This is a genomic window from Plesiomonas sp. ZOR0011 (assembly GCF_000800945.1).
GTDB classification, from domain to species: Bacteria; Pseudomonadota; Gammaproteobacteria; order Enterobacterales; family CAMTGL01; genus Plesiomonas; species Plesiomonas shigelloides.
Genome location: NZ_JRKB01000049.1, coordinates 1 through 47,345 on the forward strand (window position 1 = coordinate 1; position 47,345 = coordinate 47,345).

36 protein-coding genes and 1 tRNA gene are annotated in these 47,345 nt (G+C 53.5%); 16 read left to right on the plus strand and 21 right to left on the minus strand.

Features of this window, described 5'->3' with window-relative positions; genetic code table 11:
- Together L975_RS08900 and L975_RS08905 are read left to right on the plus strand one after the other, a co-directional pair.
- Window positions 1-76, plus strand: a tRNA-His gene (locus tag L975_RS08900).
- A 275-nt stretch (window positions 77-351) separates the two neighbouring features.
- Window positions 352-1,368 carry a tetratricopeptide repeat protein gene (locus L975_RS08905; RefSeq protein ID WP_047708203.1) on the plus strand — a complete coding sequence of 339 codons (1,017 nt, stop codon included), beginning with the start codon at window positions 352-354 and terminating at the stop codon, window positions 1,366-1,368.
- Between the two features lie 56 nt (window positions 1,369-1,424).
- On the opposite strand, the gene L975_RS17250 is transcribed toward L975_RS08905, so the two are convergent.
- The gene (locus L975_RS17250; protein ID WP_156121150.1) at window positions 1,425-2,522 is read right to left on the minus strand and encodes a GGDEF domain-containing protein; all 1,098 of its coding nucleotides are present in this window, start codon (window positions 2,520-2,522) and stop codon (window positions 1,425-1,427) included.
- Between the two features lie 265 nt (window positions 2,523-2,787).
- Here L975_RS17250 and L975_RS08915 point away from each other — a divergent pair, with 265 nt between their 5' ends.
- The 8 genes from L975_RS08915 (at window position 2,788) to L975_RS08945 (ending at window position 12,224) form a co-directional block, all read left to right on the plus strand.
- A complete protein-coding gene (locus L975_RS08915; protein WP_010862098.1) occupies window positions 2,788-3,108 on the plus strand; it encodes a heavy metal-binding domain-containing protein in 321 nt (106 codons plus the stop codon).
- Between the two features lie 668 nt (window positions 3,109-3,776).
- Entirely contained in the window at window positions 3,777-4,037 is a 261-nt protein-coding gene (locus L975_RS08920) for a hypothetical protein (RefSeq protein WP_047708205.1), read from the plus strand.
- A gap of 12 nt (window positions 4,038-4,049) precedes the next feature.
- Window positions 4,050-4,193, plus strand: a complete 144-nt coding sequence (locus L975_RS18125) for a hypothetical protein (RefSeq protein WP_156121152.1) — start codon at window positions 4,050-4,052, stop codon at window positions 4,191-4,193.
- A 299-nt stretch (window positions 4,194-4,492) separates the two neighbouring features.
- A complete protein-coding gene (locus tag L975_RS17255; protein WP_052181364.1) occupies window positions 4,493-6,082 on the plus strand; it encodes a DUF3404 domain-containing protein in 1,590 nt (529 codons plus the stop codon).
- Complete coding sequence (locus L975_RS08930; RefSeq protein WP_047708209.1) at window positions 6,079-6,750, plus strand: response regulator transcription factor; 672 nt, start codon at window positions 6,079-6,081, stop codon at window positions 6,748-6,750. Before L975_RS17255 ends, L975_RS08930 begins: the two co-directional genes overlap by 4 nt.
- Window positions 6,750-7,700, plus strand: coding sequence for a DUF2861 family protein (locus L975_RS08935; protein ID WP_047708211.1), 951 nt, complete (start codon window positions 6,750-6,752; stop codon window positions 7,698-7,700). The genes L975_RS08930 and L975_RS08935 overlap by 1 nt, the downstream gene beginning before the upstream one ends.
- A gap of 120 nt (window positions 7,701-7,820) precedes the next feature.
- Entirely contained in the window at window positions 7,821-10,379 is a 2,559-nt protein-coding gene (locus L975_RS08940) for a glycoside hydrolase (protein WP_052181365.1), read from the plus strand.
- A 477-nt stretch (window positions 10,380-10,856) separates the two neighbouring features.
- Window positions 10,857-12,224, plus strand: coding sequence for a cation:dicarboxylate symporter family transporter (locus tag L975_RS08945; protein WP_047708212.1), 1,368 nt, complete (start codon window positions 10,857-10,859; stop codon window positions 12,222-12,224).
- A 248-nt stretch (window positions 12,225-12,472) separates the two neighbouring features.
- Here L975_RS08945 and L975_RS08950 read toward each other — a convergent pair whose 3' ends face one another.
- Both L975_RS08950 and L975_RS18440 read right to left on the minus strand, forming a co-directional pair.
- Window positions 12,473-12,976, minus strand: coding sequence for a hypothetical protein (locus L975_RS08950; RefSeq protein WP_156121156.1), 504 nt, complete (start codon window positions 12,974-12,976; stop codon window positions 12,473-12,475).
- 143 nt (window positions 12,977-13,119) lie between these two features.
- A complete protein-coding gene (locus L975_RS18440; RefSeq protein WP_156121159.1) occupies window positions 13,120-13,269 on the minus strand; it encodes a hypothetical protein in 150 nt (49 codons plus the stop codon).
- 156 nt (window positions 13,270-13,425) lie between these two features.
- On the opposite strand from L975_RS18440, the gene L975_RS08955 reads away from it, so the two are divergent.
- A complete protein-coding gene (locus L975_RS08955; RefSeq protein WP_052181366.1) occupies window positions 13,426-15,090 on the plus strand; it encodes a C45 family autoproteolytic acyltransferase/hydolase in 1,665 nt (554 codons plus the stop codon).
- 249 nt (window positions 15,091-15,339) lie between these two features.
- Complete coding sequence (locus tag L975_RS08960) at window positions 15,340-15,930, plus strand: molecular chaperone TorD family protein (RefSeq protein WP_010862089.1); 591 nt, start codon at window positions 15,340-15,342, stop codon at window positions 15,928-15,930.
- Between the two features lie 159 nt (window positions 15,931-16,089).
- On the opposite strand, the gene L975_RS08965 is transcribed toward L975_RS08960, so the two are convergent.
- Together L975_RS08965 and L975_RS08970 are read right to left on the minus strand one after the other, a co-directional pair.
- The gene (locus L975_RS08965) at window positions 16,090-18,681 is read right to left on the minus strand and encodes a toxin-antitoxin system YwqK family antitoxin (protein ID WP_047708216.1); all 2,592 of its coding nucleotides are present in this window, start codon (window positions 18,679-18,681) and stop codon (window positions 16,090-16,092) included.
- A gap of 58 nt (window positions 18,682-18,739) precedes the next feature.
- Complete coding sequence (locus L975_RS08970; RefSeq protein WP_047708219.1) at window positions 18,740-19,855, minus strand: hypothetical protein; 1,116 nt, start codon at window positions 19,853-19,855, stop codon at window positions 18,740-18,742.
- Between the two features lie 334 nt (window positions 19,856-20,189).
- On the opposite strand from L975_RS08970, the gene L975_RS08975 reads away from it, so the two are divergent.
- Window positions 20,190-21,614: an NAD-dependent succinate-semialdehyde dehydrogenase gene (locus L975_RS08975; protein ID WP_047708221.1), complete on the plus strand. Its 1,425-nt coding sequence runs from the start codon at window positions 20,190-20,192 to the stop codon at window positions 21,612-21,614.
- Window positions 21,615-21,689: 75 nt separating this feature from the next.
- Here L975_RS08975 and L975_RS08980 read toward each other — a convergent pair whose 3' ends face one another.
- The 7 genes from L975_RS08980 to mgtA all read right to left on the minus strand — a co-directional run bounded on the left by L975_RS08980 (window position 21,690) and on the right by mgtA (window position 32,689).
- Window positions 21,690-25,994 (minus strand): hemagglutinin repeat-containing protein, encoded by a 4,305-nt coding sequence (locus L975_RS08980; protein ID WP_047708223.1) that lies wholly within the window; start codon window positions 25,992-25,994, stop codon window positions 21,690-21,692.
- Window positions 25,995-26,018: 24 nt separating this feature from the next.
- A complete protein-coding gene (locus tag L975_RS08985; protein ID WP_047708225.1) occupies window positions 26,019-27,701 on the minus strand; it encodes a ShlB/FhaC/HecB family hemolysin secretion/activation protein in 1,683 nt (560 codons plus the stop codon).
- Window positions 27,702-28,174: 473 nt separating this feature from the next.
- Window positions 28,175-28,528 carry a DUF2750 domain-containing protein gene (locus L975_RS08990; RefSeq protein WP_039046309.1) on the minus strand — a complete coding sequence of 118 codons (354 nt, stop codon included), beginning with the start codon at window positions 28,526-28,528 and terminating at the stop codon, window positions 28,175-28,177.
- Between the two features lie 116 nt (window positions 28,529-28,644).
- Window positions 28,645-28,881: a (Na+)-NQR maturation NqrM gene (nqrM, locus tag L975_RS08995; RefSeq protein WP_010862082.1), complete on the minus strand. Its 237-nt coding sequence runs from the start codon at window positions 28,879-28,881 to the stop codon at window positions 28,645-28,647.
- Between the two features lie 12 nt (window positions 28,882-28,893).
- Entirely contained in the window at window positions 28,894-29,346 is a 453-nt protein-coding gene (locus tag L975_RS09000; RefSeq protein WP_052181367.1) for a NifB/NifX family molybdenum-iron cluster-binding protein, read from the minus strand.
- Window positions 29,315-29,626: a DUF134 domain-containing protein gene (locus L975_RS09005; protein ID WP_010862080.1), complete on the minus strand. Its 312-nt coding sequence runs from the start codon at window positions 29,624-29,626 to the stop codon at window positions 29,315-29,317. Before L975_RS09005 ends, L975_RS09000 begins: the two co-directional genes overlap by 32 nt.
- Window positions 29,627-29,974: 348 nt before the next feature.
- Window positions 29,975-32,689 (minus strand): magnesium-translocating P-type ATPase, encoded by a 2,715-nt coding sequence (gene mgtA / locus L975_RS09010; protein WP_047708227.1) that lies wholly within the window; start codon window positions 32,687-32,689, stop codon window positions 29,975-29,977.
- Window positions 32,690-33,385: 696 nt separating this feature from the next.
- Here mgtA and L975_RS18330 point away from each other — a divergent pair.
- The 3 genes from L975_RS18330 to L975_RS09025 all read left to right on the plus strand — a co-directional run bounded on the left by L975_RS18330 (window position 33,386) and on the right by L975_RS09025 (window position 36,513).
- A complete protein-coding gene (locus tag L975_RS18330; protein ID WP_052181368.1) occupies window positions 33,386-34,285 on the plus strand; it encodes a copper resistance protein NlpE N-terminal domain-containing protein in 900 nt (299 codons plus the stop codon).
- Window positions 34,286-34,324: 39 nt separating this feature from the next.
- Window positions 34,325-34,801: an FKBP-type peptidyl-prolyl cis-trans isomerase gene (locus L975_RS09020; RefSeq protein WP_039046305.1), complete on the plus strand. Its 477-nt coding sequence runs from the start codon at window positions 34,325-34,327 to the stop codon at window positions 34,799-34,801.
- A 416-nt stretch (window positions 34,802-35,217) separates the two neighbouring features.
- On the plus strand, window positions 35,218-36,513 hold the full coding sequence (locus tag L975_RS09025) for a rhodanese-like domain-containing protein (protein ID WP_156121163.1): 1,296 nt from the start codon (window positions 35,218-35,220) through the stop codon (window positions 36,511-36,513).
- Window positions 36,514-36,646: 133 nt separating this feature from the next.
- Here the strand turns inward: L975_RS09025 and L975_RS09030 are convergent, their stop codons facing one another.
- From L975_RS09030 to L975_RS18445, 9 genes are all read right to left on the minus strand, one after another.
- On the minus strand, window positions 36,647-37,306 hold the full coding sequence (locus L975_RS09030; RefSeq protein ID WP_052181369.1) for a CDP-alcohol phosphatidyltransferase family protein: 660 nt from the start codon (window positions 37,304-37,306) through the stop codon (window positions 36,647-36,649).
- Entirely contained in the window at window positions 37,299-38,057 is a 759-nt protein-coding gene (locus L975_RS09035) for an ATP-binding cassette domain-containing protein (RefSeq protein ID WP_072033044.1), read from the minus strand. Before L975_RS09035 ends, L975_RS09030 begins: the two co-directional genes overlap by 8 nt.
- Entirely contained in the window at window positions 38,054-39,925 is a 1,872-nt protein-coding gene (locus L975_RS09040) for an ABC transporter permease (protein WP_052181370.1), read from the minus strand. The genes L975_RS09035 and L975_RS09040 overlap by 4 nt, the downstream gene beginning before the upstream one ends.
- A 5-nt stretch (window positions 39,926-39,930) precedes the next feature.
- Complete coding sequence (locus L975_RS09045; protein ID WP_047708231.1) at window positions 39,931-41,127, minus strand: ABC transporter substrate-binding protein; 1,197 nt, start codon at window positions 41,125-41,127, stop codon at window positions 39,931-39,933.
- Window positions 41,128-41,167: 40 nt separating this feature from the next.
- On the minus strand, window positions 41,168-43,372 hold the full coding sequence (locus L975_RS09050) for an FAD-dependent oxidoreductase (RefSeq protein WP_230400799.1): 2,205 nt from the start codon (window positions 43,370-43,372) through the stop codon (window positions 41,168-41,170).
- A gap of 130 nt (window positions 43,373-43,502) precedes the next feature.
- Window positions 43,503-45,146 carry a phosphoethanolamine transferase gene (locus L975_RS09055; protein ID WP_047708233.1) on the minus strand — a complete coding sequence of 548 codons (1,644 nt, stop codon included), beginning with the start codon at window positions 45,144-45,146 and terminating at the stop codon, window positions 43,503-43,505.
- A gap of 384 nt (window positions 45,147-45,530) precedes the next feature.
- Window positions 45,531-45,755: an LPP leucine zipper domain-containing protein gene (locus L975_RS09060; protein ID WP_010862069.1), complete on the minus strand. Its 225-nt coding sequence runs from the start codon at window positions 45,753-45,755 to the stop codon at window positions 45,531-45,533.
- Window positions 45,756-46,667: 912 nt separating this feature from the next.
- On the minus strand, window positions 46,668-47,003 hold the full coding sequence (yqfB, locus tag L975_RS09065) for a N(4)-acetylcytidine aminohydrolase (RefSeq protein ID WP_081995653.1): 336 nt from the start codon (window positions 47,001-47,003) through the stop codon (window positions 46,668-46,670).
- 78 nt (window positions 47,004-47,081) lie between these two features.
- Window positions 47,082-47,345: hypothetical protein (locus L975_RS18445; protein ID WP_218185585.1), on the minus strand; the 264-nt coding region annotated here is incomplete at its 5' end.

Here is a 47,345-nt window from a genome sequence, read left to right on the forward strand (position 1 = left end):
GTGGCTGTAGCTCAGTTGGTAGAGTCCTGGATTGTGATTCCAGTTGTCGTGGGTTCGAGCCCCATCAGCCACCCCATTCTTCTCGCTTCCTTGCGAATCTCTTCTTTGTTTTTCCCTCTATAGCTTTACGATTCTTTGTGTTTCTTCGCGTTGTTTTTCTATCGCTGTTATATCCCTGCTATTTCTGTCTTCTGCCTTCTGCCTTCTGTCTTCTATCTTTAGCTGTGATCTGGCTAACGTTTTGCTGTTTTCACCGGCAGATAACGGGTTTTGCCACGGAAAAGCATCAGCAATCAGGCAGTTGCCGCGATAAAATATTGTCTGACAAAAAAATAAAAGCAGTGGGATCTCATGAAAAAACGAGTGCTTTCGGTGTTACTCAGTGCGCTAACGCTGGGGCAGGCTAATGTGGCGCATGCCGAACAAGAGGCGCAGATTAACCCGTGGTGGCCAAAGCCCGTTGCGGTGGCGCTGGCGGCGGCTAAGCAAGGGAATGTGGAAGCGCAGTTTGCGATAGCGGTGCGTTATGACGATGGTGTCGGCGTGGAGCAAGATGATGCGCAGGCGTTGTACTGGTATCAGCAAGCGGCGAACCAAGGTGAGCCGGTAGCGCAGTACAATGTGGGGATTTTCTACAGTGTGGGGCGCGCGGTGGCGCAAGATCCGGCGCAAGCTGTATTGTGGTATCAGAAGGCGGCGCAGCAGAATTTTGCGCTGGCGCAGTACAATCTGGGCAGTGCCTACGAAAACGGTTTGGGCGTTGCGCAAGATGATGACCTAGCGCGCAATTGGTACCAAAAAGCCGCCGAGCAAGGCAACGCGAAGGCTCAGAATAATTTAGCGCGCCTGTTTCAACAGGGGCGCGGGGTGCCGGTGAGTGCCAAAAAAGCCCTGTATTGGTATGAGAAAGCGGCGCAGCAGGGTGATGTGGTGGCGCAATGTAATGCGGGCGCGATGTATGCCAATGGGCAAGGGATCCGGCGCGACGATAAAAAGGCATTTGATTGGTATCGCCAAGCGGCTGAGCAAGGCGATGTGCAGGCGCAATATAACGTGGCGCTGTGGTATGCCGCCGGTCAAGGCGTTGCACAGGATAATGCGCAAGCTGTGTACTGGTATCAGCAAGCGGCACTGCAAAATGATGCCGATGCGCAGTATAGTTTGGCGTTGATGTATGCCAACGGTGAAGGCACGTCGACCGATTTTGTGCAGGCGTATGCGTGGTTATCGGTGGCGGGTGCTAATGGTTTGCAAGGGGCGCTGGCGACCCGCGAAGATGTGGAGTTAGAGATGACGCCAAGCCAGTTGGTGGATGCGCGCCGTCTGACGCAGCAATATTTGCTGCGCTTTGAAGCTAAAGCTTCGTAAGAGGCTAGGGCGGATCAGTATTGATTCGGCCTTTGCTGCGCTGGCTCATGGCGTTTTTAGCGGCAGACGCGATTTCTGCCGCTGTGTTTAGCCTGATACAGCAGACGGTCCGCCGCTGAGTACACTTTTTCAAAGCTATCATGTTTGCTGGTGGCGCGGGCAATCCCAAAGGATAACGTTAGCTGAATTGGGGTGCCGTTATAGTCAAATTGGCGCTGTTCGGCGCTCTCACGAATCTGTTCGGCTAATGCAAAGGCTTGATCGACAGTATGTTTTTTGAATAAAAAAGCAAACTCTTCTCCACCGACACGGGCTATCACACCTTGCTCGCCAATAATTTGCTGAAATAGCAAGGCAACCTCACGCAAAATAAAGTCTCCGCCATCATGGCCATAGGTGTCATTGATCTTTTTGAAAAAATCGATATCGGTCAGTACCACAATTGCGCTGTTGTGGATGTTAATTTTATCCCAGATACGCGCAATTTTGCGGCGGTTATACATACCGGTTAGTGGGTCAACTTCAGCGGATAAGATGGCGTCATTTTTACTGATATACAGCCGATACAGCAGGGTGACGGCAATCGCTTGGAAGATGAGATTAAAAATAAATCCATAGCCAAACAGTTGTGCGGCTTTTAAATGCGATTGGTTTTCGTGGGAGCGGATCTCGCCAATATAGTCATTATTTTTCTGCACTAGAGCGTAACTGAGATTATCGATTTTGCGCAGGTAATCGATACTGCGGAGAAAGTCTGTTTCGCTTTGCACCTGCTCGTTCAGGCCATCGAGATACAGGAGCCAGTTATCTTGCAGGCGGCGATAAATTTGGTGCTCTTCGGTGGATTCAATCAGCGGATAATAGTCAGTAATGGCGGTGCTGACGGCTTGTTGCTCTTTGCTGTTGCGGATCTGGGCAGACGGTTTTCCTTGCAGACGAAGATCTAACAAGGCGTAGCGTAATTCGTCGGTCGACATCATTAACGAGCCGGATAAATTTAAGGCGGGGATGGTTTTTTGCAACAGAGAGTCAATTTTAATTTTTAGGCTGTCGTTATCATTGAGTAGAGTGTGGCCAATAAGAAAATAAATCGTATTGGCCAGCAACACGATGGCCAATGCGCTGAGAAGAAATGATCTCTTTTTTCTTTTCACGGTAACCTCTCTGATATACCGCTGAGATCAGCGTTTATTTATATAATTATGCAACATAGTGTTTTTATAATGCGCAGCGTTAGACATTAACCAGTATCTGCTAATAACTATTAACCATAGTTAAACTAGCATAAGAATAATGCGGTATGTTGTTTATAAAACGGGCTTTACAATGGAATAAGCCAAGGTGTTTTAACCGCAGTGGTGTAATGCCAAATTATGGCGCATGATAAATGCCGCAATAGGGTATTTTAGGAGTATGCAGATGATTAATTCGACCACCCCTTCATTGGAAGGGCGCACTATTCGCTCTTATCACGGCGTTGTCACCGGAGAGGCGATTTTGGGGGCCAATTTCTTCAAGGATTTTTTAGCGGGGATCCGTGACATTGTCGGTGGCCGTTCTGGTGCGTATGAAGATGAACTGCGTAAAGCGCGCGAAATGGCGTTCGCCGATATGAATGCGCAGGCGGCAGAGTTAGGCGCCAATGCGGTGGTGGGCATCGATGTGGATTATGAAACCGTCGGTAAAGATGGTGGGATGTTGATGGTCAGTGTTACGGGAACGGCGGTACGGGTCGAGTGATCTCTTTTGTCAGGCACGCTTAGGTGTGCTTGTGCGGCGGGTTTGCCCCTAGGCGCGCGAAGCTGACTGGGGCGTTATTGTGATTTTGCGCGGTGTGTGGGTTTGGTGGTTAGCTATTGTGCGCTAATTTTTCCCTTTCCCTTTCCCTTTCCCTTTTTTCTGGCTTTTACGTCTTTTAGGTTTGTGCTGTTGCTGGCGGTATTACACGGTAAATCGCGGTTGCCAGTCATAAATGGAAATATCAGTAACGAATATGTATGCAATTTGTGTGGGGGCGGTTAGTATGCTGCTTGTGAGTATGCGCGGCTAAAAATAGCATTTAAATTCACTTTTGTTGCGTGACTACATGTCTATTACTGTGATTTCTTTTATCGGCCAGAAAATAGCACAGATCGCTCATTCGGCTTTAATTGATTGATTTTCAATTACATTTCATTTTCACCACCCTTTGTTTTGTGAACCTCATCACGCCACAAAATCCAAGGAAACATTTTGTTACATTAAGTTACTTGATGTCTTATACCTCATAAATAAATATGTATTCATAAATTGAGCGTAATTATTCAATTTATAATATGTTTCTCGACACCATTTGCGTTATTGGCCATAGCGGTCTGACGGTGGTGTAGAACCTGTAATGAAGACATTAATTGATGAGGATATGTGACATGACGATGAATATGAGTGTATTGGCTGCGGCAACGACCATGCTGCTGGCTGCGGCGGCTCCGGCCAGTGCGCAAAACGTTGAAGTGGTTCAACAGCAAGTTCAGTACAGCTGTGGGGTGTTTAATCCAAACCCAGTGAATGCGACTTATCACTATGCCGGTGATCAAGTGACTCAGGTGACTCTGCAGTATGCGGATCAAGAGCTGGTACTGCCGGTAAATCAAGCACAAGGCAAGACGCTGGTATTTAGCAGTGGTTAGCATCAGTGGACTGTGTCCAAGCCACACCCAGATCATCAGCAAACCCATCCGCTGAATGATGGTGAACTGGCACAGTTAAAGCCGCATGCCGCGAAAGGTCAGGTGTTTGCTGTGGCTAAGAAAATGGAATCTAACTGCTTTGCCGAGGTAATGTGATTGGTGACCGACGACCATCCCGACGAGCACTCTCCGCAACGGTGAGACGGATGGTGGTAACAGTGTCTGACACTGTGCTCAACAAAGCCGATTTCTCCCAATAAAAGCCGTCCTGTTTAGGGCGGCTTTCGTTTTTCTCTCTTCTGCTGCTTTTTCTATTCATCCCTTTCCTTTTCGTTGTGCTTTGCGTGTCTGTTGCCTAGGGTCTGGATCTGCGCCTTGCTGTGGCGAGAGAGCTGCCTGCCGTTGCCATGAATTTATGCGTATAATTTTCTTTTCTTTTTATGAGTACGTGAGCGATGGCTGAGGATTGCCGCGATCAAACCCGCTGGACGCGATGGACGTATGCCCGCGCACGCTATACGTTGCCCAATATGTTTTGGGAGTCGGCTCTGTTGGGAATGTTAGGTCTGCTTTGGGCGCTCAGCTTGCCGATTAGCGCGTTAGCCGCACCAGCCGTGCATCTCGGTGAGGGGGATAATCTGGCGCAACGCTTGTTGCCTCAATGGCAGCAGTTTAGTCAGCGCGCCGAGAGCCGTGCGACCACGGTGGTGACGCAGCAGACGTTGAATCAGTTTCCGCAGGGGCTGCTGCTAAGTGGTAGCCGGTATCCGATGACGTCAGAGTATGGTTGGTCGGCCTTGCGCGCGCTCTACCGTTTTAGTCGAGATTGTCCGCTTACCATTGATAATGCCTCGCCGGTGACGTTGCCTGCTGGGCTGGATAAGGCGTACCGCTTTGAGGCGGCGCTGTGTCAGGGCCAGCCTTTATCGACAGCGCAATTACGCCCCTTTTTGACTCAAGCGCCGCTACGTTATCCTGCCGGTGGCAGCTATGCGGATCGTTATCTGCGCTGGTTACAGGCGCGGGGGCTTGCGGCTCCCATGGCAACACTGCGGTCAGAGTATGCCAATTGGCTGAGTGTGGACGACAGCGCGCATCCGTTGCATCAGGCGTTGGCGGCATTAGCGCCAGCGCAGCGCGATACGCTACTCAGTGGCGATAGCTGGGCGCTGGATAGTGCCGAGCGTTTGTGGCTGAGCAGCCCGGTTGGGCTTAAGCGACTTGAGCGCGCGCAGTGGCAGGCGTTGGCGCATCAAGCGGGGATTACGCTGGTGGCGCGCGATAGCGTGGCGCAGTGTCCGCTGCCGGTGGGGGCGCTGTGTGTGCAGCCTGCTCCCGCGCGCTTTAATCGTGGTTGGTTACTGTGGGGCGCGTTGGCGCTGTGTGCCTTGTGGGTGGCGCGTTTATTGTGGTTACGGCGGCGGGCCGCGCAGGAGCGCCGCTTTGTGCTGCAATTATTAACGCACGAACTGCGCACTCCGGTGGCGAGTTTAGCGCTCGCATTCGAGACGTTACGCGATGAGTATGCCGCGTTGTCTCCGGCGGGCCAGCTGGCGTTGGGGCGTGCGTTAGGTGATGGGGCGCGCTTGGCGCGTTTGACGCAAACCAGTCGCGAGTTTTTAAGCTTATCCGGCCGGGCGCGTTGGCCAACGCAGACAGTGCTGCTGGACGAGTGGCTGGAAGGCGTGACCGAGAAATACACCGATTTGCTGACTGTCGATGTTGACTCGGCGGCGATTGAGTCTCAGCCGGTGACAGTACCAGCTTATTGGCTGGCCTTGTGTTTGGATAACTTGATCCGCAATGCTCTGCAGCATGGCCGTGCACCGATCACCTTGCGGGTGCAATTATCAGCGCAGCGTTTGTCGTTGACGGTGGAAGATGCGGGTGAGGGAGCGTCGCGTGCTATTTCGAGTGCAACCACATCGCACGAATCAGGCATGGGGATTGGTCTATTTTTGGTGCGGCGCATGATGCAACGCGCCGGCGGACGATTGCGCGTACAGCGCCGTCCAACCCGCTATACCTTGGAGTTACCACGATGAGTCGGATATTGCTGGTGGAAGATGATGTTCCGCTGGGCGAAGGGGTGGCGGCCTGTTTGCAACAAGATGGGCTGGAGGTGAGCTGGGTGCGTCGCTGCGCAGATGTAGCGGAGTGCTGGATGCGTGCCGACTTGGTGGTGCTGGATCGCCAATTGCCCGAAGGCGATAGTTTGCAGTGGTTGCCGGATTGGCTGTCGCTCAAGGCGCTGCCGGTGATCGTGCTTACTGCGCGCACCGAGGTGGAAGACAGGATCGCGGGTTTGCAAGCCGGGGCGCGCGATTATGTGCTCAAACCGTTTGTCGCTGCTGAACTGCTGGCGCGCGTTCGTGCTCAGTTGCGTCCGGTCGGCGAAGTGTTGCTGCAATATCGGGTTGGCCCGCAGCAGCTGACGGTGAGTCTGGCTCGTCAGCAAGCATGGCTTGATGGCGAGGAAGTGGCATTAAAACCCAAAGAGTTCAGCTTGTTGGCGCTGCTGCTGCGCGGGTGTGGGCGCGTGTTTCATCGTGATGAACTGCTGAATCTGGTGTGGGGGTATGAGGCCTTTCCGTCGACCCGCACGGTCGATAACCATATTTTGAATTTACGCCGCAAATTGCCGCTATTGCACATTGATACCGTCCGCGGCATGGGCTATCGCCTGAATCCCGCAGATGCACAGGAGAGATGATGAGAATCCGACAAACTTTTCGGTCACCGGTGATGACTGGGCTGCTGTTGGCTGGCGTGCTCGGCAGCAGCGTGAATGCTCGTGCCGACAGTGGCTTTGCCGGTAGCTGGTTTGCTGCGAGCGCTTTGACGCCGGCCTATCAAGCCTTGGCCGCTGGCGATAGTGCGCTGGCGTGGCAGTATTTGCTGTCGGCGGTGCGCGCGCAGTCGGTACCGGTCAGTGCTTGGCAGCCGTTGTATCAGGCTATTTTGGAAGAAAGTGAGTGTGGCCGTTTGTTGCCATCGGTGACGGACAGTCCGGCCAGCTTATCGTTACAGCAGCGTAGCAGCGGGGAGCATCAAGCATTTCAGGTGCGTTGGAGCAGCGCTGCCGATCAGGCTATGCAGCTGGAAGGGGCATCGACAACCGTTCGTTTGACGCCGGACGCGGCAGCGGTGAGCGCGGCTAATCACGCCAAGCAAGAGGCTGAGGACATCGAGTTAGAAAGCGCTGAGCTTTCCGCACCACTGCCTTCTGGCGTATATCAGATCACGCGCTCGGTTCTATCATCGAACCCATCGGAGCCGCAAGTCGCCACGGCGCCAAGTGCGGGGCCAAGCGTGGGGACAGAGTCGATTTTGCTAACCCCATGGCCGCAGCAGCGCTGGGTGCAGTTGGACGGGCAGGGTAATCGACTGCAACTGACGCCGCCAGTGACGGTACGCAGCTGTCCGGCGGTCTCGTTGCAGTGGCAGTGGTTTGATGCAGAATATCGTTTGCTCGGTGCGCCGTGGCCGATCCGGTTAAATGCGCAGGGCGCGGCGCAATTGCCAGAGACGATCCCCGCCAAGGCGGTGTGGCTGAGTGCGGTGGTGACGCAGACCCGCTATCAAGGACAACTGCGCATTGCTGAGCAGCAGCGGCTGACCTTACCGCTACGCTGGGTGCGCAGCGCGCAAGGGGAGCAGTAAGACAGCAACATGTTGCACGCGATGAGTAACGCGAGCGTGCATTGATGACGTTGCGATGACAATTGGCCGGTTGGTATGCGCTGTAATACGGTGGTATCGCCTACTACAAGGAATATCGTCATGTTGTCTATCTCTTTGCGCAGTTTGTTTGGCGCAGGTTCGCTGTTGGTATCGACCAGAAAAATACCGTCGCGCTTAGTTTTGCGACTTTTATTTTTGCGTCCTTCAGCTTGGCGTACCGCGGCGTTGCTGATAAGTGGCGTGTTAGCAGCGCAGCCGCTGTATGCGCAGCCTATCCTACCCGCTATCAGTTTGCCGGCAACCGGTGGTCAGTATCTGATTGAACCTCAGACCTTGGCGATTAGCTGGCTACCAGATGCGGCAGGGCAAGATGCGCCTGTCGCATATCCGGTGAGTGATGGGGGCGAAAAGCGCGCGGTCAGCGCGTTGCAGGTACAAGCGACACGGGCGCAGTGGCAGTGGCCACAGGCGGTAGTCGAGGCGCGCAGTGAAGATGGTGATGTGCGATTGACGGTGCGCGCGCGTTCGCTAGAGGGCGCCCCCATAACACTGCGCTGGTTTAGCCTCGCACCGCAGGTCAGTGAGCTGGCATTGCCGTTTAGTGAAGGGATGCGGGTGCCGGTTACCGATCGGCGCTGGGCGACGTTTTTGCAGCAATCTTACGATGGCAGCAATACCACTCAAGATTTGAAACTCCCGTTTTGGACGTTGCGCTTAAGTTTGGCTAATTTAAGTGCTGCCAATATAGGTGTGGCGAATACGGCCGCTACGGCAACAACTTCAACTCACGCTACCACAACGAGTGCAAACGCTGCGCCCTATACCAGTCTGATTTTACTCACGCCGTTTGATAATCAGTTGGCGTTTGCTACCCGTCAAAATGGCAACGTGGCGATGCAAGCTGAGCATCGTTTTGACCCGCTTAGTCCGGCCCCCGAGCTGACGGTTTTGCTGCATACCGGCAATGATTGGCTGTCTGGTGCGCGCCGTTATCGGCAGTGGCGGCAAGAGGTTGGTCTGCGCGAGCCGTTAAGTGCCAAGATTGCCGCTAACCCCGAGGTGGCCAAATTAATCGGTGCCTCGCACGTCTACCTGTTTGGCCGCGATCTGATTGATGTGGATGATGTGACCAACTGGCCTGCGTTAGCCACCTTTTTGCTCAGTGATCCGCAATTAGCCCGTCATCTTGATGCCGCGACACGACGTGAGCTGACGCCGCTAGCTAGCGCAAAAGAGCCGGCCAATCGCTATACGCGCCGGGTGTTGGTCGAGGCGCTTAATCAGGCATTGAATGCGCAGTTTCCGGTGTCATTACCGCGCGCGGAAGGTGCGCAGAGTATCGCGGCACAATTTCAGGCGGCGCAGCAACGGCGTGCCTATCTGCGCCAGCACGCCAGTGCTTGGTTGCTGGCCGATAATCTGTGGGGCAGCGGATTGAGTCAGGGCATGCTGACCGCGTTGCAACAAGCCGGATTAACTCATCTGTGGTTAGGGTTAGATAACTGGATGCCGGCGTTTTATCAGCCGCAGGTGGTTGAGGCGGGGCGGGCGGCAGGGTATGTGTTGGCCAGTTATGACTCGTATGGTACGGCCATTCCGGCGGGGGTTAATGACAGCTGGTTGAGCGCGCAGATCCCCGATGCATGGCGTCAACGCTGCGGCATTATCCAAGCTGACGGTCAGCCGCTACCTGGTTTTCGTGGTAAAGGCAGTTATTTGAATCCGGGCTGTATCCGTCCGTATGCCGAGGCGCGGGTGCAGGCGCTGATGCAGACTGGCAAGTTTAATAGCCTGTTTATGGATGTCGATGCCGCTGGTATGGCGCTGAATGATTACCGTTCACGCAGCGCTCTCGCGTCAAAACAGAAGACAAAAGACAAGTCACAAGAACAGTCAAAACCAAACGCCCAGCCGCCGTTGGATCAGCATGCCAGTGTGATGGCGGCAGATTTTAACGCGCGTTTGCAATGGCTCGCGGCGCAAGGCTGGGTGACTGGCTCGGAAGACGGCAATGCGGTGACGGCACGTGGCTTGGCCTTTGCTCATGGTCTGGAGACGGTCGGGTTTGGCTGGGGCGATCCGGAGATGACCAAAAATCGTCAGTCGCCGTATTTTCTCGGTGCGTGGTATCCGCATAATCAGCCAGACTTTTTCTTTCGTCCGGCACAGGTTAAAGCGCCGTATCAGCAGCTGTTGTTTGCGCCGCAATACCGATTACCGCTGTATCAAGCGGTGTTTCATGACGAGATCATCAGCAGCCACCACTGGCACAGCGACAGCCTGAAGTTCAGTGATGTGCAAGGCTGGCGTGATATCACCGCGATGCTCTACAACACACCGCCGATGGTGCACTTAAATCGCAATACGGCGAAAGCCGGTAGTGCGCGGATTAAGGCGCTGCAACATTATCAGCACGCCTTTTTACCGTTGCACCGCCAACTGTGGGATAAGCAACTGGAGCAGTTACGCTGGTTGACCGCCGATGGGCTAGTTCAGCAAACACGTTTCAGTGATGGTTCGTTGATTACCGCCAATTTTAGTCAGCAAGCGCAGCAGGTAGCGGGCAACACCTTGCCGCCACTCAGTGTACTGGCGCAGTTGGCCTCTGGTGAGCAAATTCGCTGGCAGTCGCAGGCGGTAAACGTCAAATCGCAGTAACACCGCATTATCGTGCGCAGAATGAATTGCCGTTAGAAAAACGGTATTGGTGTTGCCAATCTGTGCCCACGATAAAAACGCAATAGCCGCCCAAACACAGGCCAATACATACCTGTTTGGCGGCTATTTATCGAGCAATATGCTAGTTATCTGATTATGAGTGGGGATAACGTTGGTTTATCGTCCTGTTTATATTGTTTTTTATTGTGACTATGTGAAACAAGAGGAATAAACTACCGGCGTGTATTTCTGCCTTACCTCGATGTTATTCGTATACGGCAGCGAGAGATAAATGCGTTTTTTCTCGGGTTTGCCAATTTCGACTTCGCTAATTTCGTCTTTCGACAAGTTAAGGCAGAAAGCTGCCCGCGCGATTAGCGCGGCGGTAAGCACAGGCAGTGCCGTCTGTTGAACACGGCGCTCTCATAGTAATGAATAATTTGCAGTATTGACCTGCAAGGCTATTTCGAGTGTAACATGCCCTGGTTAACCCTTTCTGTTTGTACCCTTTTCCTGTTGTGCTGCTGGCTGTTAATCAAACTGCAGGCCGCAGAGTGTAAATTATCCCGTCTGGTATTAATCGGTTTGGTATTGGGTGTCGCCATTGGTGCCGGCATGCAGTATTTCTTTGGCGCCGATGATCCGCAGGTCGTGCTGGCGTTGAGCTGGCTGAAAATTGTCGGTGGCGGCTACATCAGCTTGCTGAAGTTGGTGATGATGCCGCTGATTGCCATTTCCATCTTGTCGGCCATTAATAAGCTGGAAAATGCCCGTTCGCTGGGGCGGATCAGCGCGGTGGTGATTGCGGCAATGCTGGTGTTGGTGATGATCGCCGGTTTTGTCGGCGTGCTGACGACCTCGCTTGGCGGTTTGACCGCGCAAGGGCTGCTCAGCCACGGCGTGCTAAATAGCGCTGAGCTGCAAAGCAGCGCCGCAGAAGTGCAGAATTTGAGTCTGCCACAATTGTTGTTATCGCTGATCCCCACCAATGTGTTTGCCGATCTGGCCGGTAGCCGTTCACTGTCAGTGATTGGGGTGGTGATTTTCTCGGTACTGGCTGGGGTGGCGTTGTTGCAACTGCGTCATGATAAGCCGGAGGCAGGCGCACTGATCGGTAAAGGCATTGATGCCGTGCAGCTGTGGGTGATGAAGATGGTTCGCACCGTGATTGCCCTGACTCCGTATGGGGTGATGGCGCTGATGATCAACGTGGTGGCGCATTACCGTCTGCAAGATATTTTGAGCCTGCTGAGTTTTATCGGTTTGTGTTACGCCGCGATGCTGCTGATGTTTGTGGTGCACATGCTGATTTTGTTGCTGTTGGGAAAAAATCCGCTGCATTATCTGCAAAATGTTTGGTCAGTGCTGACTTTTGCCTTTATCTCTCGCAGTAGCGCCGCGTCGATTCCGCTCAGTATCGAAGCGCAAAAACGTATGGGGATCCCAGACAGTATTGCTAACTTTGCCGCGTCGTTTGGTGCCAACATGGGGCAAAACGGCTGCGCGGGCATTTATCCGGCGATGATGGTGGCGATGATTGCGCCAACTTTGGGGATTAACCCGCTCGATCCGGCATTTTTAGCCACGTTGCTACCGGCGATTGCGCTGGGCTCGATTGGCGTGGCCGGTGTTGGCGGCGGCGGTACCTTTGCGGCCTTGATTGTGCTGTCGGCGCTGAACTTCCCGATTGCGCTGGTGGGGGTGTTAATGGCGATCGAGCCGTTGGTGGACATGGGGCGGACGGCGCTCAATGTGAATGGGTCGATCATAGCGGCAACCATTGCCAATCGGGTGCTGAATATCGAGCCATCCACGCCGCAGCAGGCCGAGTCCTTGTCGCAATAACTTTTGTCGTAATAACCTTTGTGGCAATAATCCTTGTGGCCAAAAGGTATGCTGAATCGCATGGCTAAATACATGCGCTAAAGATAAAAAAACGCCGCTGTCGGGCGTTCTGACTGCGGCGTGGTTGTTTTTGGCTGAGCTATTTATTCATCTGTAATTCATATGCGCTTGATTGATACCCGCGGAGATCCGCGGCCAATCTTCTCGTCAGCGCACAAGATCGCGTTCTGCCAGTACTGGCGTGCATTTCACCCGCTGGTGGCAACTTGGGTATGCGCCATGCATTCGCGCTCTAATGGCTGTTCGATAGCCAAGAGCCAGCCTTTGACTTGATGTGGCTGACGCTGTGATAGGCGGCCATTATCCAGTGGGCCGGGGACCGCAGGATGCGGGTAGTCGACTTCCCACTTGTGTCCTTCGCTGATAAAAGTCAGCACGCGCCCATTGCGCTCGACATAGGGCAATATCAACTCTGCACCCTGATAACGTAACACCACATGCTGTGGGCCGCTTTCACTGTACTGATAGGTAGCCTCTACCGCTTGTGGGGTAAATACGCCGCACTCATAGTGCACTTGCTCTTGTCTGGCATCGCTTTGCGTTGCGGCATACGTCGGTAACGCGCATGCCAGCAAGGCTAGCCCCAGAGCGGTACACCGCGCCAAGCCGCGTACGCTTGCATGCCGGAGATGTTGTGTTGTCGCGCTCAGGCTAAGAGCTTGCGACATAACGGAGAAAGATACTGTCTGCATAGTCACACCGCCTATCGAAGAGGAAAATTCGTCCGTGAATGGGCTTACGCTATCCATCACCGATTACGCTGCTGGCTGTCGGTTTGCCTAGCGTTAAGTATGGTTGATGCGTGGCCCCTCTGCATGAGATTTGCGCATTTCGCTTATTTTTGCAACAGAATGTTGTTATCTGTGAAAGTGGTGGGATTGTGCTTCAGCAGATAGCGTGGCGTTGCAAATAAAAGCCGCTTTTTGCTTTTCATCCCTTTGATTTTATTTTCTTTTGCTTGGCTTTTCCCTCGGCGACCAGACACAGTTTGTGTGTCTGCTTACATTCGTACATGGTGCGGTACAGGATTTCCTGCCGGTTATGCGCGCATAGTCATGCGCAGTAGCGTGATATTCAGATCTCGCCCCGTCTTTCCACGCAATGTGCTGTGCCTGTGGGCTCGCAGAGGGAGTTATTGAACATGAATGCAAATCACCGAATTTCTCGGTTGGCCGGATCAGTGGCGGCAGCGCTGAGCATGGCCGGCCTGATGTTGGCCACTCCGGCCTTGGCTACCCCGAGATTAGCTGCGCAGGCAGCGCCTGCGGTTAACCAACAACAAGAGAACTATATTCCGCCTGAATCGGCGGCTGAAATTAATCAGCCGGTAGCCGGTGAGTTGTATCAAAAGGCGTTGACCGAACAGCAGAAAAAATGGCTGGCGGGTGGCAAGTTAGAGAAAAAAGCCGGTTGGTGGCATGTGGGGATTAAAGGCGACCCCTATGCCCGTGGCTTTCAATATGGCTATCTGATTGCGCCCGATTTTAAATCGGCGTGGACAGGGTTATGGAGCATGACCTACTTAACCTCCGGTGTGCCTTATCACGCGTGGAAGAAAGCGGCGATAGAGCAGACCGAAGGGAAGATCCCCGCCGAGTTGTTGCAAGAGATGCAAGGGGTGGCCGATGGTCTGAGCGCTGCGGGGCTGCAGGTTTCGCTGGATGACATTGTTACTTGGAACGATTTGATTGAGCTGACCGGTTATTGGTGGCCTTCAGTGGGGATGCAAGAGTACAGCAAGTGGGTGGAGCCGGGGCTGATTAATGCTTCGAAATTTCCGTCGCCTTATCCCAGTGTGAACAAGCAAGATCTGGGGCAGTTGGCTGCGCCCGCACTGCGCGCTGAGGCGCACGGTAATTGCAGCGCCTTTGTGGCGACCGGTAAGGCCACTGCTGGCAAGGGGATCGTGATTGGGCATGAAACGTTCGATGATTTCTGGTCGGGGCAATTTGATAATGTGATTTTGAATATCACGCCAGATAAAGGCTACAAGATGGCCTTCCAGACTGTGCCGGGCATGATTGAGTCCGGTACCGATTTTTGGGAAACCGGTGCTGGGCTGGCGTTTGTCGAAACCACCATTGCCAATGTGTCAGATTGGAGTGCAGGCGGGATCCCTGAATTTATTCGGGTACGGCAAGCTGCACAGTATGCGCCCAACATTGATAAGTGGGTGCAGCTGATGCAAGAGGGCAATAACGGCGGTTATGCTAATACTTGGTTGATTGGCGATATTAATAACAACCGGATTGCTAAGTTTGGCCAAGGTCGGGTGTACCAGTATTTTAACGAGACGGCGTCAGGCTATTACACCGGTGAAAACGTCTCGGCAGATCCACGGATCCGGTATATCGAAGGCACGGATTCCGATTACAACGATATCCGTCAGCAAGAGGGGGCGCGCCGTTTGCGCTGGATCCAGCTGATGGAAAAATATGACGGCAAGATCAATACCGAGGTCGGTAAAGCGATGTTGGCCGACACCTACGATGTCTACCTGAATAAAGCTGATCATCCGTCATCACGTGATATTTGCGCCGAGTACGATAAAGATCCACAACCGTATGTCTCTGACCCGAATGCGGTGTGGAATGTGCCGTATCAACCGGCGGGCTCTGTCGACGGTAAAGTGGCCGATGCTCAGGATATTAAGCAGCTGACGATTATCGCGCGCTTTGGCCGAGCGAATGGGCATGCCTTTGATGCACCGGCTTTTTTGCGGGCACATCAGCAGTGGGCATGGGAAAGTGACTTCCTGAAAAGTCGTCCATCAGAGCCGTGGGTGAGCATGCCGTTTATAGAATGAACAACTGATGCGGTATGTGAGCAAAATGTTGCTATGCCCAGTTGCAGATAAAATAGGGTCTGACGTAAGGTAATACGAATAAAGCTCTGCGCCGCTGATCGCGGAGGCTTATTTAACAAGAGTGATGTTCAAATACAAGGATGAGTCTGTCCGTAGCGGGAAACTGCGCTGCGGACAGGAGTGCCGGTAACGCAAAGGCGGATCAGGCCGACATCGTTACCGCTGATGCCTACAGGAGCAGGGGCCGTTATGAGTGCCAGTGTAGCCCGCATTCTGGGTGGATTGTTGTATTATGCGCCGGACTCGGCGGCAGCGGAGCCATTTTTGGCGGCGTTGACCCGCTTGCCGGAGTTGGCCGATTGGCCAGAGGAAGATGAAGTTCCGTATTGGTGTCGCGTGTTGCACTTGACCACGGAAGATAAAGCCTATTCGTTTCGGGTGCTGTTTACCGCACCGGAGCAGGGTTTGGCACCAGTTCCGCCGTGGGGCTCGGTCTATCAGGATGCGGAAAACCGTCTGGATGCGGCCTCGACGCGGCGCTATCGTGCTTTTTTGCAGACTCAGCAACTGTTATTGCACCACACTGCCGGTGAGCCGGAAGACCATATCGGTCTGATGTTGCTGACGCTGGCCTATCTGCTGGAGCAAGAGCGCGAAGAGGCGGTGATTGAGCTGTTACGCGAGCATCTGTTGCCGTGGAGTTGGCGCTTTGTGCAGCTGTTGCAGCAGGCCACCGAAGGGGATTTTTACCCCGCGCTGTCGCGGATATTAGGCGGTTTTTTAGCGGAGCTGGAGTATCAGTTGGAGATCTGTCTGCCGATGATCCGCTTGTACCGTTAAGGGGCACTGGCGGTAACCGGTCGACCGGCGCTGGTAGGCCTGAATGATGCACTGGGATAAAAAAGCGGCACTTCGAGATACGAAGGCCGCTTTTTGTTTTGTGCGATTTAGCGCAAGTTATCGCTGATTTTTTCAGTCGCGTTTATGTGCACCGCCCGTTTATTGGCTGACGGGAACCTCTGCTGAGTTTGCTGTCTCTGCTGGGGTTGTGGTCAATGGGGGGACCCTGTCACATTTGTTGTTGCTATTCTCGATGCTGCCGTCTTTGGAGTAACGCCGCCAGCAGTGGTGGTCGGTGCCGTTGAAGATGGACTCATCGAGTAGACGACCATCGGTATAGTATTTTTTATAGCCAATCCCGTCGCTATCGGAGTTGACCGGTATGCTAAAGGTGCGACCTTTCTCGGTACGGGTCTTAGGGCTGGTCAGTTTGGTAATCCATATAGACTCGCTCTTACTGCCCGTCATATAGCGGTTTTTAAAAAAGACATTATTGCCCGCATAGCGCAGTTCGAATCCGAGGTCACCGCTTTCACCGTAGACCACTTCGGTGATATCCCAGCCACTGTCTTTCCACGTGATCCGCTCTACCTGTCCGTTCGGATGGAAAGTAAATTGTGAGCCACAGCTGGCGCCGGCGTTATCCCAGAGATAAGGCTGGCCGGCATAGGTTTCATCCGGTTTTTGACAGGCTTGGCCGATGTAGCGCAGGCTGTTTTTATTGCTATCAAAGCCGTAACTCACGCCGGAGATCCGGTTGTCCCATTGCGACATGACTCGCACCAAACGGGGCTCTTTTTTGTCGACGTTATAGCCTGAGCTGAGGCCTTGCTGTTTGCCGTGATAATACGCCGACACATCGTATAATTGGCCGCGATCATTAAAGCGGTAGGCATTGCCTTCTTTGGTCTCCCCCGCTTGGTAAGACAAAGATGTCAGGCGGCCGTTTTCCGCATATTCGCGCTGTTCGCCGAAGAGAATACTGACGGGGCGTGGCTTGCCAGCTGGAGTACAATCTTCTTCGTCTTGCGGATCGCAGTGGGCATTGGGGTTAGCCGGTTTGATCAGTTTCCAGTTTTGCCAAGACCGTAATGGGCCGGTTTTGACTTGGCCATCATAGAAATAAAACTCTTCGCCCACCGGTTGACCCTGCTGGTAATTGGTTATTTGCAATAATTGCCCCGATTGATAAAAGCGCCGCATTTCACCTTGTAGTTGGCCATGCTGGTAGGTACTTTGCTGGATCAGCACATTGTCCGCGTTATACTTTTTCTGCATGCCGTGCAGGACGTCATCCTGATAGTTTGACTCTTGGCGTTTGCCATCGACCGTTTCTATCCAATGACCGACTTTCTTCTCATCGCGGTATTCGCCTTTATAGATCAACCGTAGCGCATTGGCGCTGTTCGCCGAACTTGGTGCGTCATCCTCGGCAAGCTGTGTATAGCGTTCGGCAGGGCCGTTACGCAGGCCATGACGGTAATTTTCCCGTGCCAGCACCACTGGCGGTTGGCTATCGGTGGTGAGCAGCCATAATCCCTCTTTGAAATTATCTTTATATTGGCCGTGCCAATTGTTGTTGCTGGCACCATCCCATTCAGTCCAAGTGCCTTGGCGTTGGCCGTCAACATAGTTGCCGCCGGATTGCAAAATGCCTTCGTCGGGATAGACAGATTCCCAGCGCCCTTGCTGTTTACCTTGCACGTAGTTGCCGTATTCCTGTGGCATGGCATAGCAGTTAGTGACACTGAATTGCAGATACGGGCCGTCATACTCGGGTTTGGGCGACGGAGGATGGTTGATTAATGACGCTTCGTCGTCGTAGTCAAATGTGGCGGGCGGGAGGTCGGCGCGCATATAGCCGATTTTCAAGGTGTTAAAGCTGTAATCCTCACCTTGGCATCCGCCGTTACGGGCTAACACTTGGGTTAACACATAGGTCAGGACTTGGCCATCGGCGGTGGTGACGGAGCGCGTCAGTGCTGGATAACGGGTAATGGCAAATGTGGCGATCGCGGCCTTATCAACAGGGTAGCCTTGCTCATCCAGATAGCCGGCCGGTTGTGCGGGGCTTTGCAGTTCGCCACGTAACAGCGCTTTGATATCCGATGGGCTATCTGCCGGTAAGTCATAGCTGACGCGGTAATCTTGCGGTTGTAAGGTGCGCAAGGCTTTGCGGCTGGCGGCAACCGTAAAGGGCTGGATGCTGGGCGCTAGCGCATTGAGCTTGGATTGCATGGCGTTGAGCGGGATATAGCTGCCATTCATCATGGCATAGGCGCGCAGGTGTTGACCTTGCTTATCTTTGTACATCACCACCACTTCATTATTGTCGCCGCCATCGAGATCTTGGAAAAATACCGCGGTGATGTGCGCATCGGTAAAGCTATCAATCAGATCGTGATAGGTCTGGCTTTCGTCTTGATAATCGGGGCGGCTGTACAGGGCGTAGACCTGAGTACCTTGTTGATAAAAGCCCAGCGTCGCTTGCTCATCGCTATTGGGTAGTGTCAACGGCCCATGCACTGGCTTGCTTTGCAGCAAACTGTCGACCGTGGGTGGCTCTGATTTGCTCGCTGTGTGGTTGGCCGGCGCGGTTAGCGCACTTGTGGCGGTGGCGTTCACTGCGCTGTCAGCCGCGCTCTCTTGCGCCGCGTGCGCCGACCACGGGGCGATGCAGCTAAGCAGCCCACTGACAAACAGCAGGCGGGCGTGAGCGCGCTGGCGACTGCGCGCTAATCGGGTATCCATCATTCTTTTCCCTGTCTTAAAAACGGACATGCGTAAAATTGGTGCGCGTGATGGCATCTCACTGTGCCTGTGCCGGTAGCAGCGTGATCGTGCTGTTGATGGTGCTGACGGTGATTTTGGTATCGGCAGCGCCGCGTTGCAGCGTCAGGGCTTTGTCTGGCAATGGCAGATGGATAGGTTGCGCTTGTTCGGTGGTCAGCTGGTTGACGATGTCGCCACCGGCGCCGCCATTGAGCTGTATCGTACCGGCAAATTCTGGCGCGACTTGTATCGACAGCGCGGCGTTGACGGTCTGAATATCGCCCTGTTGCAGGCTGGCGGGCAGCCGTAGTGTGGCCTGACCGGTTTGCAGGTTATCGCTCAAGCGGGTGGCTTGTGTCGCTTGGATTTTTTGCGTGCCGTCAATTTGTTCGATGCTGATCTCGTTGGCTTGGCTATCCACCGTTAGCTGACCGCGGATAACCTTATAAGCGACCTTGCCTTGGCTGGCGGTATCGGTAAGTGCGCCTACGGCTTGTTGCAGACGCAGGGTGCCGTTCAGATTGTGGGTTTGCAGGCTACCGAGCTGATTGTACAGATGGATAATGCCGTGCAAATCGCGGGCGGTGGTTTTACCGCTCAACGTGCTGGCCGATACAGTACCGGAGAACGAGTGCAGATCCAGATCCACCATCTTCCCTCGGATATTCAGCACGCCAGTAAAGTGCTTAGGAACACTCAAGTTAGCGTGAACGCCGCTGACTTGCATCAGATCCAGTGATGGCGGCGTCGGTAAAATCACGCGCTGGCCTTTGCCTTCGGGCTGGATGCGTACCTCGCGCACTAGTGGCGGCAGCTCTGACAATTTGCGTGCCGGGTCGTTTTCTGGGCGCGTGAGCTCCATGGAATCGATGGTCAGGGTGACAGTAGGCTTATCGTCATCGCGGCCAATCACGTTTAAGCGGCCTTTTTCCAGTGCGATGGTCAGCGGGGAACCGGCTGGCCAGCTAATGTCTTGACTGGCGGGAAGCGAAGCACTGGCGGCAGGTTGTGTGCTGGTGGTCGGCTCGGCGCTCCAGACGGGCGCGCTGCTGACGGCGAGGGCAATGCCAAGCCATGCACGGCGCACCGGATAAGACAAACGAGGCAAACTGAGTGACCGGCACGACCGGTGACCAACGAAAGATGGCAACATCCTGATTATCCTTAACTGATACTGCGGCACCGATCAGAGCCAAAAACAAAGTGGCCTGCTAGGGTATAACGCGTGTATGTACTGTGATGATGTCCGTGACAGTGTGTGAATTGCGGCGCTATATCGGCAGCCCAGTCCTATTGGGTTGCTGGGCCTCATGTGCGATACAGGGCATGTTGGGCGGGGTAACAGGCGGCAGCCGCAGCAGAAAAATCCATCGGCACTCATCTTCCCTTACAACAGAACTCTTCAACAGCGCTATCTCTGCGAACGCCTAATCTTTTATTATACAAATTATTATTTTCAGCCAGAAGAACAATGGGGCGATAACGTGATGAATAACCTGCTAAAAGAATCCCATTTTATCGGTGGGCAGTGGATTGCTTCCGAAAATACCTATCCGGTGTTTAATCCTGCTACTGAAGAGGTGCGCGCACGGGTTGCGTTTGCGAGCGCAGCCGAAGCCGCCCAAGCGCTGACCGCCGCAGAGCAGGCGTTACCGGCGTGGAAAAAGTTGCCTGCCGCTCAGCGTAGCGAGATTTTGTATCGTTGGTATCAGCTGATGCTGGATAACAGCGAAGCGCTGGCGGTGTTGATGAGTGAAGAGCAGGGCAAGTGTCTGCAAGAAGCTAGGGGCGAAGTGCGTTATGCGGCCAGCTTCCTGCAGTGGTTTGCCGAAGAAGCCAAGCGAGTGTACGGGGATATTATTCCTTCGGTGCAGGCCGATACCCGTATCTGTGTGGTCAAACAGCCAATTGGTGTTGTCGCCGCTATCACGCCGTGGAATTTCCCACTGGCGATGATCACCCGTAAAGCCGGTGCTGCGCTGGCTGCCGGTTGTACCTTGCTGGTTAAGCCGTCTGAAGAAACGCCGCAGTGTGCACTGGCGCTGGCTGTACTGGCGCAGCAAGCTGGCGTGCCCGATGGCGTGCTGAATATGATCTCCGGCGATGCGCGCGCCATTGGCGAGGTGTGGTTGTCATCCTCGCAAGTGCGGAAGATTTCCTTCACTGGCTCCACCGCAGTGGGCAAGATGCTGATGCAAAAATCCGCGCCGACTTTGAAAAAATGTTCGCTGGAGCTGGGCGGTAACGCGCCGTTTATCGTATTTGACGATGCGGATATTGATGCGGCAGTGGAAGGGGCGGTGGCTGCCAAGTTTCGTAATGCCGGCCAGACTTGCGTATGCGTGAACCGCTTTTTTGTCCACGATACGGTGTATGAGGCGTTTACCTCTCGTTTGGCGGAGGCGGTGAGCCGCTTGCAAGTGGGCAATGGTTTAGACCCGCACACCGAGATTGGCCCTTTGATTAATGCCGATGCGGTAGCCAAAGTCAGCGCGCACGTAACTGATGCGCTGGCGCAGGGCGCGGTGCTGCGCTGTGGCGGCAAAGCGCTGGGCGGCAATTTCTTTGCTCCCACCGTATTAAGTGAGATGCAAGACAGCATGCTGATTGCGCAGGAAGAGACGTTTGGGCCGATTGCCGCCTGTTTCCGCTTCCATCATGACGATGAAGTGATTGCGCGCGCCAATAACACCCTGAGCGGCTTGGCCGGTTACGCCTACACCCAGAATATGAAGCGGATCTGGCGTTTGGTCGATGAGCTGGAAGTGGGCATGTTGGGTATTAACCGCGGCATTATCTCAACGGAAGTGGCGCCGTTTGGTGGGGTGAAAGAGTCCGGACAAGGCCGCGAAGGTTCGAAATACGGTTTAGAGGATTATCTGGAAACCAAATACGTCCTGCTGGGGATGTGAGCGGAAAATCTGATTGCACAAAAAACGGGGAGCTTAGGCTCCCCGTTCGTGTTTTAGCGATGTGCTCGCGCAGGCTTATGACTGCGCTTTACCTTCGGTAATGGAGGAATGAGTTACGCTATCAGTGGGTTGATATTGACCGGAAACGGGCAGTTTTTCTTTTGATTCACTGTCTTTGCCCCCGAACAGACGACGCAGGCTGTTGGCGATATCGGCTTTCCAGCTGGCTTCGTCTTTGTGGCCTTGGTTATCGGTCAGCACGGCGGCACTGCCGGTTTGTTTAACCTGACCTTGCTCGCTGTGAATTTGCGCTGCGTGCAGGCGCGTTTCACCGCCGGTTTGCAATGTCACATCATCGCGTGCGTCAATTTGGCTGCTCTGGGTCACTTCATGGCTACGCAGGGCGTGGCCTTCGCTATCTAAAGTGCCATTTTTCAGGATGGATTGACCGAGGGTCGCGCTATTGCCTTTGTCATCCTTGGCATCGGTATGGGTTGCCCCGGCATTCAGTTTAGCGCTCAGATCCAGCACGCTATCTTCGCGGCTATCGAGTTGCAGGTTACCGCCGCTGGTGATAGCGACGTGCTCGCCTTTTACGCTGCTATTTTGCAAGCGAGTGTCTTGCGCGCTGTCGATGGTCACGTTAGCCGCTTGCACGCTGCTGTTGTGCTGGCGGGTTTCGCGGTGCACGTTGCCATCGAGTTTTACTGAGCCGCTGCCAGCCTTGACCACCTTGCTGACGGCGCTGGCTGTGCTAGGTGCTGTTTCGGTTACAGCATTATCAGAAGCTGGAGTTTGTTTGCGGTTGGCATTCAGTGCCAGTTCGATATTGCCGCCTTGCGCGTTTTGCTGCGACTGGCTGCCACTGAGGCTGACACTGCCCTGATCGCTACGCAGCGCCGCGTTGTGGCCGGCTTGCAAGTCTGTGCCCTGTACGCTGAGGTCTTGACCGCTATGCAGATTCAGGTTGTTACCAGCGGCAATCTGCGTGCTTTGTCCACCATCTTGACTGTTGCTGGCATAACCCAGATTGAGTGAGCCGCCGCCACTGACGTCGGTAGGAACAGGCAATACCGTGCCTTTCGCATTCAGGCTGCCGCCTGCATGGTAGCTGTTACCTTGCCCATGGCTTTCACCGCCTTGGATAGTCAGCTTCTGGCCTGCTTGCAGGTTAGCGTCTTGTCCGGCGTTGATTGCGACGCCTTGCAGTGTGCTATCGCCGTGGCTGGTGATATTCACGTTGTGCGCGGCCTGCAAAGAGCCTTGATGGCTGCTCTGCTGGGATTGGTTTTCACCTTGATGGTTGATGCCAAGTTCACCGCTTAAACGCAGATCTTCGCCGGTGGTAGTGGCTGCCGTCACCGACAGATTGCCGGTGGTGTGGCTTTGGTGAGTCCGGGTTTCATCTTGCGCGGCGCGGTGTTCATAGCTACCGCTATTGATATCGATATTGCCAGCGGTGGCCTGATATTGGCTGCTTTGGTCGGTCAGTTTGCCTTGCGTATTCACCGCAATGTTGCCCGCTTGAATACGAGTTCCCTGCTGGGTAGTTTGCTGTTGGCTGTTGATCTTGTGATCGACATTCACTTGCAGCGTACCTTGCAGCTCTGGAATGCCTTGTTTCGCTTCATTGAAGGAGGCTTTGCCGCCGTCGACATCCGCATGGGTGATCTTTTTCACCGCTTCCACCGCAGGGCGTGTAATAGCGCTGTAATCGACCGCAGCCCCCAGATCGGTGGTCACGCTGGTGTGCGATGTGCTGCTCTGGCTATGGTTGGCACTGGCCAGATGCGAGCTTTGCGCGGCATTTTCCTGATAGTTGCCTTGCACGCTATGTTGCGCGCCTTGTTGGGTTAAGGTGTCGCTGGCGTTCAGGGTGAGGTTACCGCCGGTGTGGGTACGGGTGCCTTGTTCAGTTTGCGACGCACTTTGCTCACTGCTGTGAGTGGTGCTGCTTTCTAAGCCTAAGCCTGCTTGATCCAGTCCTCCGCGTACATAAATACCGGCACCGGTTTGCAGATGGGAATCTTGCTGGCTGTGACTTTCTTTCGCACCGGTCAGTTCGATATTTTTGCCACTTAGTGTGGTGTCTTGTTTGCTGCTCAGCTCACCGCCTTGTACGCTTACGTTTTCACCGGCTTTCAAGGTCAGGTCTTGGCCGCTGAGCTGGCTGTGCGCGGCGGTTTGCGCGCTTTCGCTGTGGCTGTCACGGGTGAACTCTAAACCTGCGCCGGCGCGGTATTCGCTGTCACCAGATTTGTGCGCATAGGTGGTGCCGTGCAAGTCGGCGGTTTCTTTGCTGCTTTGATGAGTGTTGGTGCCTTGCTCAATGTGCAGGTTTTTGCCCGCGTTGATCTCGGTGGTGCCTTGGCTTTGCAGACGGCTGCCAGTTAAGGTGACGTCTTGCCCGCCACTGACTTTCAGGTCTTGCTCTGCTCGCAGATCACTGCCTTGATTACGGGTATCCTGCGCAGCAGAGGTTTCAGCGTGCTTGGTGATGTTAAATGCAGTGCCGGTACGGTTGTGATCCCGCTCTTGTGTGCTGCTGCTAGCACTTCGAATGTGAATATCACCGTTGCTGCTGACATAAGCCCCTTGGCGTGCGTTCGCATCGGCAGACACCAATTCGACACCTTGTTGACCGTTCAGGGTCAGCGTTTGTCCGCTTTGCAGGTGTGTCCCTTGTACCTGTGTGCTACGACGGCTTTTCTCTGCTTCGTTTGCGCCACCAATGCCACCCCAGTAGCGATGGTTATTTTCGTTGGCATTCAGGGTTTGGACTTCTTGAATGCCCAGTTGCAGCTGTTTTGCACTGCTGAGATTCAGATTACCGGCGGCTTTCAAATCGGCGGCATCCGCTCGCAGATTATCTCCCGCTTGTAAGGTTAAATGCCCACCACTGTGCAGAGCTGCCTGCTGCAGTTTATCGTCTTGCGTTTCTTGGCGTTCGGTGCCGCTACGCAGGGCCGCCGTTTCATTTTTCACATACAGGGTGTGTTGGCTACGGTGTTGCTCCTGCGCGCCTTGTAAGGTCAGTTTACCGCCGGCTTTAACGCTCAGATCGTTGCCACTATCAATGCGGCTGCCGGTGAGGGTCACATCTTGATCGGCAATCACCTGCGCTTGTTTGGCGGCGTGGATTTGGGTGCCGTGTTGGGTTTCATTCAGTGATGAGGATGACTCGTTATGCTCCCACGAATAGAACCACTGGTTATCGTGCTTTTCCTGACTGTTGCGGGTGACTTGGCTGTCGAGGGTGACATTGCGACCTTGCAGGGTGACTTGCTGGCCGTCGACATCCGTGGCGGAGAGGTGCTGATTATCCCGGCTGACTAATTTGATGTCATTACCGTGCAGGCTGCTGTGGGTCAGGCTTTCTTCTTGCTGATGGCTACCGCGATCGATACCGCCGCGGTAATTTTGGTAGTTATCCGCGCCTTGAGATGATTGTTCGTGGTGCTGTACTTCGCCGCGCAGTGTCAGATTCTGGGCGGTGAGGTTGATGTCGCCGCCATGCAAGTTGGCGGCAGTCAGGGTCATATCGCCACGGCTGTCCGCATCAATGCCTTGCGCGGCTTTGAGTGCGCCGCTGATGTTGACGCCGCTGCCCGCAGCAGTGCTAACCAGTCGAATACGGCCAGCTTGCATCCCGCCTAAGTAATAGCTGTCGAGGCCATTACCGCCGACAGGGGCGCTGTAGGTGATTTTAGCGTCACGGCTGACTTCGTTCAGGCCGCTGATGGCGTGAATGGCTTGCCCGGCAGTAATTGGGCCACGGGCATCGATTTTCGGTGCGATCAGATCCAGCACATCGGCGCCGTGTACCCCGCCTTGACCAATTTGCAGGGCGTTACGGTTATTCAAGGTGGTGTAGCCGTGCAAATTGCCATCGCTAACGTTGGGGCTACCGACCACCAGAGAAGAGCGCGGTGTATTGATAAAGCCGCAGCCATTACAGGTAATGCCATTTGGGTTAGCCAGCACAAAGTCGGCGGCCATACCGAACACCTCTTGCTGACCGAGCAGCAACGATGGATTACGGGTCACCACTTCGTTCAGGATGATTTTAGCGGCTTGTCCGTGCAAATTGCTGTTGGCTTGCAGTTGACCGGCTAGTTGCGATTGACCGGCTTGCAGGGCGTTGTTCAGGACCGCGCCTGAACCATCCACCGAATAGTTCTGATACTGGTTATGTGATAGCCCAGATGCGGAAGGCGCAACGATATTAACGATATCGGTTCCCTGCGCATTGGTGCTGACTTGTGGCTGATTAGCACCACCCGCAATGATCCCCGCGGCACTGGCCGGCGTGGTAACGGTAAGAGCAATGGCTAACGCCACGGTGAGTTTGCCGGCAGCTGAAAGTTTAAAGTGAGTCATACACTGTTCTCCTTGATCCGCACGTCAGAAGTTGACACTAAAACGGGCGAGTACCCGCAGCGGTTCGGTCGTGTGCCGGCCTGCTGACCACATACGGCCACGGCTGACACGGATTCCGGCCTGTACGGCCTGATATTGGTAATCGGAGCCAACGGTCAGGCCGCCGGCATAGTAAGTCGGGTTATGAGTCGCGCCGCGTAAGGTCTGGCCGATATCGGCACCGGTTAGCAGGCGCAGCTCGCCGCCCAGCAGCGGGCGTCGGTAGGTGAGATCGTTACGCCAGAATGCGCCGCTGTCGGCGGCCACATTGCTCGATGAAAAGCCACGGACGGCATAGGTGTCTGAAACGGTAAACCACTCGATCCCCGGTAGGGGATCGGCGCTGTATTGCGCCGCCAGCTGGCTGTGCCATTGCAGGTTCAAACCGGCAGGCTGGAAGTAGCGGTACAGGTCGGCATTTACTGTGAATTTGGTAAAGTGGCTGTCGGGCAGACCGGACAGGCCACTCGGTGGCGGCGCATCAGCGCCAAGCCACGGCGTACCTTGATCGACCGAGGCACTCAGGCTGACTAAGCCGCGATCGAGAATTTGCATTCGCGCGGCACTGAGTGACAGCACGCTCAGGGTTGGGCTGCTGATCCCCAGTAAAGCATCGGCGAAGTAATTACGGCTTTGTTTGCGTGTCAGTTGCACTGACAGGGTATTGATGCTGCGTTGATCTCGTGCCACCACATAATCGGCGCGTAGTCCGGCTTGATCGGTGTGGCCACTGAGCTGCACGGAGTAAATCTGCAGCGGCTGCGTGTTGAGATAATCACTGTGGCTGGCAAATGCGCTAAAAGTGGCGTAGCCATACGGCACGCTGTAGAGCAGGGTATAGCTGCGATTATAGCGTTCGGTATCATCGGTTAGCGTGGTCGCCGCGCTCATATTCAGGCTGTCTGACAGGCCGAGTGGGCTGTCCAACGCAGCGCTCAGGCGGGTTTGCCAACGGCCGGTACTCTTTTGGCCTTCGTTGTCGGTGCTGGCGGTTAGGTGCCAGCGTTTGTCGGGGGTATTCAGCAAACGGATCATCGAGCCACCAGGGGTGCGTCCTGGCAGGATATCGGCTTGCACGTGGTTCGCTGCAAGTCGGTTGGCTTGATCCAGCGCTTGATCCAGATCGTGGATATTCAGCGGCTGCCCCGTTTTTCCCGGCAGCAAGGTGGCGCTGTTGACCAGAGTGCTATCGCCTTCGATAGCTTCTAGATGCCCTTCGATCACCTGCAAGGTGAGGGCGCCTTCTGCATCTACTGGCAGCAAAATCACACGCGCGGCAATGTAACCGCGTTGCAAGTAAGCCTCGGTGAGTTGGCGGATCAACGCATTGAGCGCTGCGGTAGTGATGCACTGCGGCGATACTTGTGGTAAGGCGCGCAGGCTCTGTTTATCCAGTAACGTTACGCCGCGCAAATACACGGCGGATAGCGGCAGGCACTGTTCTGATTCGGGCAGCACGACGGCGGGCGCGGATAGCGGCGCGCTGCTGCCTTGTTCTAACTGGCGATAACGTTGCTCTTCCAACCAACGATTGAGCTGGCGGCTGCTGTCTTGAATCGCTTGCCGCGGCACATCCGCGCCCAGTAGCCCTTGCGCATGTAACCCTTGGCAGAATAATCCGCTACTGATTAACAGTGTGGCTGCGACAAAATACCGGCATGCTGTCATGAATTACATCCTGTTTTCGGCGGCAAATGAGAATAAGAGTTATTTATTTGTCACTTTTCGTCATAACGTCGTGTTTTTAGGTTTTGTTAAACTGTTTTGTATGACTTTTAATAAGTTAAGCAAAATGTATGCCTAAATATGAATATGCCGAAGAAGAAGGGAAGGTGGCGGTGAGAGATAACCTGTTGATCGCAGTCTACGTTTTACGGTGATGGCTTATACGGGAATAGTCTTTGCGCTAATGGCTGTATGCGGTGAAAACGGGCATGCATAAAAAGAATCAGAAATGGGCGACAGGAAGAGATCAAGCGGGAAAAGAGAATGCGCGCTTACTTGTACTTACTTGCGCGTACGGAAAAGAAAAGGGCCGCGTTAGCGCAGCCCTTTGTTATCAGTCATACAGCATTTCGATACTGAGCGATTTTATCTCAACCAACCACGTGGGGCTGCGCAGAGATTAGTGGCATACACCGTTAGATAAACAGCTTAGCGACTGCTTCTGGTTCCAGTTCATCACCTTCCAGATCGGCATTCCAGTTCAGACCCAGCAGCACGCCATCTTCGGTCAGGGTCAGCAGCCATTCGTTCATGAACAGGTTCAGAGGGATCGGCGTTGGCACGAAATCCGCCCACTCTTCATCACAATGGACACGGGCATCCGCCTCGTTAGACCAAAACGGCATCACTTCGCCGTCTTCAAACTGGGTCGACTCCATTGACAGCCAGTCCACTTCATCCTGACACAAGCCCCAGACCACGCCGGTCTGCTGGGTTTCAGCGGCAAACAGGGCCAGATTGGCCTGCAGATCATTTCCTAATTGGCTCATGGCGTCACTCTCTCTTAAACGCGCGTGTTAACGCGGAACATATTGTGTCGCATGGTATCAGAAAATCGGTCACTCCGTCTGCCGCTTTGCGGCTTGTGATAGCGGGTTATCGGCGTTTATTGCTGCGCAGTTTTGCTGGCCGCCGCTTCCGGTGCAGAAGGCGCGGCGGAAGGTTCACTGATTTGGTATAAGCGGTGTTCGGCGCAGGTTTCTTCGCAGTCACATACTCGCTCAATACCGGCTTGGCTTAAGCCCCCGCAGCTCCCTTGAATCTGGCGTTTGGTCAGCAGCTGACCAATCATCATCAGTAAAATCATAATGCCGAAGATCCCGAAGGCGATCAGATAAATCATGATGTTTTCTCCTCAGCGACCAAAACGCGTCATGCCAATTTTCGGCTGTGCACGCTTGGCATGACCACAACAACCACCGCTGCAGTGACCGCCGTGCGATTTTGACGTACGCTGATTCGCGCCAACACTCCCTTGTTCCGCCGAAGTCAGCTCGGTGAGCTCGGCATTTAGCAGGGCTTCTGGCATGGCGCGGCGATTGGCTTGATAGACGTGTAGACCTGCCGCGAGCAGCTTACCCAGCATTTTCTGGCCGATGCGGCGCACCACCACACGGTTTACTCCTTGCTGTTTTAATTGTAGCAGCACCGCGTGGTTACGCTGGCAATGCCCTTCATCACTCAGGGGGGGCAATGCCAAATCGGATAGATGCTCGCCCTGTGGGCTATACAGCGCAAAGCGCAGCGCGCGGGCAAAGTGTCCGCTTAAACTGCCGTCATTCAGCAGCGGGATCGCAGTGATCGTCATCGGGAATTCTCTCCAGTTGTAAGCCTTGTCCGTGCACCAGACAGGCGGCGACCTTGCGCCGGGCTTCTTTCACCAAATTAGCAAAAGTCTGTCTGGACACGCCCATCAGGGCGGCCGCCTGGATTTGTTGCAGGCCCATCAGATCAGCCAAACGCAGAGCTTCGAATTCGTCGGCTTTTAATTGCTGTAAGGTCAGCTGACTAGCCGGAATACCGTTGGGTTTAAACAAGGTAAACGGGGCATGGGAACAGATACAGCGCGGTTTTTTGGGTCTGACCATAAAGAAGGCGGCTCCTGATATATCACGGTGTCATTATGCGATCATTATTAGCATATGCCAATAACATGATCGGAACTATTGTGATCTGGCGTATGTGATCTGGCATATAGTGACGAGGTTTTATTCTTGGGCAAGAACTCCGCCACCGCAATCACGGTATAACAAGCGCCGTCCCTAACAGAACAAGACCAGAGCGGAAGCTAGAGCGCAAAGCACCACAAAAAGCACAGCAAAATAGAGGGATAAAAAAAGCGGTTACCGTTTGGGAATGCCGGTAACCGCTAAAGAAAAAGAACGAGCTAACCGGCCGCTAGCGACCGGTTTTGGTTAAAGGTTGAGTGATAATAATTACTGCCAGCCGTAACGGCGCACAAACCAGCCTTTGACTAACTGAGTCAGGCACATATAGCCGCTGAGGATCAGCAGCAGCCACGGGAAGTAACTCAGCGGCAGCGCCTCAAGCTGCAAGTGAGGGGCTAGCGGCGAGTAGATCAGCCCAATCCCTACACTTACTACTACCAACGTCATCGCCAGCAGAGGCCACGAGGCGCGGCTTTGCAAGAACGGGATTTTGCGGGTACGGATCATGTGCACAATCAAGGTCTGCGACAGCAACCCTTCCACAAACCAGCCGGACTGGAATAGGGTCTGACTATCAATACTGTTGGCTTGGAACACATACCACATTAGACAGTAAGTCAGAATGTCAAAGACCGAACTGATGGGGCCAAAAAACACCATGAAACGCCCCAAATCGCCGGCATTCCAACGTTGTGGCTTTTGCAGTTGCTCGTCATCCACATTATCAAATGGGATGGCCACCTGTGAGATGTCATACATCAAGTTTTGGATCAGCAAATGAATCGGCAACATCGGTAAAAAGGGCAAAAATGCACTGGCGATCAGCACACTGAAAACGTTACCGAAGTTGGAGCTGGCGGTCATTTTGATGTACTTGAGCATATTGGCGAAGGTCTTACGCCCCTCCAGAACACCTTGCTCCAGCACCATCAGGCTTTTTTCTAGCAAGATGATATCGGCAGCTTCCTTGGCGATATCCACCGCCGAGTCAACGGAGATGCCAATATCGGCAGCGCGCAGGGCGGGCGCGTCATTGATACCATCGCCCATAAAACCGACGATATGCTGTTGCGCGCGCAGCGATTGCACGATGCGCTCTTTATGCAGTGGCGTCAGCTTAGCGAACACTTGCGTCTGACGTGCCGCTTGCTCAAGCGCAGCATCATCCATTGCCTCAATCTCTTCGCCCAGCAAGATGTTCTGCACATCCAGCCCGACATCGCGACACACTTTTGTGGCCACGCGTGGGTTATCACCGGTCAGGATTTTGACCGTGATCCCGCTGGCTTGCAGCGCCGCCAAGGCTGGCGCGGTGGTCTCTTTCGGTGGGTCTAAAAACGCAATGTAGCCTTCTAAAATCAACTCATACTCATCGTCAACGCTGTACTGGCTGCGTGTCGATGGCAAGGTTTTGCTGGCCACAGCCACTACGCGTAAACCTTGTTGATTGAGATCATCCGTGTGGTGACGAATTTGTGCTAGTCGGTTTTCATCCAGCGCAATCACTTCGCCTTCCACACGGGTATAGCGACACAGGCTGAGCATCTCTTCCAGTGCGCCTTTGCAGATCAGCAAGTGCGTTTGCGCCGTTGTCGCCAAGACCACCGACATCCGCCGCCGGACAAAATCAAACGGGATCTCATCCACTTTATGGAGCCCCGGTAGGGTGAAGTGCAGACCTTGCTCGGCGACACGTTCTTGTACGGCTACATCGAGCAGGTTTTTCAGCCCAGTCTGATAATGGCTGTTCAACCAGGCATAGCGCAGTACCTGCTCACAAGGCTGGCCGGTGATATCGGTGTGGCGCTCCAGTACGATTTTATCTTGCGTCAGGGTGCCGGTTTTATCGGTGCACAGAATATCCATCGCTCCGAAGTTTTGGATGGCATCGAGGCGCTTGACGATCACCTTTTGCCGCGACAAGCGTACCGCGCCTTTAGCCAGCGTTGAGGTGACTATCATCGGTAACATTTCGGGCGTCAGCCCCACGGCGACCGAGAGCGCGAACAGGGCGGCTTCCCACCAGTCCCCTTTGGTAAAGCCATTGAGCAGCAGCACAATCGGCGTCATCACTAGCATGAAGCGAATTAGCAACCAACTGACTTTGCTGATCCCAGTTTGAAACGCATTCGGCGTGTCGTCTTGGCGAATAACACGTTCGGCCAGCGAGCCAAAGTAAGTCTGTTGGCCGGTCGCAATCACCATGGCAATGGCCGTACCGCTCACCACATTGGTTCCCATAAAACACAGGTTGGGTTGTTGCAGTGGGTCGCGCTCTGCGCTATCGAGTCGATCGGCGTGTTTTTCTACCGGAAGCGACTCCCCAGTTAGCGCAGCTTGGCTGACGAACAGATCTTTGGTGCTGAGCAAGCGAACATCGGCAGGGAGCATATCCCCTGCTGACAGTGTCAGAATATCGCCCGGTACCAGCTCGCTAATCGGTAACTCAAACTGACGGGTTTCACCGGTGCGCACATGGCTACGGCGCACGGTGGCCGTATTCGACACCATCGCTTTAAGCTTGTCGGCGGCGCGGTTAGAGCGTGACTCCTGAATAAAGTGCATGAAAGTGGAAATCAGCACCATCAAGCCAATCACGATGGCCGCTTGCAGATCTTCGGTGGCATAGGAGATGAGCGCTAGCACGGTCAGCAGTAAGTTGAATGGGTTGCGATAGCAATGCCACAGATGTTGCCACTGTGAGGGCGCTTGTTGGGCATCCACGCTGTTCTCACCGTATTCGGCGCGCGCCGCGTCCACTTCTTTTTCATTTAACCCTTCGGGGTGGCTGGTGAAATGCCGGTAGAGGTCGGTTTCACTGCGCGCAGCTTGTTGCAGATAAAAGGCGGACAGGCCACTTGGTATTGGCGCAGAGCCTGTCGCGGGGCCTTTGGTGGGCAGTTGGTCACGTTGGAACAGCCGGCGCGGTAGGCTGCGGGTCAGCAGTGCAAACAGCTGCTGCGAGATACGAGTAAATTGCATTGGGCGGTACCTTTGTTACGTCCGACAGCGTACGGACTTGGCGAAAGGGTGCACAAGCAGATCGCGTATTGTGGGTTACACGATACGCGGGCCGCCTGATCGGGTGTTGTCCGGTCAGGCCGCCTGTCAATCAGTCAGCCAGACCGGTGATTTCGCTTTGCGAAACCGGGTACGGGTTCTGGGTCCATATTGGGTTGGTTAACCTCCGGGCTGACATGTCATTGACGCAGAAAATGGCACAAAAAGGGTGTAGAAAAATACGAGCAATGAAGCGATGCCGCACACTTATCTCAAGTGGCACTTATCTCATGTAGCATTCATCTCAGTGCATAAGCAAAGAGTACGCTTTGCTAGGTAAACGGAAAATAAACTGCGAGCAATCTGCATGCTTTAAATCAGGCGTTTATACTGGGAAGGGATATAAACCGAGACGGTTGACCGTGCGCGCGGTTCCCATCGTTGGGGGGATGCTATCTCTCTGAGTTAAATGACATTTCGTTAATAAAAACAGTGAGCCGATGCCCACGCGATTAACATTAAATCTATTGCACAAGAAACTGTGCAATCTGACCGCAATCAGACAAAAGCCTCTTGATTCATCGGGTTGATACTTATAGGGTGGGCGACAGTTGGCAGGTTAACCGATAGTTAAAACACACTGTCAAAACCTGCGATAACAGTGAAGGAATGGATAAGATGAAAACGAATAACGTTGTGGCGCTGAGCCTGCTTGCTGTGCTGTTAAGTGGCTGTAATGATGCGGCGAAACAAGAGCCAGTCAATCCGGTTTCGCAAACTGAAACCGCGGCACCGTCCACCCAAGCACCGGAGCCGGTGGTGGATCCTGCCCACAACGCGCGCAATGCGTTGGACTGGAGTGGCGTCTACCAAGGCGTGGTTCCTTGCGCTGACTGTGAAGGCATCAAAACCACTCTGCAGCTGAATAATGATGATACCTATGTGCTGAGTGAACAGTATTTGGGTAAAGGTGACGGTAACCGTTTCGAAAACCGCGGTTCTTTTAGCTGGAATGCAGCCGGTAATACCGTACAGCTGTCTGGCCAGAATGAGACTCGCCAGTTCTTTGTCGGCGAAAACGTGTTGTTTATGCTGGATATGTCCGGTCAGCGCATTACCGGTGCGCTGGCGGATCACTACCGCTTGGCAAAATTGACGCCGGAGCAGGCTGCGGCGCAAATGGGAGCGAAACCTGCTGCGGATAGCCAAGCTGAAAAACCTGTTCTGCTGGGGCGTCGCTGGGAATTGACCGAGCTGATGGGTAAAAAAGTACCAGATACGCTGGATGCGAAGCAGCGTCCGTTCATCGAGCTGGTGGCCGAAGGCGATCGGATCCACGGCTTTAGCGGCTGTAACAACTTCAACGGCGGTTATACCCTGAACGCTGATGCTGCGCGGATCAGCTTCACCCAGATGGCGATGACCCGTATGGCCTGTATGGATGCGGAGTTTGAACAACCGCTGATGCAGGTGTTGGAGCAGACTGACAATTACAGCCTGTCAGGTGATACTCTGACTCTGAACAAGGCGCGTATGGCACCGCTGGCGGTATTTAAAGCGGTACCGGCGGCGCAGTAAACGCCGATAAACGTCACATATATAAATTAGGGGAATACGGTGTCTAAAATCATCCTACTGATTGCGGTGCTGGTGGTTGTGCTGTTTTTTATCAAAAACATGTCCGGCAATACCAAACAAGCCGAAGCGCAGCGCCAGCAAGGGGCTGCCTTTTTAGAGCAGAATAAAACCAAGCCGGGGGTGATCACCACCGCGTCCGGTCTGCAATATGAAGTGCTGCAACCGGGTACCGGAACCGTACACCCGAAAGCCACCGATACTGTGAGTGTGCATTACCATGGCACGTTGATTGACGGTACGGTGTTTGACAGCTCAGTGCAGCGTGGCGAACCCATTTCCTTCCCGCTAAACCGCGTGATTGCCGGTTGGACCGAAGGGGTGCCATTAATGGTGGAAGGTGAAAAGGTACGCTTTTTCATCCCGAGCAATCTGGCTTACGGCAACCGTGCCATGGGGAAAATTCCGGCTGGCTCAACCCTGATTTTTGATGTTGAACTGCTGAAAATTAACCCGTAATACGCCCTAAGGTTGTTTTATCACCCCAAGATGGCCGATACAGCGTGACTGTGTCGGCCATTTTTTTATCGTCATATTTTTGCGGCGATCCCTCATTTGTCTGCTATCGGCGCTCTGAGAATGTTGGCTATAATAGCCCGTTTTTTTCACCACCTATTTTTATTTCATGCCGTTTTAGTGCGTGCCGTTTAGCGGGCGTAATCGGTGGCTATTTTTACCCGTATTGGCAACGCTATCGGTTTGCGGCGCGGATGATTTCTATAAAGGCGATGTCACGCGATGTGGCCTTATGGGAATGCACTGCGGGCAACGGGTCGTGTGAAAAAAGCACTCTATCAGGCAGGCTTACCCAAGGAGTATGGATTTTAATGGCGCTTTCCTCTGTTTTTTTGTCTCGACAACGTATCGAGCAGTGTATGGCACTGCTCATCACCGGTGCATGTGCATGGTCTGCGCTGGCACAAACGGCACCTACTGCGGCCACGGCGCCGAATATCACGGTCAGTGACGCATTGCAGCAGCATATTCCGCTGTTAGATACCCGTAGCAGCGCCGCATTTAATGGTTGGCCGCAAGAAGGTGAAACTACCGGCGGTCACGAGCGCGGTGCGCGTAACTTGTCGGCCTCGTGGCTGAGCCTGTTGGATGATGCGCAGCTAACGCATCTGCTACAGCAAAAGAAACTGGATAAGAGCCTGCCGGTTGCCTTGTATGGCACGGCGCCGGAGGTGAATGCCGTTCGCCAGCGTCTGCAAGCGCTGGGATTTAGCACGATTTATACTCTGAGCGATGCCTTACAAGATCCGAGCCGCCGGGAATCATTAGCGCATTATCAAGCGCTGGTGCCAGCATCGTGGTTGGCCGATTTGCAAGCCGGTAAGCCGGTGGCCAATGCGCCAGCTAAAGGGTGGAAAGTGATTGAAGTGGAGTGGGGCGCACCGAAAGCCTATCTGCTGGGGCATATCCCGAAAGCCGGTTATATGGATACCAATACGCTGGAATCGGAGCCTTTGTGGAACAAGGTGGATAACGCCAGCTTAGAAAAAATGCTGCTTGCACAGGGGATCACCACCGATACGCCGGTGATCCTGTATGGCCGCCAGACCATGTCGGCAGCGCGCGCGGCCAATATTTTGATGTACGCCGGTGTGAAAGACGTGCGCATTCTCGATGGTGGCTGGGATGCATGGCAAGCAGGCAAATACCCGACTGAAATGGGCTTGCCAGCCAGCGTGACTCCGGCTAAGGCCTTTGGCGCGAAGATTCCGGTACATCCTGAATATATGACGTCATTGTCACAGGCAAAAGCCTTGCTGAAAAAGCCGGAAAACTCATTGGTCAGTATTCGTAGCTGGCCGGAGTTTATCGGTGAAACCAGCGGCTATAACTACATCAAAGCTAAAGGCGAGATCCCTGGCGCTAAATGGGGCGGCGGCGGCAGCGATGCCTATCATGTTGAAGATTTGCACAATCCTGATGGCACTATGCTGTCAGAGCCGGATCTGCGTGATCTGTGGCAAAAATGGCAGATCGAGCCGACTGGCGAAGTGGCATTTTACTGCGGCACTGGCTGGCGAGCCTCGGAAGCGTTCTTCTACGCGTGGGCCATGGGCTGGCCGCAGGTGAGCGTGTATGACGGCGGTTGGTATGAATGGAGTTTAGATCCTGCCAATCCCATCGTGACCGGTGAGCGTAAGCCAGGAAAATCCTGATCACGAGCGCGGGTTCGATAACTTGTGGATTAAAAAGCGGCGCTAATGGCGATAAGTTCATTAAGCGCCGCTTTTTTGTTTGTACTTGAAGTGAATGTCCGCGGTTAATGCCCGGGGTTAATACGGGCTAGCTTCATGCATCATCGTTCGGCGGGTTACTGCTGGTTTGATGATTGCTCTGGTCAGTCGGAGCAAAGCTGTGCCAGCCACTGTAAATGCGGGTGGCGGTGGTCAGTGCGCATAGCGCGGCAAACAGCAACGCTAGCGGAACAAACCAAGCTGGGAACAGGCACATCAACACAAAGAACAGCACGGTTTCGCCTGCTTCTGTCAGCCCCCCCAGATAGTAAAAGCTTTTATGCGGATAGCGCTGACTGGTCAGCTGCCGTTTGGCGGCAATAATCGCAAAGGCCAAAAAGCTGCAGCCAGTACCGATAAAGGCATAGATCAGCACGGCGGCGGCTAGTGCATTGTGCGCGGGGTCATACAGTGCAAAGCCGAGCGGCACCGCTGAGTAAAACAGAAAATCCAGCACAATATCCAGAAATCCACCGCGATCGGTCGGCGTAGTGAGGCGCGCCAAGGTGCCATCTAAACCATCTAACAGCCGATTCAGCAAAATAGCGCCCAGTGCCCACAAGGGCTGCTGCCAGGCCAGCAGCGGGATCACGGCTATTCCAATAACAAAACCGCTGATGGTCAGCTGATCGGGGTGGATCCCCCTGCTCAGTAAAGTGCGCGCGATGCGTTGTTGTAGCGGCTTGGTCAGGCGGGTGATGTGCTGGTCAAACATCGCGCGGCTCCGTGTGGTGATGAGCGCGATTATCGCGCGTGATGGCGTCGAGCGGCTCTTCGTCTACTGGCTCATCGAACATGATCACTCGCCCATTCGGCGGGATGTCATCCGCATCATGGGTGACTAACAGCGTCGGCAGACCGGCTTGCTCGATTTGGCCGTAGACAAACTCGCGAAAGCTGCGGCGTAGTGGGCGATCCAGTCGGCTGAACGGCTCATCCAGCAGCAGGGCCTGCGGTTTAGCGAGCAAAGCGCGCAGCAGGCTGACGCGGGCACGTTGCCCACCCGAGAGCGTTGCCGGATCGCGGTGCGCAAACCCAGACAGACCCGCGTCCGTTAAGGCTTGCTCAATGATGGCCTGCCGCGTGCGTTTATCCGCAGGGGGTAAGGCAAACGCCAAATTAGCGCCAACGCTCAAATGGGGAAACAGCAAGTCATCTTGAAATAAGATCCCAATATGGCGCTGCTCAACCGGCAAGTGGGACAGTTCGCGGCCATTTAGCCACAGTTGCCCATGGCAAGTGAATGCTGACGGCAGAGCGCCGATCAGCGCATGCAACAAGGTCGACTTACCGCAGCCAGAAGGCCCCATCAAGGTCACAATTTCACCCGGAGCAATGTGCAAGTTCAGGGGAGCATGGCATGGCAAGGCTTGCTGCCCGTTGATTTTTGGCGTATTGGCAGATTGCGCCAAGCGCAATTGCACCTGATCCAAGGTCAGCCCGAGTGAAGGCTTACTCGCTGTCATGAGGTATGGCGATCCGTAGCAGAGAAAACAGGATAAGAGCTTGATAATACGCGGCCTTGGCCAAGGCGACTAGTCAGTGCGGCGATGCTAAAAGCCAGCCACGGCAGCAGACATTGTAAGAGCGCCTGTACTGCCAACACCCGTCGATTACCGCCACTGCTTAGGGTTACCGCTTCGGTGGTGACGGTAGCAATTCGCCCCGCACCGGCAAACAGTGTGGGTAAATATTGCGCCACGCTGACAGAAATCCCCACTGCGCAGGCCAATACAATCGGCCGCCACAATGAGGGCCAGAGTAGGCGTAAACAGGCTTGATAGCGGCGATAACCCAAGGTGCGCGCGGTCAGTAACAGACGTGGATCTAGCGCCCGATAGGGGCCACTTAAGATCAGTAACATGTAGGGAAAGACCCACAACAGGTGACTCCAAATCACGGCACTAATACTGCCATCGGCGTTGACCAGCAGCAAAGCATGATACTGGATGGTCACCAGTGGCAGGGCGGGAAAAATCAGCGGCAAATACAGCAGCGCTTGCAGACGGCGCGCACCCCATTCCAGCCAAATCAGTGTCAGTGGCAGTGCCACGATAACGCTGCTGACCGCCAGCAGCACCGTGCTGAAGAAGGGCTGCCAATCCAGCTGTTGCCAGCTTTGCAACGTCAGCTCCGCGGGCCAAAGCGCCGGATAAAACCAGCGCCCAGCCACTGACCACAACGCGATTAAGGCCAGCGCCAGCCAACTGAGGAGCGCCAGTAGGCCAAACAGTAAAGAAGCTGGCCTCGAGCCGCGATGGGGGCGTGGCCGGCCAGTCATGGTTAGGTTAGGGGGCGCTGTCTGGCTGAGGCCATGCTGTCTCGCGGCGCGGCGACCGGTAGGCGCTTGCCAGAATGATTGCAGTCCGCGCCACAGCAGCGCGGCGGATAGACCAAGCATGTAGAGCAGCAAGGGAAGCAGTAATGATGCCGCTAATCCCATTTGACGCTGCAACGGATCGGCATCGCTCAACCATTGCCAGATCAGGACGGCCAGCGTAGGTGGAGTCGATGGGCCGAGGATCAGCGCCATATCCACCACTGACAAGCTGTAGGCCGCGACAGCGACCAAAGGCCAGCGTAGGCGCGGCAGCAGCTGAGGCCACAGGACTTGTAACCAGATTTGCCATGTAGGATAACCGAGCGTGCGCGCCAGCGTCAGTTGTTGCTCGATAGATTGCCGCTGCAGCAACGCCGCAACAGCCCACAGCAAAAACCAGCACTCCTTAATCGCCAGAGTGATGGTGAGTGTCAACGCGTAGCGGTCATGCACTAACGCATTCGGAAAGGTGAGGGGAGCCCAACTCACCAGCTCGGCAAGACTGCTTGAGAGCAGCGCCACGCTACGCGCTAGCCAGCCGGACGGCGCCAGTAAAAAGGCCACCCCGATGGCAAATGCCACATGGGGTAACGCGAGAAAACTGGGGAGCCGCTGTTGTAACTGTAGCCAACGGCGATGTGGGTAGAGCCCCGCAGTGATGAGCATGCACAGCAACAACGCCAGCACAGTGGAGCCCGCCACTGAGCCGAGGCTTAGCCACAAGGCTGGCCACAGACGCGGTGCGTCCAATAGTGCGAACCAAGGTGCGCTGTGCAGTAACGGTGTTACCAGCGCCGGTAACCCGGCAGCCAGCGGTGCGAAAATGATGACAATAGGCAGTAGCGCAATGGGATGCACTGTGTTGGTACTGAATAAAGTTCTGTTACCAAGCTCGTTGCACGGAACTCGGTCATCTGTCTCGCGATCACGGCGTATGCCGAGCCGCGCGCGCGCATTGAGCCAAGCCGTTTTCAGCTTGTTGGCTAATTTATGTCGCTGGCGGGTCACTGGCATGGGCGTTATTGCGCGCCGTAACGTTGCAACCACGCTTTTTCCAGCGGCTCTACCCAACTGACATGGGGTTCGGGTAACACCGGCACTGCCGCCGATTTGGCCGTGGTTTGACTCTCAGCGGCTGCGCTCTTGGCTGTTGCATCAGATGCCGTGTTGGCCAGCGCGTGCGATGTTAATACAGATGGATCGCCCCACACCGCTAAATCTGCTTTGTGACGCTGGGCGGCCGGTGACAGTAAAAAGTTAGCGACCACTTGGGCGGCGGCTTTAGCGCTAGCATTAAACGGAATTGCTAGATAGTGCACATTACCGATGGTGCCGGCACGAAAACCGAAACCATAGGCGCTTGGCGGAAGTTGTTGCTGTCGAACTAAGCTGGCCGCTTCGTTAGGATTAAAGGTGAGAGACAGCAGTAATTCGCCATCCGCCAACATGTTATTCATCGCCGCCGCGCTAGCAGGAAAACTGCGTCCTTGTCGCCATGCCAGCGGATGCAACTGATCCAGATATGCCCACAGCGGCGCGGTCGCTACCGCAAATTGTTCCGGTGTTACTGGCTGTTGTAATACTGCTGGGTTGGGCGCTAGCTCTAGCAATAACTGTTTGAGGAACGTGACGCCGTGAAAATCCGGCGGTAAGGGGTAGGTGACTTGCCCTGGATGACGACGTGCAAACTCCAGCAATTCAGCGGCAGATTGCGGCGGTGTTGGGGTTGTTGCGCGATCAGCAATAAAAGTCAGCTGTGCCAGCCCCCACGGAGCTTCTAATCCCTCAGTGGGAACGGAAAAATCGGTGGTAACCGGTTTACTTTTATCCACTAATGCCCAATTGGGTAAATGTTCAGCCCACGGGCCATGCAGCAAGCCTTCTTGCTTTAAGTGGTGAAAATTCTCGCCATTCACCCAGAGTAAATCCACCGAGCCATGATGCTTTTTCCCTGCCTGCTTTTCCGCACGGATCCGCTGCACCACATCGGCGGCATCGGTAATTTTGACCTGCTTTAAGGTGATCCCGTATTGGCGTTGCACTTGCTCTGCGGCCCACTGTAAATAGCGATTCACGCTGTCACTGCCGCCCCACGCATTAAAGTAGACGGTTTGCCCACGCGCTTGTTGCTCGGTCTGCGCCCAATCAGCGTGCGCAGCAGAGGCGCTAAAACAGACGATCAACAGACTTAGCAACCAATTTCGCATAAGCAGCATCCTTTTTGTGGGAGTAGGGAATTCCTGTGGTGTTGTACGTTTAGCGGCGTGTACCACGGCGATAGGCGTGATAACGCGCTAACCAAGGCAGTAACCGTACGGGCAGACGTGCGCGTTTCCAATCTCCGGCTGCCGCTTTCATCCCTTCAGCATACGCGGGATAGGGAAACAGGGTTTTGAGCAAAAAATTCAGGCCGTGCTTGCCACGCATCGCCATAATGGCCGTCGCGAGTAAGCTTTCGCTATTTTCACCCACGATAGTGACACCCAGAATACGGTCTTTACCTTGTGCTGTCAGGATCTTAATAAAGCCCTGCGTATCATGTTCGGTAATGGCCCGATCAAGCTCATGCAACGGATAGTGGGTGACATCGTAGGCCACGCCTGCACGCTCGGCGTCATCTTGCGTTAATCCCACCTGAGCGATTTGTGGTTGGGTAAATGTCAGGCGAGGGATCAGCGAATAGTCCACGTTCAGCTGTTTCCATTGACCAAACAGTGCATTGAGTACCGCATAGCCAGCCTGATGGGCGGCGAGGTGCGTAAACTGCGCCTGACCACTGACATCACCCGCAACCAAGATATTCGGGAGCAGAGTGTGCAGTCCCGCATCGGCCATGAGGGTGGCCGATGAATCAGGAATCAATCCGAGAGCCTCGAGGCCGTAACCGTGCAGGCGCGGTTTACGTCCGGTCGCCACCAACAGCAGATCGCCACACAGAGTATGTTGCTCTCCATCAGCACCTTGGATTTGCAGGATCCGCCGCTTCCCTTCTCGCTGACAAGAGAGAACCTGACTATGGGTATACAGGTGAACGCCGCTATCACGCAGTGCTTGCGCGACCAGCGCGGATGCCTGCGGGTCTTCTTTCATCAGCAGCCGTTCAGATTGCTGTACTAGGCTGACTTGGCTGCCTAATTCGCTAAGTGCTTGGCCTATTTCACAGGCGATAGGGCCACCACCGATGATCAGCACCTGCGCAGGGAGGGCAGAGTACGCGCTTAATGTCTGCCATAAGGTTTCGGTTGTTTCAAAATCATTATTGTGTAGATCACTGCTCGGTAAATCATTGCCAATTAAACCGGGAATCGGTGGGATAACCGGCTCGGCACCCGTACACAGCAGGATATGGCGGCTGGTTAGCGCGTAAGACGGGTGGCCGTCATTAGGCGTGATCTTGACTGTCCAAGGGTCTTGCAGTGCGGCATGACCAGCCACTACATCCACGCCGAGCGATTGATAGCGCTCGACGCTATCGTGGGGCGCAATCTCAGTAATGGCGCGATTAACCGCGTGCATCACGGCAGCAAAATCCGGTTGTGGCGCGCAAGTCATAACCCCAGCTTGATGTGCTTGCCGGTTTAGTCTGGCCAAGCGGGCATAATGCAGTAAGGTTTTACTCGGTACACAGCCGGTATTCAGGCAATCGCCGCCCATCTGTTTGGCTTCAACCAATGTTACCTTGGCTTGTAACGCGGAGCCGAGATAAGCCGAAACCAACCCCGCAGCTCCGCCACCAATCACAATCAGATTGCGATCAAAATGAGAGGGGGCGCGCCATGCTTGATAACGGCGGCGTACACGCAGCCATTGCAGTAAACGGCGAGTGAGCAAAGGAAACAGACCCAACAGAATCAATGAACCCAACATGGCTGGCGACAGAATATCTTGTGGGCTATGTAGCTGGGCGAGTTGGGTACCAGCGTTGGTGTAGACCACGGTCGCCGGTAACATGCCCAGCTGGCTGACCCAATAGTAGGTCCGCGTTTTCATGCGGGTTAGGCCGAGCAAAATGTTGACCAAGAAAAACGGAAATAGCGGGACTAAACGCAAGGTCAGCAGATAGAACGCGCCTTCTTTTTCTAGCCCGTCATTGATGGCGGCCAAGCGCTGTGGGAAGCGTGACTCCAAGGGCGCTTTAAACAGATAACGGGCGACTAAAAAGGCCAGAGTGGCACCGATAGTGGAGGCAAACGAGACCAATAGCAGTCCTGAGCCGAGGCCGAACAAGGCGCCTGCCGCTAAGGTCATGATGGTCGCGCCAGGTAGCGAAAGTGCCACCACAACAATATAGAGCACAAAGACACTGACCCAAGCCTGTAGCGGTGCGTGGGCCTGCCAGTTGAGCAGGTATTGCTGACTGACTTTCAGCTGGTCAAAGGTCAGGTACTGTGGCAGATCGGAGGTCAGATAGAGCGCAATCAGCGCAACCAGCACTAGAGTGAGTAGCAGTTTACGCATCATGAGCAGCTAACGTCCCGTGTCTTGGTCTGGTGAGCACGAAGAGATATCTCTGGCTTTTGGGCTAATGCATGGCCCAAAAATAAAAAAGGTCATCTGACGGTTTATTCAGATGACCTCAGTATACCAAAGATTACAGAGCGTTACGGCATTGATGGAACAAATCGAGCTCCGGTTGATAGACCGATGTCTTGATATCCATCAGACCGAGCACCGAGTGGAACAGATTCCCTTGCGAAAACTGACCGGTGGCGGCCTCTTTTTGCAAACAAGACAGATTCAACTCTTTGCTTTTCACCAGTCCTGGAGAGAACCAGGTGATCAGCGGTACGGTGGTCTGCTCGGCAGGCGCTAAGTCGTAAGGCGTACCATGCAAATACAAGCCACTTTCGCCTAACGATTCACCGTGATCGGACAGGTAAATTAATCCTGTATTGTACTTGCCGCTGAGTGCTTGTAATTTTTTAATGATCTGCGCAATGACATAATCTGTATACAAAATTGTATTGTCATAGGTGTTACGCAAGGCGGCATTGTCACAATTTTCAATATCGCTACGTGGGCAGTCAGGCACAAATACACGATGTGAAGGTGGATAACGTAAATAGTAAGTTGGCCCGTGGCTGCCGATTAAATGTAACGTTAATACCCGATCACCTTTCATGTTTTTGATGTCGTTATCAAAATTTTCTAATAGCGCTTCATCGTAACAGGTCGAGCCATTACACAGCGGATTGGATTTATCGGGGCTTAGGCTTTCGTGTGGAATTCGATCGCACACCCCTTTACATCCACCATCATTATCTTTCCACAATAACGATACGCCAGCATGTTTTAAAATATCCAGCAATCCATCCTGATTATGAGCCAAGGCAGCATCATAATTATCATGTGTCATGACCGAGAACATACAAGGCACGGAAACCGCAGTGGCAGTACCACAAGAGCGGACATGTCGGAATGAAATCACACCTAAATCTTGGGTGTATTGATTTGTTGGTCGTGGGTAACCATTTAACTGGTAGTTCTGACTGCGGGCCGTTTCGCCCACCACCAGTACCAGCAGTGTGGGTTTGTCCTCGGCACCGCGTGCGCTGTCTTGCGCATCCATCCCCAGATGCTGAAATGGGATAGCTTTGGTGAAATAGCGCTCGTGAATATATTTATAGGTATTATTCACAAAATAGGTCGGGATGATGTATTTCTTTAGGTCAGAATTGTTTCGCCCTACTGAAGCATAATCCTTATAAAGGAAAAACCCAATAATCAAGATAATGACGGCCGAGACTAAGATAGAGCACGCTCGCCACAATAATGATTTGAATACATTGCGGGGATAAATAATTTTTGTTTTCGCAATTAGTAGCGAAGGTAATACACCTAAAAATAAAAGCCACAGAGCGAATGACATATTGAGATAAGAGTCTGCCTCATGAATATTGGTTTCAAAAATATTCTGAATCATCTCTTTATCAAAAATAACGCCATATTTCGTTGTGGCATAAGACACAACTGCTGATGTTAAAGTTAGCAGGATAAAAAATGGCTTAAGAAAATAGCGCCAATTAAATAGGCTGAAAATAATATTAAGCGCAGAAATTAAAAATACGGGAATAGAAATAGCAAAAGGAATACTGACTGCGGGTGATGCTGAAAAAATAGCATAGAACCGCAGATATATTGGATAGTTAAGGATCAGTGCGTAATACACACTGATCAGCAACGTCAGTGTTGTGACACTAAGTTGCCACTGAGTACGGAGCATATTTTTAGTCATTTGGCTCACAGTAAAGCTAGCTGGAAAAGGGAATGTGCGATAACGCAAAGAAGGACAACGCGCTCATGCTAAAGCAAATCAGTGTAAAACCGAATCGCCCGCGCACTATCAAGAGTGACTAAATTGTGTTGAAAGATTGCAGCGTGCCGGATGACAGATGACAACTGGACAAAAAGTCATCGACTTGTATGCATGTGTAAGAAGGTAGCATGGTGTTACTGATACGCTTGGTGTGAGTGTGGGGCGCAAGAGAAAAAAGGCGTAAAACTCTGTTAGAGTGAAAATTGTTCTAACTGAAGTGTTTTTAAACAGAATTTAGAATATAGCGAGGAAAATAATAAGCAGTGCGGCAAGCCGCACTGCTTAGAGGTGACGTAATAGCTATTACTTCTTGTAGCTAGTAGCCATGTTGTCCAGGCGCTGGTTAGCGCGAGCAGCTTCTGCTTTAGCATCTTGTACGTCGGTACGCAAAGAACCTACGTCAGTAGCCAGCTGGTCAACTTTGGTGTTCAGATCAGCAACGCTCTGCTCCAGCTTGGTGTTAGCACAACCAGCCAGCAGAGTGGAGCTCAGTACGATGGTACCCAGAATTAATTTGGTCTTGTTCATTATAGACTCCCTGTAGACACACACTTGAACTATATTCAAGCCTATACAAGTATTACGCAAATTTTGATCATTAGAAGTTTTTTTTTTCGATAAAACGAAAAATTCCCAAAAAGTTGAACGAGCTCTCATGATTTATATTACTAGTTGAAGAGTGGTCTACAATTTGGGATGATAGAGAGTTTTAACTGATTGATATATATGGCTGATATTTCGCTGCACTAAAACATAATTCTGTCAAGTTATATCAATAATGTGCAGGATGATGTGCTGCGGGTTATATCTTCAGACTATGGGGCTGCAAGAAAGTTCAGCAAAAAATATAAAATAAATGGATAAACAATAATCAATCTATATAGCACGTCTTTTACGTTAGTACCCTGGCACCATCTGAAATCGTGTGATACTGGTTGCATGAAAAGCATTATCGCAAGGGTAAGCTGGGGTTAACTTGGTGGTTAAATCCTGCGCAGAGGTTTACTTTTTCATACCTGTAACTAAAACAGTTAGCTCAAAATAGTTCGAGTGTGGGCATTTCTGTTGGAATTGGCACTGAGGCATCGGGCTATTATCTGGCTAGTGTTTGGCAGTTAATGAAGCATCGTTCGCAGTAAAGCGCTAATGAAAGCGCTAATGTATGAAGGGAAGACACGAGGGAAAAAGTGCCACAGTTCATAAGTCAGAGGCTGACCCTGAACACTGCAATTGTATTGTAAACGTCATAAAGGCGGCATCCTATCGATCCTGCCGCCTTTAACTCCGCTCTACCGCTTAACTCACTATGCGCGATGCCCACATGCGGTATCTGTAAGGGTAAATCGTGCTCAAGTGTGGGTTAAATCATCATTGCATTATCAGCCAGTACATATCCACTACATATCAGCCAGTGCATAACAGCGCCGTTATGAGTTCGTACTAGCACAGTACAAAATGCAGCACGAATAATTGTGGTTCATGAGGGTAGATATCTCGGATCACTTGCTGCAGCTCACTGAGTGACATATTTTCCTGACGCGCGTGCTCTGCATTGAGCTGTGCCAGTGTAACGGGCTCAATCGAGGTGATCTGCAAGCGGCAAAACCATTTGTCCTCTGGATTGGTATAGACCTCCAAAATTTGGCCGACCTGTAGAGTGCTTGCTTCTTGCGCATCGCGGATAGTGATGGTTTTGCGGCCGGCTAAAATGTCGTCACGAAAACGGGTATAAAAACTGAATTTCACCGGTTCTGAAGGGATCATCGAAGTCGTCATAATATGTCCTAACGAGAGGCACCGAACCACCGGCACCAAAGATAAAATGATGGCATAGCGCATGATTGAATTGCAGCGCTATTCTGCCAGTACAGATGACATAACAGGGTGGAAATCTATCTTTTCATGCTTTTTTGTCTCTAATTTCAGCAGGTTGCCTTTTTTTGCAGCAGTCGGAGGAAAGTTGCTGTATTTCATGTTGACCCGCCCCACACTTTTCCGTATATTTCGCTGCGTCCGCTGCTGATGAGCAAACGTAATCGCAACGGCACAAAATTTGGTGAGGTGTCCGAGAGGCTGAAGGAGCACGCCTGGAAAGTGTGTATACGGCAACGTATCGAG

What these genes read in the sequence shown, in the direction of transcription:
- L975_RS08905 (WP_047708203.1), top strand. Translation starts at nt 352, where the DNA reads ATGAAAAAACGAGTGCTTTCGGTGTTACTCAGTGCGCTAACGCTGGGG.
- L975_RS08915 (WP_010862098.1), top strand. Translation starts at nt 2,788, where the DNA reads ATGATTAATTCGACCACCCCTTCATTGGAAGGGCGCACTATTCGCTCT.
- L975_RS08920 (WP_047708205.1), top strand. Translation starts at nt 3,777, where the DNA reads ATGACGATGAATATGAGTGTATTGGCTGCGGCAACGACCATGCTGCTG.
- L975_RS17255 (WP_052181364.1), top strand. Translation starts at nt 4,493, where the DNA reads ATGGCTGAGGATTGCCGCGATCAAACCCGCTGGACGCGATGGACGTAT.
- L975_RS08930 (WP_047708209.1), top strand. Translation starts at nt 6,079, where the DNA reads ATGAGTCGGATATTGCTGGTGGAAGATGATGTTCCGCTGGGCGAAGGG.
- L975_RS08935 (WP_047708211.1), top strand. Translation starts at nt 6,750, where the DNA reads ATGAGAATCCGACAAACTTTTCGGTCACCGGTGATGACTGGGCTGCTG.
- L975_RS08940 (WP_052181365.1), top strand. Translation starts at nt 7,821, where the DNA reads ATGTTGTCTATCTCTTTGCGCAGTTTGTTTGGCGCAGGTTCGCTGTTG.
- L975_RS08945 (WP_047708212.1), top strand. Translation starts at nt 10,857, where the DNA reads ATGCCCTGGTTAACCCTTTCTGTTTGTACCCTTTTCCTGTTGTGCTGC.
- L975_RS08950 (WP_156121156.1), bottom strand. Translation starts at nt 12,976, where the DNA reads ATGCAGACAGTATCTTTCTCCGTTATGTCGCAAGCTCTTAGCCTGAGC.
- L975_RS08955 (WP_052181366.1), top strand. Translation starts at nt 13,426, where the DNA reads ATGAATGCAAATCACCGAATTTCTCGGTTGGCCGGATCAGTGGCGGCA.
- L975_RS08960 (WP_010862089.1), top strand. Translation starts at nt 15,340, where the DNA reads ATGAGTGCCAGTGTAGCCCGCATTCTGGGTGGATTGTTGTATTATGCG.
- L975_RS08965 (WP_047708216.1), bottom strand. Translation starts at nt 18,681, where the DNA reads ATGGATACCCGATTAGCGCGCAGTCGCCAGCGCGCTCACGCCCGCCTG.
- L975_RS08970 (WP_047708219.1), bottom strand. Translation starts at nt 19,855, where the DNA reads ATGTTGCCATCTTTCGTTGGTCACCGGTCGTGCCGGTCACTCAGTTTG.
- L975_RS08975 (WP_047708221.1), top strand. Translation starts at nt 20,190, where the DNA reads ATGAATAACCTGCTAAAAGAATCCCATTTTATCGGTGGGCAGTGGATT.
- L975_RS08980 (WP_047708223.1), bottom strand. Translation starts at nt 25,994, where the DNA reads ATGACTCACTTTAAACTTTCAGCTGCCGGCAAACTCACCGTGGCGTTA.
- L975_RS08985 (WP_047708225.1), bottom strand. Translation starts at nt 27,701, where the DNA reads ATGACAGCATGCCGGTATTTTGTCGCAGCCACACTGTTAATCAGTAGC.
- L975_RS08990 (WP_039046309.1), bottom strand. Translation starts at nt 28,528, where the DNA reads ATGAGCCAATTAGGAAATGATCTGCAGGCCAATCTGGCCCTGTTTGCC.
- nqrM (WP_010862082.1), bottom strand. Translation starts at nt 28,881, where the DNA reads ATGATTTATCTGATCGCCTTCGGGATCTTCGGCATTATGATTTTACTG.
- L975_RS09000 (WP_052181367.1), bottom strand. Translation starts at nt 29,346, where the DNA reads ATGACGATCACTGCGATCCCGCTGCTGAATGACGGCAGTTTAAGCGGA.
- L975_RS09005 (WP_010862080.1), bottom strand. Translation starts at nt 29,626, where the DNA reads ATGGTCAGACCCAAAAAACCGCGCTGTATCTGTTCCCATGCCCCGTTT.
- mgtA (WP_047708227.1), bottom strand. Translation starts at nt 32,689, where the DNA reads ATGCAATTTACTCGTATCTCGCAGCAGCTGTTTGCACTGCTGACCCGC.
- L975_RS18330 (WP_052181368.1), top strand. Translation starts at nt 33,386, where the DNA reads ATGAAAACGAATAACGTTGTGGCGCTGAGCCTGCTTGCTGTGCTGTTA.
- L975_RS09025 (WP_156121163.1), top strand. Translation starts at nt 35,218, where the DNA reads ATGGCACTGCTCATCACCGGTGCATGTGCATGGTCTGCGCTGGCACAA.
- L975_RS09030 (WP_052181369.1), bottom strand. Translation starts at nt 37,306, where the DNA reads ATGTTTGACCAGCACATCACCCGCCTGACCAAGCCGCTACAACAACGC.
- L975_RS09035 (WP_072033044.1), bottom strand. Translation starts at nt 38,057, where the DNA reads ATGACAGCGAGTAAGCCTTCACTCGGGCTGACCTTGGATCAGGTGCAA.
- L975_RS09040 (WP_052181370.1), bottom strand. Translation starts at nt 39,925, where the DNA reads ATGCCAGTGACCCGCCAGCGACATAAATTAGCCAACAAGCTGAAAACG.
- L975_RS09045 (WP_047708231.1), bottom strand. Translation starts at nt 41,127, where the DNA reads ATGCTGCTTATGCGAAATTGGTTGCTAAGTCTGTTGATCGTCTGTTTT.
- L975_RS09050 (WP_230400799.1), bottom strand. Translation starts at nt 43,372, where the DNA reads ATGATGCGTAAACTGCTACTCACTCTAGTGCTGGTTGCGCTGATTGCG.
- L975_RS09055 (WP_047708233.1), bottom strand. Translation starts at nt 45,146, where the DNA reads ATGACTAAAAATATGCTCCGTACTCAGTGGCAACTTAGTGTCACAACA.
- L975_RS09060 (WP_010862069.1), bottom strand. Translation starts at nt 45,755, where the DNA reads ATGAACAAGACCAAATTAATTCTGGGTACCATCGTACTGAGCTCCACT.
- yqfB (WP_081995653.1), bottom strand. Translation starts at nt 47,003, where the DNA reads ATGACGACTTCGATGATCCCTTCAGAACCGGTGAAATTCAGTTTTTAT.